At 67.4% G+C, this 55617-nt stretch carries 58 protein-coding genes, 1 tRNA gene and 1 pseudogene (1 of these 60 only partly in view); 15 read left to right on the top strand and 45 right to left on the bottom strand.

Annotation, left to right across the window (positions count from 1 at the left end; all coding sequences use genetic code 11):
* The 34 genes and pseudogenes from IP78_RS08555 to IP78_RS08390 all read right to left on the bottom strand — a co-directional run.
* Nucleotides 1–989 carry the 5' portion of a serine hydrolase gene (locus IP78_RS08555; protein ID WP_054111266.1) on the bottom strand. It extends 247 nt beyond the left edge of the window, so 989 of the gene's 1236 nt are visible here — the first part of the coding sequence; the start codon lies at nucleotides 987–989; its stop codon lies off the left edge, out of view.
* A gap of 1 nt (nucleotide 990) precedes the next feature.
* Nucleotides 991–1938, bottom strand: a complete 948-nt coding sequence (gene era / locus IP78_RS08550) for a GTPase Era (protein ID WP_054111265.1) — start codon at nucleotides 1936–1938, stop codon at nucleotides 991–993.
* Nucleotides 1935–2648: a ribonuclease III gene (rnc, locus tag IP78_RS08545; protein ID WP_054111264.1), complete on the bottom strand. Its 714-nt coding sequence runs from the start codon at nucleotides 2646–2648 to the stop codon at nucleotides 1935–1937. Before rnc ends, era begins: the two co-directional genes overlap by 4 nt.
* Nucleotides 2648–3436 carry a signal peptidase I gene (lepB, locus tag IP78_RS08540; protein WP_054111312.1) on the bottom strand — a complete coding sequence of 263 codons (789 nt, stop codon included), beginning with the start codon at nucleotides 3434–3436 and terminating at the stop codon, nucleotides 2648–2650. Before lepB ends, rnc begins: the two co-directional genes overlap by 1 nt.
* A 439-nt stretch (nucleotides 3437–3875) precedes the next feature.
* On the bottom strand, nucleotides 3876–4277 hold the full coding sequence (gene acpS, locus IP78_RS08535; RefSeq protein WP_054111263.1) for a holo-ACP synthase: 402 nt from the start codon (nucleotides 4275–4277) through the stop codon (nucleotides 3876–3878).
* Nucleotides 4274–5044 carry a pyridoxine 5'-phosphate synthase gene (locus tag IP78_RS08530; RefSeq protein WP_054111262.1) on the bottom strand — a complete coding sequence of 257 codons (771 nt, stop codon included), beginning with the start codon at nucleotides 5042–5044 and terminating at the stop codon, nucleotides 4274–4276. Before IP78_RS08530 ends, acpS begins: the two co-directional genes overlap by 4 nt.
* A complete protein-coding gene (gene pyrE / locus IP78_RS08525; protein WP_054111261.1) occupies nucleotides 5041–5625 on the bottom strand; it encodes an orotate phosphoribosyltransferase in 585 nt (194 codons plus the stop codon). Before pyrE ends, IP78_RS08530 begins: the two co-directional genes overlap by 4 nt.
* Before the next feature lie 54 nt (nucleotides 5626–5679).
* Complete coding sequence (locus IP78_RS08520; RefSeq protein ID WP_054111260.1) at nucleotides 5680–6381, bottom strand: ABC transporter ATP-binding protein; 702 nt, start codon at nucleotides 6379–6381, stop codon at nucleotides 5680–5682.
* Nucleotides 6374–7675 carry a lipoprotein-releasing ABC transporter permease subunit gene (locus IP78_RS08515; RefSeq protein ID WP_054111259.1) on the bottom strand — a complete coding sequence of 434 codons (1302 nt, stop codon included), beginning with the start codon at nucleotides 7673–7675 and terminating at the stop codon, nucleotides 6374–6376. The genes IP78_RS08520 and IP78_RS08515 overlap by 8 nt, the downstream gene beginning before the upstream one ends.
* On the bottom strand, nucleotides 7672–8985 hold the full coding sequence (gene proS / locus IP78_RS08510; protein WP_054111258.1) for a proline--tRNA ligase: 1314 nt from the start codon (nucleotides 8983–8985) through the stop codon (nucleotides 7672–7674). Before proS ends, IP78_RS08515 begins: the two co-directional genes overlap by 4 nt.
* A 119-nt stretch (nucleotides 8986–9104) precedes the next feature.
* Nucleotides 9105–9512 carry a hypothetical protein gene (locus tag IP78_RS08505; RefSeq protein WP_156320339.1) on the bottom strand — a complete coding sequence of 136 codons (408 nt, stop codon included), beginning with the start codon at nucleotides 9510–9512 and terminating at the stop codon, nucleotides 9105–9107.
* Nucleotides 9513–9595: 83 nt separating this feature from the next.
* Complete coding sequence (locus IP78_RS08500; RefSeq protein ID WP_029416261.1) at nucleotides 9596–9859, bottom strand: DUF1467 family protein; 264 nt, start codon at nucleotides 9857–9859, stop codon at nucleotides 9596–9598.
* Nucleotide 9860: 1 nt separating this feature from the next.
* Complete coding sequence (gene mce, locus IP78_RS08495; protein WP_054111256.1) at nucleotides 9861–10283, bottom strand: methylmalonyl-CoA epimerase; 423 nt, start codon at nucleotides 10281–10283, stop codon at nucleotides 9861–9863.
* A gap of 8 nt (nucleotides 10284–10291) precedes the next feature.
* Nucleotides 10292–11248 carry a hypothetical protein gene (locus IP78_RS08490; protein WP_054111255.1) on the bottom strand — a complete coding sequence of 319 codons (957 nt, stop codon included), beginning with the start codon at nucleotides 11246–11248 and terminating at the stop codon, nucleotides 10292–10294.
* Nucleotide 11249: 1 nt separating this feature from the next.
* Nucleotides 11250–12926: a ribonuclease J gene (locus tag IP78_RS08485; RefSeq protein ID WP_054111254.1), complete on the bottom strand. Its 1677-nt coding sequence runs from the start codon at nucleotides 12924–12926 to the stop codon at nucleotides 11250–11252.
* On the bottom strand, nucleotides 12923–13705 hold the full coding sequence (locus IP78_RS08480) for a type III pantothenate kinase (RefSeq protein ID WP_054111253.1): 783 nt from the start codon (nucleotides 13703–13705) through the stop codon (nucleotides 12923–12925). The genes IP78_RS08485 and IP78_RS08480 overlap by 4 nt, the downstream gene beginning before the upstream one ends.
* Nucleotides 13702–14448, bottom strand: coding sequence for a biotin--[acetyl-CoA-carboxylase] ligase (locus IP78_RS08475; protein ID WP_054111252.1), 747 nt, complete (start codon nucleotides 14446–14448; stop codon nucleotides 13702–13704). Before IP78_RS08475 ends, IP78_RS08480 begins: the two co-directional genes overlap by 4 nt.
* A 4-nt stretch (nucleotides 14449–14452) precedes the next feature.
* Complete coding sequence (gene nuoN, locus IP78_RS08470) at nucleotides 14453–15901, bottom strand: NADH-quinone oxidoreductase subunit NuoN (RefSeq protein ID WP_054111251.1); 1449 nt, start codon at nucleotides 15899–15901, stop codon at nucleotides 14453–14455.
* Between the two features lie 7 nt (nucleotides 15902–15908).
* The gene (locus IP78_RS08465; RefSeq protein ID WP_054111250.1) at nucleotides 15909–17393 is read right to left on the bottom strand and encodes an NADH-quinone oxidoreductase subunit M; all 1485 of its coding nucleotides are present in this window, start codon (nucleotides 17391–17393) and stop codon (nucleotides 15909–15911) included.
* Nucleotide 17394: 1 nt separating this feature from the next.
* Nucleotides 17395–19497 carry an NADH-quinone oxidoreductase subunit L gene (gene nuoL, locus IP78_RS08460; protein WP_054111249.1) on the bottom strand — a complete coding sequence of 701 codons (2103 nt, stop codon included), beginning with the start codon at nucleotides 19495–19497 and terminating at the stop codon, nucleotides 17395–17397.
* Nucleotides 19498–19501: 4 nt separating this feature from the next.
* On the bottom strand, nucleotides 19502–19810 hold the full coding sequence (gene nuoK, locus IP78_RS08455) for an NADH-quinone oxidoreductase subunit NuoK (protein WP_054111248.1): 309 nt from the start codon (nucleotides 19808–19810) through the stop codon (nucleotides 19502–19504).
* Nucleotides 19810–20436, bottom strand: a complete 627-nt coding sequence (locus tag IP78_RS08450; protein ID WP_054111247.1) for an NADH-quinone oxidoreductase subunit J — start codon at nucleotides 20434–20436, stop codon at nucleotides 19810–19812. Before IP78_RS08450 ends, nuoK begins: the two co-directional genes overlap by 1 nt.
* Nucleotides 20437–20552: 116 nt before the next feature.
* A complete protein-coding gene (gene nuoI / locus IP78_RS08445) occupies nucleotides 20553–21044 on the bottom strand; it encodes an NADH-quinone oxidoreductase subunit NuoI (RefSeq protein WP_054111246.1) in 492 nt (163 codons plus the stop codon).
* Complete coding sequence (locus IP78_RS08440; RefSeq protein WP_156320338.1) at nucleotides 21041–21259, bottom strand: hypothetical protein; 219 nt, start codon at nucleotides 21257–21259, stop codon at nucleotides 21041–21043. The genes nuoI and IP78_RS08440 overlap by 4 nt, the downstream gene beginning before the upstream one ends.
* Complete coding sequence (nuoH, locus tag IP78_RS08435) at nucleotides 21259–22326, bottom strand: NADH-quinone oxidoreductase subunit NuoH (protein ID WP_054111244.1); 1068 nt, start codon at nucleotides 22324–22326, stop codon at nucleotides 21259–21261. The genes IP78_RS08440 and nuoH overlap by 1 nt, the downstream gene beginning before the upstream one ends.
* A 6-nt stretch (nucleotides 22327–22332) precedes the next feature.
* A complete protein-coding gene (gene nuoG, locus IP78_RS08430; RefSeq protein ID WP_054111243.1) occupies nucleotides 22333–24378 on the bottom strand; it encodes an NADH-quinone oxidoreductase subunit NuoG in 2046 nt (681 codons plus the stop codon).
* On the bottom strand, nucleotides 24378–24872 hold the full coding sequence (locus IP78_RS08425) for a hypothetical protein (RefSeq protein ID WP_054111242.1): 495 nt from the start codon (nucleotides 24870–24872) through the stop codon (nucleotides 24378–24380). Before IP78_RS08425 ends, nuoG begins: the two co-directional genes overlap by 1 nt.
* A 2-nt stretch (nucleotides 24873–24874) precedes the next feature.
* Complete coding sequence (gene nuoF, locus IP78_RS08420) at nucleotides 24875–26188, bottom strand: NADH-quinone oxidoreductase subunit NuoF (RefSeq protein ID WP_054111241.1); 1314 nt, start codon at nucleotides 26186–26188, stop codon at nucleotides 24875–24877.
* 360 nt (nucleotides 26189–26548) lie between these two features.
* The gene (locus tag IP78_RS08415; protein WP_054111240.1) at nucleotides 26549–26821 is read right to left on the bottom strand and encodes a hypothetical protein; all 273 of its coding nucleotides are present in this window, start codon (nucleotides 26819–26821) and stop codon (nucleotides 26549–26551) included.
* 148 nt (nucleotides 26822–26969) lie between these two features.
* A complete protein-coding gene (gene nuoE / locus IP78_RS08410; RefSeq protein WP_054111239.1) occupies nucleotides 26970–27632 on the bottom strand; it encodes an NADH-quinone oxidoreductase subunit NuoE in 663 nt (220 codons plus the stop codon).
* Nucleotides 27629–28875 (bottom strand): annotated as a pseudogene (locus IP78_RS08405) (NADH-quinone oxidoreductase subunit D); the annotation flags it as partial. The pseudogene IP78_RS08405 and the gene nuoE, both read right to left, overlap by 4 nt.
* 30 nt (nucleotides 28876–28905) lie before the next feature.
* Complete coding sequence (locus tag IP78_RS08400) at nucleotides 28906–29559, bottom strand: NADH-quinone oxidoreductase subunit C (RefSeq protein WP_054111238.1); 654 nt, start codon at nucleotides 29557–29559, stop codon at nucleotides 28906–28908.
* Nucleotides 29556–30173, bottom strand: a complete 618-nt coding sequence (locus tag IP78_RS08395) for an NADH-quinone oxidoreductase subunit B family protein (protein WP_197272417.1) — start codon at nucleotides 30171–30173, stop codon at nucleotides 29556–29558. Before IP78_RS08395 ends, IP78_RS08400 begins: the two co-directional genes overlap by 4 nt.
* Nucleotides 30143–30520, bottom strand: coding sequence for an NADH-quinone oxidoreductase subunit A (locus IP78_RS08390; protein ID WP_029416236.1), 378 nt, complete (start codon nucleotides 30518–30520; stop codon nucleotides 30143–30145). The genes IP78_RS08395 and IP78_RS08390 overlap by 31 nt, the downstream gene beginning before the upstream one ends.
* A gap of 185 nt (nucleotides 30521–30705) precedes the next feature.
* Here IP78_RS08390 and IP78_RS08385 point away from each other — a divergent pair, with 185 nt between their 5' ends.
* From IP78_RS08385 to IP78_RS08375, 3 genes are all read left to right on the top strand, one after another.
* On the top strand, nucleotides 30706–32265 hold the full coding sequence (locus tag IP78_RS08385; protein ID WP_054111236.1) for an AbgT family transporter: 1560 nt from the start codon (nucleotides 30706–30708) through the stop codon (nucleotides 32263–32265).
* Between the two features lie 83 nt (nucleotides 32266–32348).
* Nucleotides 32349–32425 (top strand) — tRNA-Asp (locus tag IP78_RS08380).
* 142 nt (nucleotides 32426–32567) lie between these two features.
* Nucleotides 32568–33743 (top strand): Coenzyme F420 hydrogenase/dehydrogenase, beta subunit C-terminal domain, encoded by a 1176-nt coding sequence (locus IP78_RS08375; protein WP_231680961.1) that lies wholly within the window; start codon nucleotides 32568–32570, stop codon nucleotides 33741–33743.
* On the opposite strand, the gene IP78_RS08370 is transcribed toward IP78_RS08375, so the two are convergent.
* The 3 genes from IP78_RS08370 to IP78_RS08360 all read right to left on the bottom strand — a co-directional run bounded on the left by IP78_RS08370 (nucleotide 33691) and on the right by IP78_RS08360 (nucleotide 36139).
* Nucleotides 33691–34941: a glycosyltransferase gene (locus IP78_RS08370; RefSeq protein ID WP_054111234.1), complete on the bottom strand. Its 1251-nt coding sequence runs from the start codon at nucleotides 34939–34941 to the stop codon at nucleotides 33691–33693. The two genes, IP78_RS08375 and IP78_RS08370, sit on opposite strands and share 53 nt — an antisense overlap.
* 112 nt (nucleotides 34942–35053) lie before the next feature.
* Nucleotides 35054–35239 (bottom strand): hypothetical protein, encoded by a 186-nt coding sequence (locus IP78_RS08365; protein ID WP_054111233.1) that lies wholly within the window; start codon nucleotides 35237–35239, stop codon nucleotides 35054–35056.
* Between the two features lie 3 nt (nucleotides 35240–35242).
* Nucleotides 35243–36139: an SPFH domain-containing protein gene (locus IP78_RS08360; protein ID WP_054111232.1), complete on the bottom strand. Its 897-nt coding sequence runs from the start codon at nucleotides 36137–36139 to the stop codon at nucleotides 35243–35245.
* A gap of 198 nt (nucleotides 36140–36337) precedes the next feature.
* Between IP78_RS08360 and IP78_RS08355 the strand changes: the two genes are divergently transcribed.
* Nucleotides 36338–39520 (top strand): autotransporter domain-containing protein, encoded by a 3183-nt coding sequence (locus IP78_RS08355; protein WP_054111231.1) that lies wholly within the window; start codon nucleotides 36338–36340, stop codon nucleotides 39518–39520.
* A gap of 53 nt (nucleotides 39521–39573) precedes the next feature.
* Here the strand turns inward: IP78_RS08355 and IP78_RS08350 are convergent, their stop codons facing one another.
* Nucleotides 39574–40437, bottom strand: coding sequence for an NAD(P)-dependent oxidoreductase (locus tag IP78_RS08350; RefSeq protein ID WP_054111230.1), 864 nt, complete (start codon nucleotides 40435–40437; stop codon nucleotides 39574–39576).
* Complete coding sequence (locus IP78_RS08345) at nucleotides 40434–40946, bottom strand: flavin reductase family protein (RefSeq protein ID WP_054111229.1); 513 nt, start codon at nucleotides 40944–40946, stop codon at nucleotides 40434–40436. Before IP78_RS08345 ends, IP78_RS08350 begins: the two co-directional genes overlap by 4 nt.
* Nucleotides 40947–41057: 111 nt before the next feature.
* Between IP78_RS08345 and IP78_RS08340 the strand changes: the two genes are divergently transcribed.
* Nucleotides 41058–41312, top strand: a complete 255-nt coding sequence (locus tag IP78_RS08340) for a hypothetical protein (protein ID WP_054111228.1) — start codon at nucleotides 41058–41060, stop codon at nucleotides 41310–41312.
* A gap of 112 nt (nucleotides 41313–41424) precedes the next feature.
* On the opposite strand, the gene IP78_RS08335 is transcribed toward IP78_RS08340, so the two are convergent.
* From IP78_RS08335 to tpiA, 3 genes are all read right to left on the bottom strand, one after another.
* Nucleotides 41425–43074: a CTP synthase gene (locus IP78_RS08335; RefSeq protein WP_054111227.1), complete on the bottom strand. Its 1650-nt coding sequence runs from the start codon at nucleotides 43072–43074 to the stop codon at nucleotides 41425–41427.
* A 146-nt stretch (nucleotides 43075–43220) separates the two neighbouring features.
* On the bottom strand, nucleotides 43221–43646 hold the full coding sequence (gene secG / locus IP78_RS08330; protein WP_082384916.1) for a preprotein translocase subunit SecG: 426 nt from the start codon (nucleotides 43644–43646) through the stop codon (nucleotides 43221–43223).
* Nucleotides 43647–43726: 80 nt separating this feature from the next.
* Nucleotides 43727–44470 carry a triose-phosphate isomerase gene (tpiA, locus tag IP78_RS08325; protein ID WP_054111225.1) on the bottom strand — a complete coding sequence of 248 codons (744 nt, stop codon included), beginning with the start codon at nucleotides 44468–44470 and terminating at the stop codon, nucleotides 43727–43729.
* A gap of 90 nt (nucleotides 44471–44560) precedes the next feature.
* On the opposite strand from tpiA, the gene IP78_RS08320 reads away from it, so the two are divergent.
* The 3 genes from IP78_RS08320 to IP78_RS08310 are packed head-to-tail and all read left to right on the top strand — an operon-like array spanning nucleotide 44561 to nucleotide 48652.
* Entirely contained in the window at nucleotides 44561–46528 is a 1968-nt protein-coding gene (locus IP78_RS08320; RefSeq protein ID WP_231680960.1) for a peptidylprolyl isomerase, read from the top strand.
* Nucleotides 46525–48045, top strand: coding sequence for an anthranilate synthase component I (gene trpE / locus IP78_RS08315; RefSeq protein ID WP_054111223.1), 1521 nt, complete (start codon nucleotides 46525–46527; stop codon nucleotides 48043–48045). The genes IP78_RS08320 and trpE overlap by 4 nt, the downstream gene beginning before the upstream one ends.
* A 55-nt stretch (nucleotides 48046–48100) precedes the next feature.
* Nucleotides 48101–48652 (top strand): chlorite dismutase family protein, encoded by a 552-nt coding sequence (locus IP78_RS08310; RefSeq protein ID WP_054111222.1) that lies wholly within the window; start codon nucleotides 48101–48103, stop codon nucleotides 48650–48652.
* Nucleotides 48653–48656: 4 nt separating this feature from the next.
* Here IP78_RS08310 and IP78_RS08305 read toward each other — a convergent pair whose 3' ends face one another.
* Nucleotides 48657–49682, bottom strand: a complete 1026-nt coding sequence (locus IP78_RS08305) for a ligase-associated DNA damage response exonuclease (protein WP_054111221.1) — start codon at nucleotides 49680–49682, stop codon at nucleotides 48657–48659.
* A 59-nt stretch (nucleotides 49683–49741) separates the two neighbouring features.
* On the opposite strand from IP78_RS08305, the gene IP78_RS08300 reads away from it, so the two are divergent.
* The 6 genes from IP78_RS08300 to IP78_RS08275 all read left to right on the top strand — a co-directional run bounded on the left by IP78_RS08300 (nucleotide 49742) and on the right by IP78_RS08275 (nucleotide 52658).
* Nucleotides 49742–50212: a PaaI family thioesterase gene (locus IP78_RS08300; RefSeq protein WP_054111220.1), complete on the top strand. Its 471-nt coding sequence runs from the start codon at nucleotides 49742–49744 to the stop codon at nucleotides 50210–50212.
* Nucleotides 50209–50610, top strand: a complete 402-nt coding sequence (locus IP78_RS08295) for a PaaI family thioesterase (RefSeq protein ID WP_054111219.1) — start codon at nucleotides 50209–50211, stop codon at nucleotides 50608–50610. The genes IP78_RS08300 and IP78_RS08295 overlap by 4 nt, the downstream gene beginning before the upstream one ends.
* Nucleotides 50611–50666: 56 nt before the next feature.
* The gene (locus tag IP78_RS08290; RefSeq protein WP_054111218.1) at nucleotides 50667–51038 is read left to right on the top strand and encodes a hypothetical protein; all 372 of its coding nucleotides are present in this window, start codon (nucleotides 50667–50669) and stop codon (nucleotides 51036–51038) included.
* A gap of 50 nt (nucleotides 51039–51088) precedes the next feature.
* Nucleotides 51089–51442, top strand: coding sequence for a hypothetical protein (locus IP78_RS08285; RefSeq protein ID WP_054111217.1), 354 nt, complete (start codon nucleotides 51089–51091; stop codon nucleotides 51440–51442).
* Between the two features lie 90 nt (nucleotides 51443–51532).
* Nucleotides 51533–51964 carry a hypothetical protein gene (locus IP78_RS08280; RefSeq protein ID WP_156320337.1) on the top strand — a complete coding sequence of 144 codons (432 nt, stop codon included), beginning with the start codon at nucleotides 51533–51535 and terminating at the stop codon, nucleotides 51962–51964.
* A 232-nt stretch (nucleotides 51965–52196) separates the two neighbouring features.
* Nucleotides 52197–52658, top strand: coding sequence for a helix-turn-helix transcriptional regulator (locus tag IP78_RS08275; RefSeq protein WP_231680959.1), 462 nt, complete (start codon nucleotides 52197–52199; stop codon nucleotides 52656–52658).
* An 85-nt stretch (nucleotides 52659–52743) separates the two neighbouring features.
* Here IP78_RS08275 and IP78_RS08270 read toward each other — a convergent pair whose 3' ends face one another.
* Both IP78_RS08270 and IP78_RS08265 read right to left on the bottom strand, forming a co-directional pair.
* Entirely contained in the window at nucleotides 52744–53220 is a 477-nt protein-coding gene (locus IP78_RS08270) for an SH3 domain-containing protein (protein WP_054111214.1), read from the bottom strand.
* Between the two features lie 147 nt (nucleotides 53221–53367).
* Nucleotides 53368–55038: a lysine--tRNA ligase gene (locus IP78_RS08265; RefSeq protein WP_054111213.1), complete on the bottom strand. Its 1671-nt coding sequence runs from the start codon at nucleotides 55036–55038 to the stop codon at nucleotides 53368–53370.
* A 99-nt stretch (nucleotides 55039–55137) separates the two neighbouring features.
* On the opposite strand from IP78_RS08265, the gene IP78_RS08260 reads away from it, so the two are divergent.
* A partial coding sequence (locus tag IP78_RS08260; protein ID WP_197272416.1) for an S-adenosylmethionine:tRNA ribosyltransferase-isomerase occupies nucleotides 55138–55617 on the top strand: 480 nt, incomplete at its 3' end.

Below are 55617 nucleotides of genomic sequence, written 5' to 3'. Positions count from 1 at the left end.
ATGCGTCGCACCCGCCCCCGCTCCGGCCCCTGATCCGGAGGCGCATGATCCGCGACCATGGCGGCGTAGCTCTCGGCCGACAGCAGTCGCCCGCCATGCAGCGCCCGGCTCCAGACCAGCATGTCGTCCAGCGTCGAATAGAGCGCGCCCGCGCCCGGGATGATGGAGACGTTCGGCTGGCGTTGCGGCGTCAGGCCTCCGGGGAAGTTGGCGTGGCCCGCGACGAGATCGGACGCGTCGCCGAGACCGGTGTCGGCCATGCCCAGCGGTTCGAAGAAGGTTGTGTGGAGGTAGTCCCCGAATGCCTGTCCCGAAGCACGCTCGACGATGTCGGCCGCCAGATTGAACCCCGCGTTGTTGTACCGAAGCTCCTCGCCCGGAACGAACGACAGCCGATAGGTCGCTGAATCCGCCGTCAGCTCGGCCATGGTGGCCGGTGTCGTCCGACGCACGCCCCAGCCGGGCCGCTGCATCAGGTCCGGGATTCCAGAGGTGTGCGAGATCAGGTGATGGATCCGCAGCGGCGCCCAGGCCGCCGGGCAGGGCTGGATCCAGCGGCACACCAGATCGTCGACCGACAGCTTGCCGTCGTCCTGCAGTTTCAGGACAGCAACAGCCGTGAACTGCTTGGAAATGCTGGCCAGTCGGAACTTCGACGACAGGGTCAGGGGCTGACCGGTGTCGGCGTCCGCGACGCCATAGACCTGACGGAACAGCACCTCGTCACCGCGTGCCACCAGCACCCCGCCCATGAAGCGTCCGGCGTCCGCCTCGCGGCGCAGGCGGGCGGACAACTGCGGCAGGGCATCGACAACGACGACCGGCGGGCGCGGCGGCAGGACAGGCGCGGTGCTTTCGGCCAGCCGCTCAGGCGCGCTGACGGTCACGGCGATGGCCGCGACGGCGCCGAGCAGCAGCAGCCCGATCAGGGCGACAACGGCGAGGAAGAGCCGGGGGTGGTTCCCGGCGTCACGCGGAACCTGGAACACCCTAGACGTCGAACTCCAGCCCGAACTGGGCGTAGAGCGCCCGGCTGTCCTGCCACTTCGGATCGACCTTGACGGTCAAGAACAGGTGCACCGGCCGGTCCAGCAGCTCGGTCAGCTCCTCGCGCGACTTCTGGCCAATCCATTTCAGTGTCTGGCCGCCCTTGCCCAGCACGATGGGCCTCTGGCTCTCGCGCTCGACATAGATGGTCTGTTCGATCCGGGCCGAGCCGTCGGCCTTCTCGTCGAAGGCCGTGGTCTCGACCGCCGCCGAATACGGCAGCTCCTCGTGGACGCGCAGATAGACCTTCTCGCGCGTGATCTCGGCCGCCAGCACCCGCAGCGGCACGTCGGCCGACTGGTCCTCCGGATAGAGCCACGGCCCCTCCGGCATGGCCAAAGCCAGCAGCGTCTTCAGGTCGTCGACCCCGTCTCCGGACAGGGCCGAGATCATGAAGACCTCGCTGTATACGCCCGTGTCGAACAGCGCCTGCGACAGCGCCAGCAGGGTGTCGCGGCGCATCCCGTCGATCTTGTTCAGCGCCAGGATGACCTTGGTGCCGGTCGCCTTCAGGTTGGCGATGATGGTCTCGGTGTCCTCGGCCGACTTGCGGTCCGCGGCCGAGCCCTCCTTGCCGTCCGAGGCGATGTGGGAGGCGGCGTCGACCAGATGCACCACCACGTCGGCGTCATCCGCTCCCGCCCAGGCCGAGGCGACCATGGCCCGGTCCAGCCGACGGCGCGGCGTGAAGACGCCGGGCGTGTCGACCAGAACGATCTGGGCGTTCCCGTGCATGGCGATGCCGCGCACGGGGAACCGCGTCGTCTGCACCTTCTGGGTGACGATCGACACCTTGGATCCGGTCAGGCGGTTGACGAGCGTGGACTTGCCCGCGTTCGGCGCGCCGATGATGGCGGCGAAGCCCGCGCGGGTCTGAGGGGTCTCGGTCAAATCACGCCTTCACGTTTCAGCAGGGCGGTCGCCGCCGCCTTCTCCGCGTCCTGACGCGAACGTCCCTGCGCGGTCAAGGGCTCCACACCGGGGATCGACACCTCGACGGTGAAGGTCGGTGCATGATCCGAGCCGGTCTGGCCCACCACGCGATAGGTCGGCAGCGGCCGTCCGGCCCCTTGCGACCACTCCTGCAACGCCGACTTCGGATTGTTCAGCGCGCGCGGCGCGGGCGCGGCCAGCTCCTCGGCCCAGGCCCGTTCGAACACCCGCCGCGCCGCCTCTATGCCGCCGTCAAGCCAGACAGCCGCCAGGATGGCCTCGACCGCGTCGGCCACGACGCCTTCCTTGCGACGGCCGCCGGTCTTGGTCTCGCCGGGCGAGAGGCGCATGGCGGGACCGACGCCCAGACGCGCCCCCACCCGCCCGCAGGCATGTTTGTCGACCAGGGCGTGCAGCCGCGACGACAACTCGCCCTCGTCGGCCTCTGGAAACTCGGAATGCAGACGATCCGCGACCAGCAGGCCCAGCACCCGGTCGCCCAGAAACTCCAGCCGCTCGTTATGGCGCGCGGGCTTGCCGGCAGCCTTGTCGGCCCCCTCCCCCACGCTGGAATGGGTCAGGGCCCGCTCCAGCAGGGCGGCATCGGCGAACCGGTGGCCGAGCCGATCGACCAGAGCGGCCACGGCTTCGGCTCTGGCGTTGGCCATCAATCCAGAACGCGGAAGAAGCGGCTGGGTCGGACGTTGGCGAACCAGCTGACCGGGTTGAACAGCGAGGCGCCCGGCGACCAGGAGAAGGCGATGATCTCCGCCTTGCCGACCAGGTTCTCTTCCGGGACCAGGCCGACGCCGGCGCTCTCCTGAACGCGGCTGTCGATGGAGTTGTCGCGGTTGTCGCCCATCATGAAGTAGTGGCCGGCCGGCACCTCATAGACTGGGGTGTCGTCCAGATCGCCGCCCGGGCCGAAGTCCTGAATCAGGAACGAGCGGCCGTTCGGCAGGGTCTCGCGCGCCTGGATCATCGAGCGCGGACCGAACACGTCTTCGACCTCGCCGCGGTTGACGACAACGTCGTTCACCGGCTGGCCGTTGATGTGCAGCACATTAGCGATCATCTGGACCCGGTCGCCCGGCAGACCGATGACGCGCTTGATGTAGTCAGTACGATTATCGCGGGGCAGCTTGAACACCACGATGTCGCCGCGCTCCGGCGCGCGGCCAAAGACCCGGCCTTCGCCGAGCGGCAGATTGATCGGCAGGCCCGAGGAATACTTGGAATAGCCGTAGGTCCACTTGGATACGACGATGTAGTCGCCCTCGTAGAGGTTCGGCTCCATCGAGGCGGACGGAATGGTGAAGGGCTGGAACAGCAGCACCCGCAGCACGAAGGCGATGGCCAGCGCGACGACGATGGTCTTGACGATCTCCAGCGTCTCTGACCCCGCGGAGCGTCCACCGTCGTCGTCATCATCCTTCACCCGGGCGGCGGGCGGGATCTTCTCCTTCTTGCCGCCGTCGTCGAAGGGCGCGTCGCCCTGATCGCTCCAGATCGGACGGGAGGCGGCGGCGACGGTCCCGGCGGCAGCGGTGGCCAGAACCGGTTCGGGCGCGGCGGGTTGAACGGGCTCAGGCTCCGGCGCCGCGGCGGCGGCCTCAGGTTCAGACACAGCCGGTCCTGCTTCAGCAGGGGAGGTCTCCACCGGCGCGTCTGGCTCCACGGGTGTGCCGCTTTCGGACGCCGCGAAGGCCGCTTCGGCGGCGTCGACCTCACCGGCGCCGGTATCGACCGCAGGCTCGGCGACGGGCGCGTCCGGGGTCTCGACAGGGGTCGGCTCGGAGTCCTCCGTCACGTCGCGCTTGTGCTCTTCGTCCATGAAATCGCTGTCCCCGCCCGCCGAACGCGGTCTGATCGTCGCGCGCACGGGTATAGCGCGATTACGCCATCGGCAAGGCTTCGATCACCACGAAGGCGAGTGCGTAGGGATGCTCGTCCGACAGCGTCAGGTGAATGCGCGCCTCGTGCCCCGGCGGCGTCAGCCGGGCCAGATGCGCCGCCGCCGGGCCGGTCAGCGCCAGCGTCGGCTGGCCGCTCGGCAGGTTCACCACGCCCATGTCCTTCCAGTAGACGTCGCGCCGCATGCCGGTGCCCAGAGCCTTGGCGCAAGCCTCCTTGGCGGCGAATCGCTTGGCGTAACTCCAGGCCGCGTCCGGTTTGCGGTCGGAGCGTCTGCGTTCCAGCTCAGTGAAGCAGCGGTTCTTGAAGCGGTCGCCGAACCGATCGAGCGACGCCTGGATACGCCGGATGTCGGACAGGTCGGCCCCGACGCCGATGATCACGCGGTCGGCTCCAGCCCTCGAGCCTCGTCCATCAGCTCGCGCATGCGCCCGATCGCCGGACCCAGTCCAACGAAGATGGCCTCCCCGATCAGGAAATGGCCGATGTTCAGTTCCATGATCTGGGGGATCGCCGCGACGGCTGCGACAGTGTCGTAGTCGATGCCGTGCCCCGCGTGGACCTCCAGGCCCAGGGCGTGGGCATAAACCGCCCCTGCGGTCAGGACGGCCAGCTCGGCGGCGGCCTCGTCGTCTCGCCCCTCGCGGACGGCGTCGCAGTAGGCTCCTGTGTGCAGCTCGACGACCGCCGCACCCGTCCGCTGCGCCGCCTCGATCTGGGCCGGATCGGCCCCGATGAACAGCGACACCCGCGCCCCTGCTTCGTTCAGCTTGCCAACGAAGGGGGTGATCCAGTTGTGCCCGCCGACAACGTCCAGCCCGCCCTCGGTCGTCCGCTCCTCGCGCTTCTCGGGCACCAGGCAGACGGCGTGGGGCCGATGATGCAGGGCGATGGCCAGCATCTCCTGCGTCACGGCCATCTCGAGGTTCAGCGGTCGCTCCTGCTCGCGCAGCACAGCCGAAAGGTGGTCGATGTCGGCATCCGAGATGTGCCGACGATCCTCGCGCAGATGCGCCGTGATGCCGTCCGCCCCGGTGGCCAGAGCCTCGCGCGCGGCGCGAACCGGGTCGGGCGACGTCCCGCCGCGCGCGTTCCGAACGGTCGCGACGTGGTCGATATTCACGCCGAGGCGGACGCGGGTCGGGGTCACTTGGCCAGCCTCCGACTGCCCGGATCCTCGACAGGCAGGGCCGCCAGCTCGGGCGGCAAGGCGTCGGCCGGATAGGCCGGCACGTCCAACGTCGCCAGCGCCACCAGAGGCACGCCCACGTCGGCCCGCCCGCCCGAGCGATCGACGATGCAGGCCGCCGCGACGACCTCGCCGCCTGCGGCATGGATCGCCGCGATGCATTCCCGGCTGGACAGACCCGTGGTCACGATGTCCTCGACCATGACGACCCTTTGTCCGGGCTCGACATGGAAGCCGCGCCGCAGCTTGAAGGCGCCGCCCTCGCGCTCGACGTACATCGACGGCACCCCCAGATGCCGCGAGGTCTCATAGCCGGGGATGATACCGCCCACGGCGGGCGAGATCGCCACATCGACCGGCCCGACCGCCGCTGTGATCTTCTCCGCCAGCGCCTTGCACAGCCGCTCGCAGCGGCGGGCGTCCATGAACACCAGGTTCTTCTGCAGGAAGACCGGGCTGTGCAGCCCCGAGGACAGGACGAAGTGCCCCTCCCGGAGCGCGCGTGCGGAGCGGAATTCGTCGAGTACGTCGTCGGAGGTCATGCGCCGCTCATAAGCCCGTGAGCGTCACAGGTGAAGGCCGCGAACGCCGCTGCGTCAGTATTCCCGGCTTTCGGCCTGCCGCTCTTCCAGATGGCCGTCCTTCAGGGCGAAGACCCGGTCCATGTGCCCGGCCAGCTCCATGTTGTGCGTGGCGATCAGGGCCGCGACGCCTGTCGTCTTGGTCAGGTCCCGCAGGGACTCGAACACAGACTGGCTGGTGGTCGGGTCCAGGTTGCCGGTCGGCTCATCGGCCAGCAGCAAGCGCGGCTTATTGGCCAGGGCGCGGGCGATGGCCACCCGCTGCTGCTCGCCGCCCGACAGCTGCGCGGGCTGATGCGTCAGGCGTTCGCCGAGACCGAGCGCCGTCAGCGTCTCCTCGGCCTGACGCCGCGCCTCGGCTTCCGAAAAGCCCGCGATGCGCATCGGCAGGGCGACGTTGTCGCGCGCATCGAACTCCGGCAGCAGATGGTGGAACTGGTAGACGAAGCCCACGCGGCTCAGCCGAATTCGGGTGCGGGCTCGCTCGTCCAGCGCGCCGACATCCTCGCCGTCGATCCGCACCTCCCCCGACGTCGGCCGCTCCAGCAGCCCGGCGGCATGCAGCAGCGACGACTTGCCCGACCCCGACGGCCCGATCAGCCCGACCAGCTCGCCGGGGAAGATGTCCAGATCGACGCCCTTCAGCACCGTCAGCCCGCCCTGGGCCGTGTCGTAGGTGCGGGTCACGCCCCGCAGCGAAAGGACCGGATCACTCAAAGCGCAGGGCCTCCACCGGATCGATCCGGCTCGCGTTCCACGACGGCGGCAGGCTGGCCACGCAGCTCATCAGCAGCGACCAGACCGCCACCCAGAAGACATCGACCGGATCGACCAGGGCCGGAATGGCGTCGAGCATGTAGACGTCGGCGTTGAACAGCTGAACGCCCGTGATCGCCTCCAGGAAGTGCTGGATCGCGCCGATGTTCAGGCAGAACAGCAGGCCCAACGTCAGCCCCGCCAGCGTCCCGGCCACGCCGATGGTCGCCCCGGCCATGAAGAAGACCCGCAGGATCGACGACGGACTGGCCCCGATGGTGCGCAGGATGGCGATGTCGCGGCCCTTGTTCTTCACCAGCATGACGATGCCGGAGATGATGTTCATGGCCGCGATGGCGACGACCAGGCCCAGGATGATCGACATGGCCACCCGCTCGACTTTCAAGGCACCCCAGAAGGCGGCGAGGCGATCGCGCCAGTCCTGAACGAAGGCGCCCGGCCCGGCGGCCGTGGCGACCGGTTCCAGATAGTCCGCGACCCGATCCGGATCGGCGACCTTCAGCTCGATCACGTCCCACACGCCTTCCTTGCCGAAAAACAGCTGCGCCTGCTCCAGCGGCATGAAGATGAAGGCCCGGTCGTAGTCCGCCGTACCCGACGAATAGGTCCCGCCGATGACGTAGGTCTTCTCCAGCCCGCCGAGATTGCCGAAGGCGCTGTCCGCGCCGGTCGGGGAATACAGGGTGATGGGATCGCCCACCCGCAGGCCCAGCGCATCGGCGAGCGCCTGGCCGATCAGCACATTCTCGCCGCCATAAGCCCCTCGACCGAAGCTGGCGCGCGCCTGATCCGACAGGCTGGACGAGACATACTGCATCGAGCCCAGATCCTGCGGACGCAGGCCCCGCACGAAGGCTCCGGTCGTTTGCCCGGCGGCCCTGACCAGAGCCTGATTTTCCGTCAGAGGACTGACGCTCTGAACCCCCGGCACCGCCGCGATGCGCTCCAGCACCGCGTCGCGGTCCGGGGCCTGCAGGACCTGGCCCTGGACGTACATATGGCCGTTGAAGCTCAGCATCCGGCCCAGCAGCTCGGACCGGAAGCCGGCCATGATGCTCATCACGCTGATCAGGACGGCGACCGCCAGCATGATGCCGACGAAGCTGATGATGGCGATGGTCGCCACCCCGCCCTCCTTGCGCTTGGCGCGCAGGTAGCGGAGCGCGAGCCCCACCTCCCAGGCGGAGAACGGACCGGCCGGCTTCACCGGCGCACCGACGGGGGTCGCGGTCAACCGATGCGCTCCATCGCCCGATCGAGCGGCAGGGTGATCTTCTCGCCTGTGGCCCGCCGCTTCAGCTCGACCACGCCCTCGGCGACGCCCTTGGGTCCGATGGTCAGCTGCCACGGGACGCCGATCAGGTCGGCCGTGGCGAACTTGCCGCCCGGCCGCTCGTCGGTGTCGTCGTAGAGCACCGCCTTGCCCGCGCCCTCCAGCGCCTCGACCGCCGCCTCACAGGCCTGGCAGACATCGGGATCGTTGGCGCGCAGGTTGATGACGACGACGTCGAAGGGCGCCACCGCATCCGGCCAGATGATGCCCGCCTCGTCATGGCTGGCCTCGATGATGGCACCCAGCAAACGAGACACGCCTACGCCATAGCTGCCCATGTGCACGTCCGTGTCCTGCCCGTCTGGTCCGGCCACGCGCGCCTTCATCGGGGCGGAGTATTTGGTCCCGAAATAGAAGATGTGCCCCACCTCGATGCCGCGCGCGGTAAGCCGGTCTTCCTCGGCCGTCTGCGCCTCGAACGCGGCGGCGTTGTGCATCTCCTCCGTCGCCGCATAGAGCGAGGTCCGACCGTCGACGATGGACTGCAGATCGTTCCAGTCGACGTCACCGCCCGGCGCGGGCATCTCGACCAGCTTCTTGTCACAGAACACCTGGCTCTCGCCGGTGTCGGCCAGCACGATGAACTCGTGAGACAGGTCCCCGCCGATCGGCCCGGTGTCGGCGCGCATCGGCACCGCCTTCAGCCCCATCCGCGCGAAGGTGTTCAGATAGGCCACGAACATGCGGTTATAGGCCCGCCGCGCCGACGCCTCGTCGAGGTCGAAGGAATAGGCGTCCTTCATCAGGAACTCGCGCCCGCGCATGACGCCGAAGCGCGGCCGGCGCTCGTCGCGGAACTTCCACTGGATGTGAAACAGGTTCAGCGGCAGTGCCTTGTAGCTCTTCACATAGGCCCGGAAGATGTCGGTGATCATCTCCTCGTTGGTGGGGCCGTACAGCAGCTCGCGTTCGTGCCGGTCGGTGATGCGCAGCATCTCCGGACCATAAGCGTCGTAACGCCCCGATTCCCGCCACAGGTCGGCCAGCTGCAGCGTCGGCATCAGCAGCTCGACCGCCCCCGCCCGCTCTTGCTCCTCGCGCACGATCTGCTCGATGCGCTTCAGCACGCGCAAGCCCAGCGGCAGCCAGGCGTAGATCCCCGCCGCCTCCTGCCGGATCAGACCGGCGCGCAGCATCAGCTGGTGGGACACGATCTGGGCGTCGGACGGCGCCTCTTTCAGGGTCGGCAGGAAGTAGCGCGACAGGCGCATCGGTCGGTCCTTGTTCGGGGGCCTTCCGTCTAGCCCGTGGCTTTCAATCTTGGCAACGCGAAGGCGCAACTATTGGCGGGCAACTGATGGGCCGGTACGCCGCTCCAACGCCAGCCTCCTCAGCTCATCGGCGTCCCGTCGGGGCACCGGGTCATGGGATCGCTGATCCAGTCGTCGCTTTCGGTGGCGGTGGCCGTCGCGACGTGGTCCAGCTTGCCGTCGGTCAGCTGGAACGTGTCCGTGGTCGCCACGCCTTCGTCGCTCCAGACGACCACCAATCGCCCGTCGTCCGAAGCCTGGACAGACGTCAAGGCGGCAGGCCCGGGCATGTAGAAATGGCGGATATCCCGCTCGCCAATCCCGACCGACGGGTTGTCGCAGCCTTCGCTGCTCCACACCCCGACGTAGGCGGCCGGCACGACGCCCTCGGCCAGCGGTTCCTCGCCCTTCGTCGGCTCCTGTTCGGAAGCCGGATTACAACTCGCGAGACCGATCGCGGCCGCCGCCAGAACGCCAATCACCCGCACGCTGCCCTCCCGCCTTAACGGACACCCAGGACGTCTAAGAGAACGACGCTACGCGGAACGGGCATGGAGGGGCAAGCCTCCGCCTACGGAACCGGCGGGGCCAGGTCCGGCAGCGGCATCCAGCCGATGAACACGAGGAACATCACGAACGCCCAGACGATCAGGGCGACCCAGGTCGTGGTGATGAACTTCTTCTTCAGGTTCGGCGTCTCGGGCGCGCCCCACTGGCGGCCGTCGGTCGGCGGCTCGTGGGTCTCGCTGGACGTGCCGAGCGGCAGGACGGCGAACAGCACCACCCACCAGACAACGATGTAGATCGCCAGCATGGTCACGGGACCGATGGGCATGTCAGTGCGCCTCCTTCGGAGATTCCATCAGCTCGACCAGCACTCCGCCCATGTCCTTGGGGTGCAGGAACAGGATCGGCGTCCCGTGCGCCCCGATGCGAGGCTCGCCCGTGCCCAGGATCGTCGCGCCCCTGGCCCTCAGGCCGTCGCGCGCGGCCAGGATGTCCTCGACCTCGAAGCAGAGGTGGTGCTGACCGCCCCTGGGGTTCTTGGCCAGAAAGCCGTGGATGGGGCTGTCCTCGCCCAGGGGTTCGATCAGCTCGATCTGGCTGTTGGGCAGGTCGATGAAACAGACCCGCACGCCCTGCGCCGGCAGGTCGAAGGGTTCGTGCGCCGCCGGCGCGCCCATCAGCTCGGCGTACATGCGCACGCTGTCGGCGATGGAGGGCGTGGCGACGCCGACGTGGTTCAAGCGACCGATCATGAGGGTGGCTATGGCGTTTCGCTTGCGCCGGGGCAAGCTGCGCCCATGCCCGGTGCCCGCAACGCCAGCAGGGCGGATCGTCGCGTCTCGCGCGGCAGCAACCCGGCGTCCTCAAGGATGCAACCCACCACGGTGTTGGAGTTGGGTGCCAGGAGGCCATAGGGCTGATCCAGCGCCTCCAGTCGATCCCGCGCCTCGGTCAGCCTCGTCAGCGCCCCGGCCACGACTGCTGGGTCATCGCTGACGATGGTCATTTCATGAAGCGCCTCGCCCGAGCTCGGAAAGTCATAGGCCGCGTCGTTATAGGGCGTGATCCGCGCCGACAGGCGGTTCGGACTGTCCGTATCGCCGGGGAATTTGCCTTCCTGGCTGGCGGAAAAGGTCCACGCCGGGCCGGTCTCGGGCACCACCAGGATGTAGGCGTGGCGCGGGAACAGCACATAGTGCGCCAGCCACTTGGTGACCCACACGAGCGGCGGCTTGTCCGGCCCCAAGGCATGCGCGCCGACATAGACGCCCGGCGGCAGGACGGCTGCGTCCACCCGCCCGTTCACCGCCTCCATGCGATCGACCATGATCTGATCCAGCAGGAAGGTTCCGCCCCGCGCCGCCGCCAGGAAATGCGCCTTGATCTGGGCCGCGCTCGGATCGTCGCCGAGGTCGCGGCGATGGATGGCCTCGAAGGCCGCGTCCGACGTCGGCTGGCCGTCTGGCGTCGAGTACCACAGCACGCCCAGCTCATGCGCCGTCTGCCTCAGCGGGTCCTCGCCCCGAAAGGTCGAGAGGCTGAGCGTCAGATTGGCCAGGGCGAACAGCAGAACGACGCCGACCGTGCCCTCACCCACGATCACCGCCCACTTGCGCCACCCGGTCCACGGATGACGCGCGTGGCGGATGCGCTCCAGCACCCGCCCCGTCCGCTCGCGGAGCCTGTCCCGAACCGAGCGCGCCCAGTCCGGCGTCATCCTACAGCCTCAGGATCACCGTCTCGACGATGGGCCGGCGGTCCCAGATGCGCTGGCTGGTCTTCTTCAGCGCTCGGGCGACGGCCTGTTCGATGACCGCCTCGTCTTCCAGCGCCTCGCCCTTCAGGGCCAGCACGGCCTGCTCGGCGCGCTCGGCCAGTTCATCCAGAGCCTCGCCCAGCGGCGTGACCTCGTCGCCGGGCAGGCCGATGCCGCGTACGTCGATGTCCGAGACGATCTTGCCGCGCCGGTCCATGGCGAAGCTGACGACCAGCACCCCGTTCGTCGACGCATGACGACGCTCGCGCAGGGCCTCGCCGGCCTCGGTCACCACCATGCCGCCGTCGACATAGAGCCGCCCGCTCGGCACCTCGTCGATGATCGAAGCCGGTCCCGGGGCCAGACGCACCAGATCGCCATTCCGGGGCGTCACCGTCTCCGGCGTGCCCAGTTCGCGGGCCAGGGCGGCGTGTTCCATCAGGTGGCGGCGCATGCCGTGGGTCGGCACCGAGATGCGCGGCCGGGCCCAGGCGTACATCTGGCGCATCTCGTCGCGGCACGGGTGGCCCGAGACGTGGATGCCAGGGTGATCCTTCTCGGTGTAGAGCCGCACGCCCCGGTCGGCGAGACGGTCCTGGAGGTCGGCGATGGCCAGTTCGTTGCCGGGGATGACCCGCGACGAGAAGATGCAGTGATCCCCCAGCCCCAGCTTGATGAAGGGGTGCGTGCCGTTGGCGACGCGGGACAGAGCAGCCCGATCCTCGCCCTGGCTGCCCGTGCACAGATACAGGATCTCGTCGGCGGGCCAGTGACGCGCCTCGTCTTCCGACAGGATGGCCCTGGACTCATTGAACAGGCCGACGTGCTTCGCGGCCGCCGTAATGCGATGCATCGACCGGCCCGCCAGCGCCACGCGCCGCCCGGCCTTTTCGGCCGCCCTCATGACACTGACCATGCGGGCGACGTTGGACGCGAAGCAGCCGACGGCGATGCGTCCGGTCTTCAGCGACCCGATCAGCTCGATCAGGCCCGCCTGGGCCTCCGTCTCCGACCCGGCCTCGCCCTCGACGAAGACGTTGGTCGAGTCGCAGACCATGGCCAGCAGGCCCTCGTCGCCCATCTTCTGGATGGCGGCGATGTCGGTCGGCTTGCCGATGACGGGGTTGGGATCCAGCTTCCAGTCGCCGGTGTGGAAGACGGTGCCGAGCGGCGTCGTGATCTTCAGCCCGTTCGGCTCGGCGATCGAATGGGTCATGGTGATGAATTCGACCGAGAACGGCCCCAGATCGACGTGGCCGCCCATCGGCACCTCATGGATCTTCACGTCCTGCAGGCCGCGGTCGCGCAGCTTCTCGCGGATCAGGAAGGCGGTGAACGGCGTGGCGTACATCGGTGCCTTCAGCCGGTCCCACAGCCACGGCAGGGCCCCGATGTGGTCCTCGTGCGCGTGGGTCAGGACGATGCCGCGGATGGTCTCGCCGGCCAGGAAGCTGGGGTCGGGGACGATGATGTCCACGCCGGGCGTGGTGGAATCGCCGAACGTCACCCCGACATCGACCAGCATCCACTGCCGGTCGCTCTCGGGCCCATAGCCGTAGCAGTTCAGGTTCATCCCGACCTCGCCCGAGCCGCCCAGCGGCAGGAAGACGAGTTCGTCGTTCGCTTTTGTCTTTGTCATGCGTCCTTGAGATGGGTGTTCCGCCGCCAGATTTCGAGCAGGCCGCGGATGGTCAGGTCCGGATCGAACCGGTCGATGCTGTCGGTAGCCCCTTCGAACAGGCTGGCCACGCCGCCGGTGCCCACGACCGTCATCGGTCGTCCCCACTCGGTCTTGATGCGCGCCACCATGCCCTCGATGAGGCCGATGTATCCCCAGAACACCCCCGACTGCATGTTGGACACGGTGTCCTTGCCGATCACGCGCTCGGGGCGCTGGATGGCGATGCGAGGCAGCATGGCGGCGGCCTCATGCAGCGCCTGGAGGCTCAGGTTGATCCCCGGCGCGATCGCCCCACCCTCGAACGCCCCGTTCGCCGCCACGATGTCGAAGGTCGTCGCGGTTCCTGAATCAATGACGATCAGGTCGCCCGGATAGGCCAGATGCGCCCCGATGGCGTTGACCAGCCGGTCCGCTCCCGCCTCGCTCGGTTTGGCGATGCGAACAGGAATGCCGAGCTCGACATTATCGCCGATCACCAGGGGCTCGACCGACAGATACCGCCGCGCCAGGTTCCGCAGGTTGAAGATCGACTGGGGCACGACGCTGGAGATGATGCAGCCGGTCAGGCTGTCCAGCGCGATCGATCGCATGGCCAGCAGCTGCGTCAGCCAGACCGCGTATTCGTCCGCCGTCCGACTGGCCTCGGTCGCCGTCCGCCACTGGGCGATCCAGCTCTCGCCGTCATGGACCGCGAACAGCGTATTGGTGTTGCCCTGTTCGATCGCCAGCAGCATCAGGCCGCCTCTCCAAAGAACACGTCGCCTGCCGAGATCAGCCGGAGTGAACCGTCCGGCGTCCGGAGCCGCAACGACCCATCCGTCGCGACGCCTTCGGCGACACCGCTGACCGTCTCATGCCCCAGCCGAGCCACGCACGGACCGTCCAGCCCCTTGGTCCGCGCCGTCCAGGCGTCGAGCACCGGCGGAAAGCCCAGTGTCTCCCACCGTGCCCGCCAGGCCTCGAAGGCCTCGGCCAACAAGCCAGTCGCCGCCTCGATGCTCGGCGGATAGGCCACATCGGCTCTCAGATGCTGCGCGAGACTCGTCGCCGGCCGCTCGGTCCCTTCGGGCGCGTGGGCGAGGTTCACCCCGATCCCGACCGCCAGCCAAAGGCCGCCCGCCGAATGCGCCCCGGACTCGACCAGGATGCCCGCCGCCTTCTCGCCCGCCAACAGCACGTCGTTGGGCCACTTGATGCTGACCGTCCCCGGCACCGCGAACGCCTCCAGCAGCTCGGCGACGGCCAAAGCCGCCACGAAGGTCACCTGCGCCGCCTCGGCGGGCGATTTGTGGGTGATGTGAGCGAGGGTGGCGAACAGGTTGCCCGTCTCGCTCTCCCAGCTTCGCCCCCGCCGTCCCCGCCCAGCAGTCTGACGGCGGGCGACGATCCAGGCGGACGCGACCTCTCCGCCTTCGGCCCTGCGGCGCGCCTCGGCGTTGGTGGAATCGAGTTCGTCGAAGACCTGGACAGGCGGGATCACCGCCCTACCCCGCCCCGAAGCCCGAGGCGGCGATGCGGGTCGCGGGCTCCAGCCAGGTCAGGCCGACGATGACCAGCGGGAAGGCGAAGGCCGCGCAGGCCCAGCCGATCCACTGGCTCTCGACCGGAGCCTTGTCGGTGCGGGCCAGCCCTTCCGGCGCCGCGTCGAACCACATCAGCTTGATGATCCGCAGATAGTAGAAGGCCGCCACGACCGAGGCCACCAGACCCGCCGCCGCCACCATCCAGTAGCCGGCCGAGGCCGCCGCGCCGAAGACATAGTACTTGCCCCAGAACCCCGACAGCGGCGGCATGCCCAGCACCGACAGCGACAGCACGGTGATGGCGATGGCCGTCACCGGCCGGTCGTTCTTAAGCCCCGCCAGATCGGTGATGGTCCGGATCGGGCGCCCGTTGCGGCTCAGCGACAGCAGGATGGCGAAGAAGCCCATGGTGTCGATCAAGTACAGCGTCATGAACACGATCATGGCCTGCAGCCCGGCCTCGGTGCCTGCCGCGATGCCCAGGATGGCGTAGCCGATGTTGGCGATCGACGAATAGGCCAGCAGGCGCTGGATGTCCTTCTGCGCCAGACCGCCCCAGGCCCCGACCACGAAGCTGGCCAGTGAGATCAGGATCAACACCTGGGCCCACTGAGCGTGGGCCTCCATGAAGCCTTCGGACAGGGCGCGGGCGAACAGCACCATCGCCGCCATCTTCGGCGCCGTGGTGAAGAAGGCCACGACCGGCGTCGGCGCGCCTTCGTAGACGTCGGGCGTCCACATGTGGAACGGCGCGGCCGAGACCTTGAACGCCAGGCCGCAGATCAGGAACACCAGGCCGAACACGAGACCGACGCCCGGATTGGCCGTGGCGTAGGCCGCGATCTCGTCGAACCGCATCGAGCCGGTGAAGCCATAGATCAGGCTGGCGCCATAGAGCAGCAGGCCCGACGACAGGGCACCGAGCACGAAATACTTCAGCCCGGCCTCGGACGCCTTCAGGTCGTCGCGGTGATAGGCGGCCAGCACATAGAGGGCCAGCGAGTGCAGCTCGACGCCGACATAGAGCGAAATCAGGTCGCCCGACGACACCATCATGCCCATTCCGACGGCGGCCAACACGATCAGGACGGGGTATTCGAACCGCGCGATCCGCTCGCGCTGCATCCATCCGCCGCCCAGCACCACGGCCACGGCCGAGGCGAGATAGATGGCCACCTTGCCGTAGATGGCCAGGGGATCGGCGACATAGGCGCCGTTGAACGCCGTGCCCAGCGGGCCGGTGGCGGCCACCGCCGAGGCGGCGACCAACAGTGCGACGGACAGGATCGACACCAGCCGCGCCGACTTCTCTCCGACGAAGGCACCGACCATCAACAGCACGAGGCCGCCGAGCGCCAGCACGCCTTCCGAGGCCGCGATGTTCAGGTCCTTGAGCAGGTCAGGGGTCATCAGTCTCTCACCCGCCGGTCGCGAGGTGCCAGCCGCCGACGACGGCGTCGACGGAGGCGGCGGTATAGTCGAGCACCAGCCCGGGCTGCACGCCCAGCCAGATCGTCCCGACGATCAGGGGAACGAAGATGGCGAGCTCGCGCAAGTCGATGTCCTTAATGGTGGCCAGCGCCGGATTGGTGATCTCGCCGAACATGACGTTGCGATACAGCGTCAGGGCATAGACAGCCGACAGGATCACGCCCGTGGCCGCCACGAACGCCGCCCAGGTCGAGGCCTCGTAGACCCCGGTCATGGTCAGGATCTCGCCGATGAAGCCTGATGTGCCCGGCAGGCCGACGTTGGCCATGGTGAACATCAGGAAAATCGCCGCGTACCAGGGCATGCGGCTGGTCAGGCCGCCGTAGAAGGCGATCTCGCGCGTATGCATCCGGTCATAGACCACGCCGACGCAGAGGAAGAGCGCGCCCGAGATCAGGCCGTGGCTCAGCATCTGGAAGATGGCACCCTGCATGCCCTGTTCGTTGCCGGCGAAGATGCCCATGGTCACAAAGCCCATGTGCGCCACCGACGAATAGGCGATCAGCTTCTTGATGTCGGTTTGCCGGAAGGCCACCAGCGACGTGTAGGCGATGGCGATCACCGACAGGGTGAAGACCAGCGGCCGGTACAGCACTGAGGCGTCGGGGAACATCGGCACGTTGAACAGGATGAAGCCGTAGCCGCCGAGCTTCAGCAGGATGCCCGCCAGGATCACCGAGCCCGCCGTCGGCGCCTGCACGTGGGCGTCGGGCAGCCAGGTATGGACCGGCCACATCGGCATCTTGACCGCGAACGAGGCGAAGAAGGCTAGCCACAGGATCGACTGGGCCCAGGGCCCGAAGGCGTACTCCTTCAGCTCCGGAATGCTGGTCGTGCCCGCCTCATTGGCCATCCACAGCATGGCCAGCAGCATCAGGACCGACCCCAGCAGGGTGTAGAGGAAGAACTTGTAGGCCGCGTAGATGCGGTTCGCCCCGCCCCACACCCCGATGATGATGAACATCGGAACGAGGGTGCCCTCGAAGAAGATGTAGAACAGGAACAGGTCCAGCGCCGTGAAGACGCCGATCACCAGCGTCTCCAGCACCAGAAACGCGATCATGTAGTCGACCACGCGGTCCTTGATGGTGGTCCAGCTGGCCGCGATGCAGATCGGCATCAGGAAGGCGGTCAGCAGCACGAACAGGATCGACACTCCGTCCACGCCCAGGTGGTACTCGGCCCCGGCGAACCAGGCATAGCGCTCCACGAACTGATAGGCGGCGCTGGAGGGATCGAACTGCGCCACCAGCACGCACGAGACAGCCAGCGTCACCAGGGTGGCGAGCAGCGCGGCCCATCGGGCCAGGCCATCAGCGTTCTTGGTCGCCAGGCGGCCGACCAGGATCGCCAGCGCGCCTACCAGCGGCAGGAAGGTGACGATCGACAGGATGTTGGGGATCGCGCCCATCTTATGCGCCCCAGGCGTAGATGGCGAAGGCGAGCAGGCCGGCCACGCCGAGCAGCATCACGAACGCATAGTGATAGACATAGCCGGACTGGATCTTGGCCAGCCGCGCGGCGGACTTCAGCGAGGCCCAGGCGGCGCCGTTCGGGCCGAGGCCGTCGATGATCCGCACATCGCCGACCTTCCAGAACAGGTCGCCGAGCGCCTTGGCCCCCTTCACGAACAGGAAGTCGTAGATCTCGTCGAAGTACCACTTGTTGGACAGGAAGCTGTTCAGTGGCCCGCCCCGCTCGGCCATGCGCCGGGCCAGACCCTCGCGCAGGACGTAGAAGTAGACGGCGGCAAAGGTGCCCAGCAGCGACACGACCAACGGCGCCCACAGCACCCAGGTCGGGACATAGTGGCTGTCGTGAATGACGTGGTTCTCGGGCCCGGCGAAGATCGCGCCGCGCCAGAAGTCGTGCTCGCCGTCCCCGACGAAGAACTCGTAGAAGACGAAGCCCGAGGCGATCGCGCCGACCGACAGCACGAGCAGCGGCACCAGCATGACCCACGGGCTCTCGTGCGGCTTCAGCGGGCCGTGGTGGCCGTGACCGTGATCGTCGTGGCCATGACCGTGGCCGCCGTCCGGCAGCGGCTCACTATGAGTCTCGATCTGGGCGTGCGGCTCGGCGTGGTCGTCATGGGCGTGGTCGTGCGCATGATCATCCTTCCACGCCGGCTTGTTGTGGAAGGTCATGAACACCAGCCGCCACGAATAGTAGGCCGTCAGACCCGCGGCGAAGAGGCCGATGAAGAAGACGAACATCCCGACCGGCGAATGGCCGCTGGTCGCCGAGGCGAAGGCGCTCTCTAGCACGGAGTCCTTCGAGTAGAAGCCGGCGAAGCCCCACTTCAGTTCGGGGATGCCCAGGCCCGTGATGGCGATGGTGCCGATCATCATCACCGCATAGGTGACGGGCAAGAGCTTCATCAGCCCGCCCATCTTCCGCATGTCCTGCTCGTGGTGCATGCCGTGGATCACCGAACCGGCGCCCAGGAACAGCAGGGCCTTGAAGAAGGCGTGGGTGAACAGGTGGAACATGGCCGCCTGATAGGCGCCGACGCCCGCCGCGAAGAACATGTAGCCCAGCTGCGAACAGGTCGAATAGGCGATGACCCGCTTGATGTCGTTCTGGGCCAGGCCGACGGTCGCGGCGAACAGGGCGGTGATCCCGCCGGTGATGGCGATCAGCATGGCCGCCGTCGGCGCGTATTCGTAGATGGGGCTGAGCAGACAGACCATGTAGACGCCCGCCGTCACCATGGTGGCGGCGTGGATCAGGGCCGAGACCGGTGTCGGGCCCTCCATGGCGTCGGGCAGCCAGGTGTGCAGGAAGAACTGGGCCGACTTGCCCATGGCGCCGATGAACAGCAGCACGCCCGCCAGATCGAGCGCGGACCACTCGTAGCCGAGGAACGACCAGCTGGTGCCCGCACGCTCCGCGATCAGGGGGAACAGCTCGGCGAACTCGATGGTGCCGAACATCCAGAAGACGGTGATGATGCCCAGTGCGAAGCCGAAGTCGCCGACCCGGTTGACCACGAAGGCCTTGATGGCGGCGGCGCTGGCCGTCGGCTTCTTGAACCAGAAACCGATCAGCAGATAGGAGGCCAGACCCACGCCTTCCCAGCCGAAGAACAGCTGCATGAAGTCCGCCGCAGTAACCAGCGCCAGCATGGCGAAGGTGAAGAGCGACAGATAGGCGAAGAACCTCGGACGGCTGTCGTCCTCGGCCATATAGCCCCAGCTGTAGAGGTGAACCAGCGACGACACCGTCGTCACCACGATCAGCATCACGGCCGACAGGGCGTCGATGCGGATGGCCCAGTTCGACTGGAAATCCCCAACGTTGATGAAGGGCGCGATCTGGACCGTGAAGGCCTCCAGCCCACCCCAGGTCCACTGGATGAAGACCGTCCAGGCGACGGCGCACGAAAAGAACAGCAAGCCGGTCGTGACGGCCTGCGAAGGAATGTCGCCGATGCGGCGGCCGAAGAAACCGGCCACGGCCGCGCCGAGCAGGGGGGCGAAGACGCCCAGGGTGACGAGCAGTTCGAGGTTCACGCGGTCAGCCCTTCATCACTGACGCATCATCGACCGCGATGTCGCCGCGGTTGCGGAAGAAGGTCACCAGGATAGCCAGGCCCACGGCGGCCTCGGCGGCCGCCACCGTCAGGACGAACATGGCCATGATCTGCCCCTGGACGTCGTTCAGATAGGCCGAGAAGGCCACGAAGTTGATGTTCACCGCGAGCAGGATCAGCTCGACCGACATCAGGATGATGATGACGTTCTTGCGGTTCACGAAGATGCCGAACACCCCGATGGTGAACAGCATGGCGGCGACCGCCAGATAGTGCTGGAGCCCGACCTCCATCAGCGCAGCTCCTCTGAGGTGACGCCCACGCCGGTCGTCACGCCCTTGATCTCGACCGAGGTGCGACGGTCGCGGTTGGTCTGGGCGCCCGGGTCCTGACGGCGCACCGACGGCTTCTTGCGCAGCGTCAGGACAATGGCCCCGATCATGGCGATCAGCAGCACGATACCAGCCGCCTGGAACAGGTAGACGTACTCCGTGTAGAGCACCCGCCCGATCGCCTCGACGTTGGTCATGTCGGAGCCATAGACGACCGGCGCGGTCGCATCCGCTGCCGCCCCGCCCTGGGCCACCAGGATCGAGATCATGACCATCTCGGCCAGCAGGATGCCCGCCACGATCGCCGCCAGCGGCAGGTAGGACGCGAAGCCTTCCCTCAGGCGCACGAAGTCCACGTCCAGCATCATGACGACGAACAGGAACAGCACCGCGACGGCGCCGACGTAGACGACCACCAGCAGCATCGCCAGGAACTCGGCCCCCAGCAGCACGAACAGTCCGGCCGAGGAGAAGAAGGCCAGGATCAGCCACAGGACGGAGTGCACAGGGTTGCGCGCCGTCACGACCAGAAGGCCAGCGACCACGGCGACCGCCGACATCACATAGAAGGCTATGCCTTGCAGCATGGGAGGCGCGTGCCCCTTTCCGATTCAGCGCGGCGAAAACGCCGCACCTCTTAGACAGCGACCGCTCCCAACGGAAGCGGCCAAATCACCCGTCGAAAGACGAGTTGAAGCCGACGTCACCGATACGGCGCGTCGAGCTCCAGGTTCTTGGCGATGACCCGTTCCCAGCGGTCGCCGTTATCGAGCAGCCGCTGCTTGTCGTAGAGCAGCTCCTCGCGGGTCTCGACGGTGAAGTCCATGTTCGGCCCCTCGACGATGGCGTCCACCGGGCAGGCCTCCTGGCACAGGCCGCAGTAGATGCACTTGACCATGTCGATGTCGTAGCGGGTCGTGCGGCGGCTGCCGTCAGCTCGCGGCTCGGACTCGATGGTGATGGCCTGGGCCGGGCAGATGGCCTCGCACAGCTTGCAAGCGATGCAGCGTTCCTCGCCGTTCGGATAGCGGCGCAGCGCATGCTCGCCCCGGAAGCGCGGCGACTTAGGATTGCGCTCGAACGGATAGTTCACCGTGGCCTTGGGCCGGGCCATGTATTTCAGTGACAGACCGACCGCGCCGATCAGGTCGATCAGCATGGCGCCTTTCGCGGCCTGGACGATGCGGGTCATCATGACTGGGGGTCTCCCGGACGGCGGCAGTCGCGTTCGTAGCGCTCGCTGTCCTTGTTCATCATCTGGCACAGCCGCACGCGCTCGGCCTCGCGGCGGGTGATCTCGGTCTGACGCCGCTCCCACTGATAGACCGACGTCGGATCGGGATCGTAGGCGGCCGGAAAGGTGCAGGCGGTCGTCGACAGCGCCAGCAGGCTCAGGATCAGGGCGCGCATCATCCGCCCACCACGAACACGCGCCACGCCGCCACGATGACCACGGCCACCAGCGACGTCGGCAGGAAGATCTTCCAGCCCAGCCGCATCAGCTGGTCATAGCGATAGCGGGGCACGAAGGCCTTCACGATCGAGATCATGAAGAACCAGAAGACGATCTTGGCCGCGAACACGAGGAACAGCAGCAGGTTCACCGCGAACGGCGGCCAGTCGGCGGCGAAGTCGATGGGGAAGCCCGGGTTCCAGCCGCCGAAGAAAAGCAGGCTGATCATGGCGCACATGAAGACGATGTTGGCGTACTCGCCGATCATGAACAGCAGGTACGGGGTGGAGCTGTACTCCACCTGATACCCGGCCACGAGCTCGCTCTCGGCCTCGGGCAGGTCGAACGGCGGACGGTTGGTCTCGGCCAGGGCCGAGACGAAGAACATGATCGCCATCGGGAACATCACGACCACCAGCGGCCAGCTGTCCAGCCCGCCGCCGAAGCCGAACCAGTTCCAGAACCAGCCCTCCTGCGCCGTCACGATCGACGTTAGGTTCATGGTCCCGGCCAGCAGGATGACGTTGATGATGATCAGGCCGATGGAGACCTCGTAGGACACCATCTGCGCGGCGGACCGCAGCGACCCCAGGAACGGATACTTCGAGTTCGAAGCCCAACCGCCCATGATGATGCCGTACACGCCCAGCGAGCTGATCGCGAAGATGTAGAGGATGCCGACGTTCAGGTCCGAGATGACCCATCCCGGCGCGAACGGGATCGCCGCCCAGGCGATGAAGGCCAGGACGAAGGTGATCAGGGGCGCCAGGATGAAGACCGTCTTGTCCGCTCCGGCCGGGACGACGATCTCCTTGAGAACGAACTTGAAAAAGTCGGCGAAGGACTGAAGCAGGCCGAAGGGGCCCACGACATTCGGGCCTTTGCGCATCTGCACGCTCGCCCAGATCTTGCGATCCAGCAGCAGCAGGAAGGCGAGCGACAGCAGGATCCCGACCGTGACGATCAGGATGCCCACGGTCGTCAGCAGGGCCCAGCCGCCGGGTGTGCTCCACATGGATTCCATCGGGGCCTACTCCGCCGCCATCAGGGCCGGAGCGACGCGCTGGGCGCTCAGCTCGGCCATGGTCGCGCTGGCCCGCGCGATCGGGTTGTTCAGATAGGGGTCGACCACGCTGGACCGCAGGGCCGTGTCGCCCAGCTCGCCCTTGGCCCCCAGGCCCGCGACGTCGAACGACCCGGCCAGGGCCAGATAGTCAATTCGACCAAACGTCGGGTGGTCGCGCATGAGAACATCGCGAAGCTGACCAATGCTGTCGTACGGCAGCGTATGCCCCACGCGCTCGGACAGGGCGCGCAGGATGGCCCAGTCCTCCTTGGCCTCGCCCTTGGGGAAGACGGCGCGTTCGGCCATCTGCACCCGGCCCTCGGTGTTGACATAGAGGCCCGGCTTCTCGGTCCAGGCCGCGCCCGGCAGGATGACGTCGGCGCCGTGCGCGCCCCGGTCGCCGTGGCTGCCCAGATAGACCTTGAAGGCCTTGGTCGCACCCGTCTCGATCTCGTCGGCGCCCAGCAGGAACAAGACGTCCAGCGCGCCCTTCTGCACCATCTCATGGGCCGACAGACCGCCGGCGGCAGGCACGAAGCCCATGTCCAGACCGCCGACCCGCGAGGCCGCCGAATGAAGGACATTGAAGCCGTTCCAGCCGTCTTTCACGACGCCGACCTTGGCCGCCAGCTTGCCGAGCGCGTTCAGCACCGCCGGACCGTTCGGCCCGGTCAAGGCGCCCGAGCCGACGACGATCGCGGGCCGCTCGGCGTTCGACAGGGCGTCCACCGCCGCCTTGGGCCGCCTGGCCAGCGTCTTCGTGCCCCGCCCGATCAGGTCGTAGTCATAGGTCAGGTCGACCTGCTCGCCGATCAGGCCGACGCGGGTCTTGCCCGCCAGCCAGGCCTTTCGGATGCGCGCGTTCAGCAGCGGGGCCTCGGCCCTCGGATTGGTCCCGACCAGCAGGATGGAGTCTGCCTGCTCGATGCCCTGCAGCCCGCTGTTGAACAGCCAGCCCTGGCGCGGGCCGATGCCCACGGCCGAGCCGTCCTGACGGCAGTCCGTATTGGCCGATCCAAGGGCGCGGAACAGGTCCAGCGCCGCCTTCATCGACTCCGCGTCCTGCAGGTCGCCGGCGATGACGCCGATCTTCTCCGGCTTGGCGACCTTCAGCTTGGCGGCGACCGCGTTCAGCGCCTCGTCCCACGACGCAGGACGCAGCTTGCCGTTATCGCGCACATACGGCCGATCCAGACGCCGCGCCTGAAGCCCGTCCACGACATAGCGGCTGCGGTCGGCCAGCCACTCTTCGTTAATGCCCTCATGCACGCGCGGAAGGATGCGCATGATCTCGGCGCCCTTGGACTGGGCCGAGATGTTCGAACCCAAGGCGTCCATCACGTCGACGGTCTCGGTGCGCTTCAGCTCCCAGGGGCGATAGTGGAACTGCCACGGCCGGTGGGTCAGGGCGCCGACCGGGCACAGGTCGTTGACGTTGCCCGAAAGCTCGCTGTCGACCGACTTCTCCAGATAGGTCGTGATCTCGGCGTCCTCGCCGCGCGAGATCATGCCGATGTCAGGAACGCCAGCCACTTCCGTGATGAACCTCACGCAGCGCGTGCACTGAATGCAGCGAGTCATGAAGGTCTTGATGGTCGGGCCCATGTTCTTTTCTTCGACCGCCCGCTTGTTCTCGGCATAGCGGGAGCCGTCGCGGCCATAGCCCATGGCCTGGTCCTGCAGGTCGCACTCGCCGCCCTGGTCGCAGATGGGGCAGTCCAGCGGGTGGTTGATGAGCAGGAACTCCATCACCCCTTCGCGGGCCTTCTTCACCATCGGCGTGTCGGTGAAGATTTCCTGGTTCTCGGCGGCCGGCAGGGCGCACGACGCCTGCGGCTTGGGCGGTCCGGGCTTCACCTCGACCAGGCACATCCGGCAGTTGCCGGCGATCGACAGCCGCTCGTGATAGCAGAAGCGCGGAATCTCGTGCCCGGCGCGCTCGGCGACCTGCAGCACGGTCATGCCGGGCTCGAACTCGACTTCGACGCCGTTGACCTTGGCGACGGGCATCAGCTTACCTCTTCCTCAGGACGCACGGCCATCATCGCCTGCTGCGTCGTGCCGTCCGGCAGGGCCTGGACGATCTCGATCTCTTCGCCGCGGATCGTGTAGGTCACGACCGGATCGCCCGCCTCATTCATCCAGCGAACCTGGGTCGGGTCGGGCAGCTCCAGCGGCTTCCACACCACCAGACCGTCGCCGGCCCGGCATTGCGCCTTCATCCAGCCGCCGTCGACGGGCGCGCGCCACTGGGCGTTCAGCACCTCGCCCTCCGCGCCCGTGATCTGGATGGCGTCCAGCGTCTGGCCGTGGATCGCCGCCAGCCCCGCCTGGCACACCCGGCGCAGATCGACAGCGGTCGGCACCGCCGGCGTCTCGGCCACGGCGTCGGACACGGGCGCTTCCGCCGCCGCCTTCTCGACGGGCGTCGGTTCGGCGGTGTCGCCGGACTGTCCGCAAGCCGACAGGCTCACGGCCGCCATCAGGGGGAGCCAGACCCGCATCCCTACTCCGCCGCGATCGCGTGGCCGGCGAAGTTCGCGCGGCGGCTGCGGTAGTCCGAGATGCGGTCCTCGATCTCGTGACGGAAATGCCGGATCAGGCCCTGGACCGGCCAGGCGGCGGCGTCGCCCAGAGCGCAGATGGTGTGGCCCTCGACCTGACCCGCGACGTCCAGCAGCAGGTCGATCTCCGATGGATCGGCCTCGCCCACCGCCATCCGCTCCAGCACCCGCCACATCCAGCCGGTGCCCTCCCGGCACGGGGTGCACTGGCCGCAGCTCTCATGCTTGTAGAAATAGCTGATCCGGGCGATCGCCTTCACCAGGTCGGTGTCGTTGTCCATGACGATGACCGCCGCCGTGCCCAGGCCCGACTTCATCTCGCGCAGGCTGTCGAAGTCCATCAGGGCGACTTCCGACATCTCCCGCGTGATCAGCGGCACCGAGACCCCGCCGGGGATCACGGCCTTCAGATTGCCCCAGCCGCCGCGAACCCCGCCGCAGTGCTCTTCCAGCAGCTGGCGCAGCGGGATCGACATGGCTTCTTCGACATTGCACGGCCGGTTCACGTGGCCGCTGATCGACATCAGCTTGGTGCCCGTGTTGTTCGGCCGGCCGAAGCCCGCGAACCAGTCCGCCCCGCGCCGCAGGATGGTGCCCACGACCGCGATCGACTCGACGTTGTTCACCGTGGTCGGACAGCCGTACAGGCCCGCGCCGGCCGGGAACGGCGGCTTCAGGCGCGGCTGGCCCTTCTTGCCCTCCAGGCTTTCCAAGAGCGCCGTCTCTTCGCCGCAGATGTAGGCCCCGGCGCCGTGGTGGATGTAGACGTCGAAGTCCCAGCCGTGGACGTTGTTCTTGCCGATCAGCCTGGCCTCATAGGCCTGCTTGACCGCCGCCTCCATGCGCTCGCGTTCCAGCACATATTCGCCGCGCAGATAGATGTAGCAGGCGTGGGCCTGCATGGCGAAGCTGGCGATCAGGCAGCCCTCGATCAGCAGGTGGGGATCATGGCGCATGATCTCCCGGTCCTTGCAGGTGCCGGGCTCGGACTCGTCGGCGTTGACGACGAGGTAGTGCGGTCGGTCCTTCAGCTCCTTGGGCATGAAGGACCACTTCAGACCGGTCGAGAAGCCCGCCCCGCCGCGTCCGCGCAGGCCCGAGTTCTTGACGTTGGTGATGAGCCAGTCGCGGCCCATGTCCAGCATGTCCTTGGTCGCGTTCCAGCACCCGCGCTGCTTGGCGCCCTCCAGGCCCCAGTCGTGCAGGCCATACAGGTTGGTGAAGATGCGATCCTTGTCGGCGAGCAGACCGGCCATCAGCGAGCTCCCTCCCCCGCCGCCGCCGCCGCCGACGCGGCCGCGCGGGCGCGAGAGTTCGCTCCGACGATCGCCGGTTTCGCGCTCCTCGCGCGGCGGCGGGCGCTGGGATTGGGATGACGGGGGCTCAGGCGCATTCGGGGTACCGGACGGAGAAGACGGCGCAGGCTGCGCGGGCGTGGGCGGCTGGGGCTGCGGCGGAACCGAGCCGCCGAGCGGCAGGGCCCCCGCCCCCATCAGATTGGCCAGGAACAGGCCGGCGGACTTGCGCCCGCCCCGTTTGGACGATGTCACGACGGTCCCCCGAACGTCTCGAGATCAGCGACTGTGCGCCACGGACCTGACAGGGCTGCGACAGGGTCATGACGCGCCTCCGTCCAGCTCGGCCATGCGACGACGGTGATAGCGCGTGCGCAGAAAGATCGCCGTCAGCATCAGCGCCCATCCGGCCGCCAGCGACGCATAGCCCGCCATCTGCACGACCTCGGCCAGACCGCCGGCGCGCGTCGCGGCCCACACGAGAACGGCGCCCAGCAGCACGAGCCCGAACCCCGCCAGCCGCTGGGTGCGGCCCACGGCACGGATCTCCGCGCGATAGGCGGCGACCTTGTCGTCGGCTTGGGGGTCGGACATCAATTCCTCCCGCTCATCCCCGCGAAAGCGGGGACCCAGATCTTTGGGCGATGACCGGTATCGACCGCGCACGGCCTCAATCCCGACCGCTCGGGCTCCTGAAAGCACTGGGTCCCCGCTTTCGCGGGGATGAGCGGAAAAAGGGCGATCATGCCGTCACGGGCTCCGTGTTCGGCAGCTTCTTGATCGGCTTGGCGGCCGAGCCGTCATACAGCTTGGGATCGGTCAGGGTCAGCGGCCCGCCCTCGGGAGCCGAGTTGATCCGGTCCACGCGCGGCCCGCGCTCGGGCGTCTTGCCGGCGGCGAAATCGTCGATGATCTGGTTCATGTCCGAGGCCGTCAGGTCCTCGAAATAGTAGTCGTTGATCATGGCCATCGGCGCGTTCACGCAGGCACCCAGGCACTCGACCTCTTCCCAGTAGAACTTTCCGTCCGGCGACAGGGTGTGCTTGGGCCCGATCCGGTCCTTGCAGACCTTCATCAAATCGCCCGCGCCGCGCAGCATGCAGGGTGTCGTGCCGCACACCTGGATCAGCGCCGCCGAGCCGACCGGCTCCAGCATGAACATGGTGTAGAAGGTCGCGACCTCCAGCACCCGAATGTAGGGCATGTCCAGCAGGTCGGCGATCGCGCGCAGAGCCGGCTCCGACACCCAGCCTTCCTGCTTCTGCACCAGCCACAGGATGGGGATCACCGCCGACTGCTGGCGGCCGGCGGGATACTTGGCGATCCACCAGTCGGCCTTGGCCTTGGTCTCTTTCGAGAAGGCGAAGGACGCGGGCTGGACCTTGGCGAGACGACGGACGCTCATCGGTCCACTTCTCCGAACACGATATCGAGGGAGCCCAGGATGGCGGACACGTCAGCAAGCATGTGGCCTCGGTTCATCCAGTCCATGGCCTGCAGGTGACGGAAGCCCGGGGCCGAAATCTTCACGCGGTACGGCTTGTTGGTGCCGTCCGAGACCAGATAGACGCCGAACTCGCCCTTGGGGGCCTCGACCGCCGCATAGACCTCGCCCGGCGGGGTCTTGAAGCCCTCGGTATAGAGCTTGAAGTGGTGGATGAGCGCTTCCATCGACCGCTTCATCTCGCCCCGGCGCGGCGGGACGATCTTGTTGTCCTCGACCATGACCGGCTCGCCCGGGCAGTTGCGCAGCTTGTGGATGCACTGTTCCATGATGCGGACGGACTGCTTCATCTCCTCGACGCGAACGAGGTAGCGGTCCCAGCAGTCGCCGTTCTTGCCCACGACGACGTCGAAATCGAGCTCGGCGTAGCACTCGTACGGCTGCGACTTCCGCAGGTCCCAGGCGATGTCCGAGCCGCGCAGCATGACGCCGGAGAAGCCCCAGGCCAGGGCCTGCTCCTTCGACACCACGCCGATGTCGACGTTCCTCTGCTTGAAGATGCGGTTTTCGGTGACGAGGGACTCGATGTCCTTGAGCGCCGCCGGGAACTCGGCGCACCAGCGGCCGATGTCGTCGATGAGGTCGGAGGGCAGGTCCTGATGCACCCCGCCCGGCCGGAAATAATTGGAGTGCAGCCGCGCCCCGCAGGCCCGCTCATAGAAGACCATGAGCTTCTCGCGTTCCTCGAAGCCCCACAGCGGCGGCGTCAGCGCCCCGACGTCCAGCGCCTGCGTCGTCACGTTCAGCATGTGCGACAGGATGCGGCCGATCTCGCAGTACAGAACCCGGATCAGCTGGGCGCGATAGGGCACCTCGATGCCCAGCAGCCGCTCGATGGCCAGGCAGAAGGCGTGCTCCTGGTTCATCGGCGAGACGTAGTCCAGCCGGTCCAGATAGGGCACGTTCTGCAGATAGGTGCGCGCCTCCATCAGCTTCTCGGTGCCGCGATGCAGCAGGCCGATGTGCGGATCGACGCGCTCGACCACCTCCCCGTCCAGCTCCAGCACGAGACGCAGCACGCCGTGCGCGGCCGGATGCTGGGGGCCGAAGTTGATGGTGAACTTGCGCTCGTCCATCTCGCGGGCGTGGGCGGTCCGGTTGTCCGGTTCGTCGAAGGCGATGCGACCCAGGTCGTCGACGGCGTCGGCGGTCTTCAGAGGGTTTCCGTCGGCCATCAGGCTTTCCCTCCCGAAGGCGTGCCCGCCGAACCAATGGCCTTCTCGTCGCCCGGCAGCGGTTGGGTCGGATACTCCGCCCCTTCCCACGGCGACAGGAAGTCGAACTGGCGGAACTCCTGCGTCAGCTTGACGGGCTCATAGACCACCCGCTTCTGCTCTTCGTCGTAACGGACCTCGACATAGCCCGTCATGGGGAAGTCCTTCCTCAGCGGATGCCCGCTGAAGCCATAGTCGGTCAGCAGGCGGCGCAGGTCCGGATGGTCCGAGAACAGGATGCCGTACATGTCGAACGCCTCGCGCTCGAACCAGCCGGCCGACGGATAGACGGCGATCACGCTCGGCACCGGCGCGGCTTCGTCCGTGGTCACCTTGACCCGCACCCGGATGTTCCGCGTCAGGCTGAGCAGGTGATAGACGACGTCGAACCGCTCGACCCGGTCCGGATAATCCGCGCCGCAGACATCCAGCAGCTGCTGAAAACCGAAGCGATCCCGCAGATCGGTCAGCACCTCGACGATGCGGTCGCGATGACACGTCAGCGTCAGCTCGCCGTAGGCCACGGCCGCATCGACCTGCAGCTCGGACACCATCTCCTGCCCCAGCGGCGTGAGCGCGGCCGCCTGGGCCTCAAGCACAGCCAGGCCGCTCATCGCTCGATCGTCCCGGTCCGGCGGATCTTCTTCTGCAGCTGCAGAAGGCCATAGACCAGCGCCTCCGCCGTCGGCGGACAGCCGGGCACATAGGCGTCGACCGGCACGATCCGGTCGCATCCACGCACGACACTGTAGCTGTAGTGGTAGTAGCCGCCGCCGTTGGCGCAGCTGCCCATCGACAGGACGTAGCGCGGGTCCGGCATCTGGTCGTAGACCTTGCGCAGCGCCGGAGCCATCTTGTTGGTCAGGGTGCCGGCGACGATCATCAGGTCGGACTGACGCGGGCTGGCGCGCGGGGCCATGCCGAACCGCTCCAGGTCATAACGCGGCATGGACGCCTGGATCATCTCCACGGCGCAGCAGGCCAGACCGAACGTCATCCACATCAGCGAGCCGGTGCGGGCCCAGTTGATGACGTCGTCCAGCGACGCGGTCAGGAAGCCGTGCTCGGCGACCTCGGTGTTGACCGCCTCGAAGAACTTGTCGTGGATCTTGGGGTCGTAGCCCTCAACGGTCGAACGCGCGCCCTGGCCATAGGCCGTGGGCAGCGGCGAGGCCGGGCCGGACAGCGGCGGAGAGATCACTGCCATTCCAGCGCGCCCTTCTTCCATTCGTAGATGAAGCCGACCGTCAGGACGCCCAGGAAGACCATCATCGACCAGAAGGCGAAGATCATGTCGGGCCGCGCCAGATCGAACATCGACACCGCCCACGGGAACAGGAAGGCCACTTCCAGGTCGAAGATGATGAACAGGATCGACACCAGATAGAACCGCACGTCGAACTTCATCCGCGCGTCGTCGAAGGCGTTGAAACCGCACTCATAGGCCGAAAGCTTCTCGCTGTCCGGGTTCGACGGCGCCAGCACCCAGGCCGCGATCATGAAGCCAAGGCCGAGCACCGTCGCGATCCCGATGAAGATCACGATCGGCAGGTACTGCAAAAGGAAGTCGTTCATGCGTCCGGGTCCACGCCGCGACTGGGAGGGGGCGGCGGATTCGGCGTCTTCTAGACCCAACCTTTCGCCGGTTCAAACCCATGCAGGGGAAGGTTTTTCTGCGAACCAGTCGCATTTTCATCAGGTCACTTGCCAAGCTTCCCGTTTGCCGTCCAAGTCAGAGCACAACAGCTTGGGAGCAGCGCGTGAACATCGGCGGCGGTGTACTGACGTTCGTGGAAAAGGCTGGCAATCGCCTGCCCGATCCAGTCTTCATCTTTATCTGGTTCATTGGCTTCCTCGTCATCGGGAGCGTCGCTGCGGCCTCTTACGGGTTGTCCGCGGTGAACCCGGTCGACGGCCAGCTCGTCGCCGCGCAAAGCCTCATGTCGTCTGAAAATCTGCGGCGCCTCTTTGTCGACATGCCGCGAACGCTCACCGGCTTCGCGCCGCTTGGCTACGTTCTTGTCGTCATGCTCGGGGCGGGCGTCGCCGAGCGCACCGGCATGTTCTCCGCCAGCATGCGCGCGGGGATTCGGAAAGCCCCCAAGGCCCTGCTGACCCCGATCGTGGTGCTGGTCGGCATTGTGTCGAACCATGCCTCGGACGCTGGCTACGTCGTTCTGGTTCCCCTCGCTGGCCTGATCTTCGCCGCCGCTGGCCGCCATCCGATCGCGGGTATCGCGGCGGGCTTCGCGGCCGTGTCCGGGGGCTTCTCGGCCAACCTGTTTCCCGGCCATCTGGACGCCCTGCTCCTCGGCATAACCGAACCCGCCGCGCGGCTGATTCAGCCGGACTGGACTGCCAATATCGCGGGCAACTGGTTCTTCATCATCGCCATGACCGTGGTCTTCGTCCCTTTGGCCTGGTTCGTGACCGACAAGATCGTGGAGCCGCGCCTGGGCCCCTGGCAACCGTCTGCGGACGCACCGATCCAGCTCTCGGAGTCTGAACTGTCGCGCGACGAGAAGCGCGGCCTGTTCTGGGCCGCCATCGCCGCGCTGCTGGTCATCGGGGCATGGGTCGCCATGAGCGTTGGACCCAACCCGCCGCTGATCGATATGGAAGCGGCACCGACCGAACGGATGACGCCCTTCTACCAGTCCCTCGTCGCTGGCTTTTTCATCCTGTTCCTGGCCACCGGTGTGGCCTACGGCGTGGCGGCCAAGACCCTTACGGATCACCGGCAGCTGGTGAAGATGTTCGTCGACTCCATGGCGGTCATGGCCCCCTACATCGTGCTGGCCTTCGTCGCCGCGCACTTCGTGGCCATGTTCAACTGGTCGAACCTTGGCGTCATCCTGGCCATCCTCGGCGCGGAACAGCTCCAGGCCAGCGGGCTGCCTGCCTGGCAACTATTGATTGCCATCGTGTTCCTGGCTGCCACGGTGAACATCTTCATCGGCTCGGCTTCCGCCAAATGGGCCGCGATGGCGCCCGTCCTGGTGCCGATGCTCATGCTTCTGGGCATCAGCCCGGAGATGGCGACGGCGGCCTATCGAATGGGCGATTCGGTGACCAACATCATCACGCCCCTGATGGTCTACTTCCCGCTGATCCTGGCCTTCTGCCAGCGATGGACGCCCGGCTTCGGCATCGGCAACCTGATGGCGACCATGCTGCCCTATTCGTTCTTCTTCTTCATCGCCGGGGCCATCATGACCGGGGCGTGGGTGTTCCTGAACATTCCCTTGGGCGGCGGCGAGGTCGTCACCTACGACCTGAACGAGGCGCGTGAGGCGGTTCAGGCGGTGTCTGCGAATTAGTCCCGCCAAGGCGCTTGACACTCGCGGGGGGCGCCGCCTAAACGACGCCCCTCGCCGCGCCGGACACCGTCGCCGCGGGAAACGCGGGTGTAGCTCAGTTGGTTAGAGTGCCGGCCTGTCACGCCGGAGGTCGCGGGTTCGAGCCCCGTCACTCGCGCCACTTTCTGTGAGCCAGAAAGTGGCGCATCCGCCCCTCTGAATAAACAACTCTGGACTGGACGAAGCGCGCGACGCGTGAGCAGCCTTGCCGTATGCGCGCACCCGTTCCTCGCAACCTCTGTACCGACTGCGGCGTATCGCGCATGGAGGACCCCGGTCTCTGTGGCCGCGCATGCCAGTTCATCAAGCCGGACTATCCGGGGCTGGAAACCCGCATCCATGGCCGTCCCCGCGCCGAGGTCGGCGACGAAGTCTTCTTCGGTCCCTTTAGACGGATGGTCCGGGCGACGCTGACACCACCCGCCGAGGGTGCCCAATGGACCGGCATCACCACGCGGATTGGCGAGCGCTTGCTGGAGACGGACGCCGTCGATGCCGTCCTGACAATGACCGCCGACCCCGACGATCGCTGGCGGCCGGTCCCGGTCCTGATCACGCAAGCCAGTGACATGGCGCAGGCGCGCGGCATGCGCATGGGCTATGCGCCCCTGCTGGCGCTGCTGGAGACCGCGCGGGACGCCGGTCATCGTCGCCTGGCGGTCATCGGCATCCCGTGCCAGATCTATGCCCTGCGCGCGCTAGAGGCCGAGCTCGGGTTCGAGGCGATCACTGTCATCGGTACCCCCTGCTCGGACAACACGACGACAGAGAACTTCCACACCTTCCTTGGCCTGCTGTCCGACGCACCGGAGACCATCACCTATCTGGAGTTCCGCGCCGACTATCATGTCGAGCTGCGTTTCGCCGACGGTCGCAAACGGGAGATCCCCTTCCTCGCCCTGCCAATCTCCCAGCTCGCGCCGGACTTCTTCCCTCTCACCTGCCGGACCTGCGTCGACTACACAAACGCCCTGTCGGACATCACCGTCGGCTACATGGGCGGCGAGGGCGAGCAGTGGCTGATCGTGCGCAATGAACGCGGCCAGGCCCTGCTGGACCTGCTCGGCGACGAGGTCCGGCTGTCAGAGCCCCGCAGCCTCGGCAAACGCCGCGCGGCGGTCCAGGGCTTCATCGCCAACGTTGAACGCGCCGCCGGCGGTCTGCCTCTGCGGCGAATGCCTGACTGGGTCCGCCCCATTGTCAGCTGGCTCCAGCCCCGCACCGGCCCGCGCGGCCTGGAGTTCGCCCGCACCCGTCTGGAGATGAAGGCCGCCGAGACCGTCATCCACCTGCGCCGCGAAGAGCCGCGCCGGATGAAGTCGATGATCCCCGATCACGTCTGGAGGCTGGTCGCGCCCTACGGCCTGACGCCGGTCGAGGACGAACTCAATGCGCCGTCGCCTGCTCGCCCGGCTGAACGAACGCCGCCTGACCACTGACTTCGCCATAGGTCATGCACAGGTCCTCGAAGACCCGGTTCCAGGAGAACCGCTCTACGGTATGCACCCGCGCCGCCGCGCCGAGCGCCTCGGTGTCCCGCGCGAACAGCGCCTCGATGGCTTGGGCGTAATCGTCAGGATCGGCGCTCCGGGCCAACTGGCCCACGCTCTCGTTGACCGTCTCGGCGACGCCACCGGCGTTGACGCCCACCACGGGCCGTCCGCAAGCCATCGCCTCCAGCACGATCAGGCCGAAGGGCTCCTTGTCGTTGGCGTGCACAAAGGCGTCGCAGCTGGCGATGATCCGCGCCACCTGCCTGGGATCGCGTTCGTACGGCAGGGCGATGACCCGCTCCTCGTACGGCAGGCCCGCGCCCGCCCCGACCAGCACAAGGTGATAGGGCTCGCCGAGCTTCTGAACGGCCTCGATCAGGGTGTCGATGTTCTTCTCGCGCGCCGGGCGTCCCGCGAAGCACAGCAGTCGCGCCGACGCCGGCAGGCCCAGCTTCTTCAAGAGCCAGTTCCGGTCGCCGCGATCGGGCCGGAAGGTGTCGATCTCCACCCCCAGCGGCCGGACCACGATGTCCTGGATGCCCGCTTCCTCAAGCCGCCGCGCAATGAAACGGCTGGGCGAGATCACGCGGTCGAACTGACCGAACAGCTTGGCCCAGCGCTTCTCGACCGGCTTCTTGGCCCATTCGCCGAAATGTAGCGCCGCCAGCCCGGCCGGGTCCGAATGGCAGAAGCCGACGACGGGGCAACCGGCCCGCTGCCCGGCCTCCAAAGCGCCCTGCCCCGGCGTATAAGGATCGCCCGCCTCGATCAGGCTGGGTTTCATCGAGGCGACCCACGCGCCCCAGCGCCGCACCGACGTGGGCCAGCGATAGCCGTCGCCGAACGGCAGCTTGGTGGCGTGCAGCTTGATGATGCCATCCGCGCCGGCCTCATGGTGCGCGCCCGGCACGATCAGGGAGTGGGCGACGCCGGGCCGGTTCGCCTCCAGCCACGCCTTCTTGGACAGCAGATACCGCTTCACCCCGCCGGAACGGGGCGCATACAGCATGGTGGTGTCGACCATCCGGGGCCGGGGATCGGCCGTCGAAGCCTTCAGCGCCCGGAGCGTATCAGCGACCTCCTCGTCCCAGCCGGGGATAAGCCGCAGCTCGCCTTCCTGGACGTCGAGATCGGCCATGGTCATGGGGTCGTAATCCTTAAGCGACCGGCGCGAAACGCGCGTCCGTCGTTTTTGGATGCGTGCGGACGATGTGCGTCGGACCATGTCGCGCCCCTACGCCCGCCAACCTCCAAGCTCAAGCGGTATCGTCGTCGTCCTCTCTGGCGGTCGGATCGATGCCGCGCCGCGCCAAGGCCTCCCGCACCAGCACCTCCAGCTGAGCGTTGACGGAGCGCAGTTCGGCGGCCGCCAGGCGTTCGACGGCCGCCATCACGCCGGGCGAGGCCCGCATCAGGAAGGGTTTGGTCGCCCGGCCCGCCACGGATCAGCTGTAGAGCGTGCCGGTGTTGACGACCGGCTGGGCCTCCCGGTCGGCGCACAGGACGACGAGCAGGTTGGACACCATCGCCGCCTTGCGCTCCTCATCCAGCTCGACCACGCGACGATCGGACAGATCGGTCAGAGCGCTCTCGACCATGCCCACCGCGCCGCGCACGATCAGGCGGCGCGCGGACAGGATGGCCTCGGCCTGCTGACGCCGCAGCATGGCCCCGGCGATCTCGGGCGCATAGGCCAGGTGCGCCAGCCGCGCCTCGTCGATGGCGACGCCGGCCACCCGGACCCGGTTGGCCAGCTCGATCTGCAGCTTCTCAGCCACCTCTTCCGCATCGGCGCGCAGCGTCAGCTCAGCCTCGACTCCCTCCTCCTGCTCGCCGTGGTCGTAGGCGTAGTGGGAGGCGATGTCCCTCAGCCCCGTCTCGATCTGGATGTTCACAAAGGCCTGATAATCGTCGACGTCGAAGAGGGCCTGGGCCGAATCCTCGACGCGCCAGACGACGTTAGCCGCAATCTCCACCGGGCTGCCCCGTCGGTCATTCACCTTGAGCGTGTCCGAAGTGACATTCCGCGCGCGAAGCGAGATCTTCTTTCGTGTGTACCAGGGCAGGACCCAACGCAGACCGGTCGCGCGGTCCGTGCCCCGATACTCGCCAAACAGCAGGATCGCGGCGCCCTCGTTGGGCTGGAGCGAATAGAGCCCGCACATCAGGAACAGCCCGACCGTAATGGTCGAGGCTCCGCCGACGATGTTCAACGCCGAATCCGGGTTCTGGATGATCCAGACCGGCCCCAGCAGGGTCAGGCCCAGCCCAGCCAGCAGCATGAGGATGCCGTTGGCAGTCGTTGCCGGACGCTCGGTGGATACGGTTCTGCGGTCGTTCATGTCAGCCTCCCAGACGGTTACAAAGTGATATCACTTTGATGTCTAGTTTGACAAGGTCTGAGTGAACATCGTTGGGCCTAAGTCACGCTTTCGGCCTTGCATTCGCCTCAAATTCGCGAAACTTGGGACAGGCCGCGCAGCCCCTGTTAGAAGGCGCCGGCGCCCGCTTGCGCGTATCCATCTGGGGTGATTTCTCGAATGCGTAGACTGCTCGCGACCGCGGTGGCGCTTGCCCCTCTGATGGCGGCTTCTGGCGCCCAAGCCGAATTCGTGATTTCGAACGCCCGCAGCACGCCGATACAAACCTCGAATGCGACAGGCACGGGCCCCGACGACATCCGCTTCGCCACCGGTGGATCCATCTCGATAAACGCCGGCGTCGCCGTCACTGTAAACAGCAACAACTCCGTCGACCTCGATTCGGGGTCCAACATCACCCTGGCCAACGCTGCCGATGGCGCTACCGCGATCCTGGTCGACGCCGGAGCGACGTCCGGGAACATCACGATCGCCGGAGCCATCTCGGTCACCGACAACATCGACAACTATCCAGACGACGACAACGACGGCGATCTGGACGGCCCCTTTGCAAACGGGACAGACCGATACGGACTGCGTCTGGTAGGCGGAACACCCCTGACAGGAAACATCCTCGTCGAGAACGTGGCCAATATTCTTGTGGAGGGGAACAACAGCCGCGGAATATCGGTAGAGCGGGATCTGGTCGGGAACGTATCCTTGTTCGGCACAATGCGTGTCGTCGGCCAGAATGCTATCGGGTACAATCAGACGGGCACTGTCACGGGTGACGTGCGGCTCGGCGGGCCCATGAACGTAGTCGGACAGGGAGCGGTAGGCGTCAATGTTTCAGGTGACGTCAGCGGGCGACTGACGCTGCAGGGCGACATGTCCGCGACGGGCTATCGGTATTCCACGCGTCCGCCCGAGTCCATCATTGAGGACCTGGAGCCCGACGATCTGCTTCAGGGCGGCTCAGTGGTCGTGGTGGCGTCCAACGTGGCGGGCGGTGTGGTTCTGGACGTTCGCCCCGCCGACAACGACACGACTTCGACCGATGAGGACAACGACGGTATCGCCGACGCCAATGAGGCAGACTCGATCATCAACAGCTACGGTTCTGCGGCCGGCCTGACCGTCGGCTCAACCTCCCGGTCGATCACGCTCGGCGTCGCCGGTACGGGCGATCTGGCTTACGGGCTCGTGAACCGGGGGACGATCAATGGCCTCGGCGTCTACGACGGGATCTCCGCAAACGCTGTCCAGCTTGGCGTCGCAGGTGGGCAATCCGTCATGATCTCAGGCGGGGTTCGCAACGACGGAGCCATCGCTGCCCTCGCGCGCGAGGCATCGGCCACGGCGATCGCCATAGGCCAAGGCGTGACGGCCGAGCGCCTCGAGAATAACGGAAACATCACCGCCGGCGTGGCGTCGGATGTGTCGGCGTCGGCGACTGCCATATCGATCGCCGCCGGGGCGAATGTCAGCAGCCTGACCAATAACGCCTCAATCCTCGCATCGACGGGCGGTGGTGGGGTGGCCGACGCTTGGGCAATCCGAGATCTTTCGGGGTCTCTGACCAACATCGTCAACAGCGGTTCGATCCAGGCGAACGCCGTCGCCGACGAGGCAGGCACGACGATCACAGCCTCGACCGTGGCGATCGACGTTTCTGCGAACACAACGGGGGTGACTTTCCGCCAGTTCGGCGTGACCAGCACACCCAGCGAGGACGACCCGGACACGGACGGAGACGGCGTCACGGACGACAATGAGCCCTTCACCGCGGGCGACATTCGCTTTGGGTCGGGCGATGACCTCATGTCCGTCGAGAACGGTGAGGTGCGCGGTGCGGTCGCTTTCGGGGCCGGTGCGGATCGATTGTCCATTACCGGTGGGGGCCTGGTCCGGGGCGCGATCACCGATAGCGACGGACAACTGACCATCGACATTGCCAACGGAACGCTCGATGCGCGCCAACTCGGCGTTACAGCGACGACCGCGCTCAACGTCGGCGCGGACGGCAATCTTGTCGTCACGCTGGACCCAGCGACCGGAACCAACGCCGGGTTCCGTGTCAACGGCACGGCAACATTGGCGTCCGGCGCGGGGCTGGGCGTCCGGTTCAACTCGTTGATCGACTCGCCTCGCCGGTTCACGATCATCGACGCCGATGTCCTGAACGCTGGAACGATCGACCAAGTGGCGGTCCAGGACAACTCACCCTACCTCTTCGTGGTTTCCGCGGGAACGGATGTCGCCGCCGGGGACGTCTTCGTGGACGCACGCAGACGGACGGCAGCAGAGGCAAACCTCATCGCCGTTGAGAGCCAGGCCTTCGACGCCTTCTACGGCGCGCTGTCTGGAGACTCGGCGTTGCGCGACCTCTTCATCGCCCAGACAACCCGCGAAGGCTTCATCGACCTGTACGAACAGGTCCTTCCCGACCACTCCGGAGGGCCGCTGCTGTCGCTGGCGTCTGGCGTCGATGCGGTGACCCGCGCCCTGACCGGCCGCAACGCCACGGTCGAACCCGGCCAGACCAGCGCCTGGCTGCAGGAAATCAACTTCTACGCCGACAAGGACAAGACTGACACCTACGGCTTCCGCTCCGAAGGCTTTGGCGTGGCGGGCGGCATCGAGCGGGGCTCTTCGGTCGGCGCGTTCGGCGTCACGGTGGCCTTCACCTCGTCGGACATCGAGGACCCCGAGGCCGAGGCACAGGAACTTCTGTCCGCCAGTCTGATTGAGCTGGGGCTGTCATGGCGGGCCCAGGGCCAGGCTTGGTCGACGTGGGCACGGGCAGCCGGAGGCTACGCGACCTTTGATTCGACGCGGCAACTGGTGACGGAGGACATCAACCTCATCAACCAGTCCAGCTGGAACGGATTCACCGTGGCCCTGGCCGGCGGCGCTTCGTACGAGCGAACTTTCGGCCGGTTCAACATCCGGCCCGAGGCCTACGTCGAGTATTTCTCGCTGAGCGAGGACGGCCATGTCGAGGAAGGCAGCAACGACGGCTTCAACCTTGAGATCGAGGATCGCGACGGCCACCTGTTCACCGGCGTAGCGGCGGTCAATATCGGCTACGGCTTCGGCCAGGACGGCTGGATCCGGCCTGAGGTGCGGGTCGGCTGGCGCCAGAACTTCTCGGTCGATCCGGGCGAGACCATCGCACGGTTCGCCTCGGGCGGCTCGTCCTTTACCCTGTCGCCGGATTCCATCGAAGGAGGCGGCCCGATCCTCGGCTTCAACCTTTCGGTCGGCAACGACCTGGGTCGTCTATCGGTCACGGCCGACGCCGAGATGATCGAAGACTACGTCCGCTATGTGCTGCTGCTGCGCGCCAGCTTCCGGTTCTAGGCTAGGCCAAGCCTAAGCTCGGCGACCGGTCCGGCCGTCGGAGCGGGCGGCAGCTACCGGCTCGTTGGCTTGAGCCGCGCCTTCAGGCTCGACGTGTCCCAACGCGATCCTCCGATCGCCTGCACCTCGGCGTAGAACTGATCGACCAGGGCGGTGACCGCAAGCTGCGATCCGTTGGCCCGCGCCTCGTCCAGCACCAGACCGAGGTCCTTGCGCATCCAGTCGACGGCGAAGCCGAACTCGAACTCGCCCTTGGCCGCCGTCTTCCAGCGGTTGTCCATCTGCCAGGACTGGGCCGCGCCCTTGGAGATCGCCTCATAGACCCGGTCGGTGTCCAGCCCGGCGGCTTGCGCGAAATGCACGGCCTCGGCCAGGCCCTGGACGACGCCCGCAATGGCGATCTGGTTGACCATCTTGGTCAGCTGTCCCGCGCCCGAAGACCCCATGTGCTGGATCGCCTTGGCGTAGGCCATCAGCACCGGTCGCACCCGCTCCAGCGCCTCGGCGTCGCCACCGGCCATGACGCTCAGCTGGCCGTTCTCCGCGCCGGCCTGTCCGCCGGATACCGGCGCGTCGATGAAGCGGACGCCCCTGGCCTCCGAGGCCGCCGTCATCTCCCGAGCGACCCTGGCCGAGGTCGTCGTGTGGTCGACGATGACCGCGCCCGGCTGGAGCACCGTCAGAGCCTCACCCACGACCTGGCGCACGTCGTCGTCGTTGCCGACGCACAGCACGAACAGATCGGCGTCCGAGGCGGCTTCCGCCACCGTTGCGGCGAACCGGCCGCCATGCGCGTCCGCCCAGGCCCGCGCCTTGGCCGCAGAGCGGTTGTAGCCCGCCACATCATGGCCCGCGGCGACCAGATGCCGGGCCATCGGCCCGCCCATCACGCCCAGCCCGGCGAACCCGATCCTCATGCCGCCGCGCTCCCCGCCCGGCCATAACGGCCCCGGTGATAGGTCAGGGTCTCTCCGCCCGTGACCTCATAGGCCTCGACCTCCCCGACCAGGATCAGGTGATCGCCCATATGAACCCGGTCGTGCGTCCGGCACTCGAACCGCGCCGACGCGCCCGAAAGGACGGGGGCCTGCCCGGCCACGCGCGTGAACTCGTCGTCGGCCATCCGCCCGTTACCCTTGGCGAAGCGGCGCGCGGTTCCCTCCCCCTCGGCTCCCAGTACATGGATGGCGAAGCGGTCGGCCCCGGCGAAGGCAGGGTGACGCTCGGACCGCTCGTCCAGGCACCACAGCACCAGACGCGGCGACAGCGACACCGAGGTGAAGGAGTTGATCGTGATGCCGACCGGTCCGTCCGGCCCGTCGGCCGTGACCACGCAGACACCCGTCGCGAAGGCCCCCAGCGCGTCGCGGTAGGCTCGGGCCTCATCGGGTCGAGCGGCTGTGTCGGGAACGGGTTCGAGGCTCATGGGCCGGACCTAGGCGACCGGCCGCGAGGTGGCAACGGCCATCGCGCCGCAGCGGCCGCTGGAACCCGAACGACGGTATCGGGATTGTCGTCTGCGAACCGGAGACTCGTCATGCGCCGCACCGCCCTTGCCCTCCCCGCCGTCGTCCTCGCGCTCGCCGCATGCTCTCAGTCCGAGGAGACCGAGACAGCCCCGGACACCAACGCGACCGCGCCCGAGGGGGCCGCGCCCATCGAGCCGGGCGTCGGCTCTCCGCCCGAACCCGGCGCCGGGGTGCCCGGGTCTTCGAACGAGTCGAACGATCAGGCGAACCCGGACGGGACGGTCGCCGATCCGGTCTTGCCGCGTGAGACGCCGAACCCGTAGCAACCCGCTTTCCCGGCAGCCAGATTGGACTCCCGGAGCACCGAGTCCAGAACGTGCAAGTCTTAAGCCGATACCAGAGATATCAGCCGTAGCTCATTGAGCTGGGCCGATCCTAGACCAATCGGCTCTGAACCACGGCCGCGCCAATGAAGCTGGCGAACAGCGGGTGCGGCGCGAACGGCCGGCTCTTCAGCTCCGGGTGATACTGCACCCCGATGAACCATGGGTGGTCCGTGCGTTCGACGGTCTCGGGCAGGACGCCGTCCGGCGACAGGCCCGCGAACACCAGACCCTTGGCCTCGATCGCCTCGCGGTAGTTTATGTTGACCTCATAGCGATGGCGGTGCCGCTCGCTGATGGCGTTGGTGCCATAGATCTCCGCGATCTTCGACCCCGGCGCGAGCGTCGAGTCATAGGCCCCCAGCCGCATGGTGCCGCCCAGGTCCCCGCCCTGCTGGCGCAGCACGCGCTGATTGCCCTGGGTCCACTCGGTCATCAGGCCCACGACGGGCTCAGACGTCGGGCCAAACTCCGTCGATGACGCTTTGGGGAAGCCCGCCTGGTTCCGCGCCGCCTCGATCACCGCCATCTGCATGCCGAAGCAGATGCCGAAGTAGGGAATGTTGTGCTCGCGCGCGAAACGCGCTGCCTCGATCTTGCCCTCGGCCCCGCGCTCGCCGAAGCCGCCGGGAACCAAGATGGCGTGCGCGCCTTGCAGACGCGCGCTGCAAGCCTCGTGGTCGCCCTCGAAGGTCTCGGCCTCGACCCAGTCGATGTTGACCTTGACCCGATTGGCCACGCCCCCGTGGTGCAGGGCCTCGATCAGGGATTTGTAGGCGTCCTTCAGCACCGTGTACTTGCCGACCACGGCCACGGTGACCTCGCCGTCCGGGCGCAGGCGGCGATCGACGATCTCCTCCCAACCCGACAGGTCCGGCTCGGGCGCGTCGGTCATGCCGAAGTGGGCCAGCACCTCACGGTCCAGACCCTCGCGGTGATAATCCAGCGGCACGGCGTAGATATCCGCCGAATCCATCGCCTGGATGACGCCCGACGGCCGCACATTGCAGAACAGGCCGATCTTGCGCTTCTCGTCCTCGGGGATGGGCTGTTCGCAGCGGCACAGCAGAATGTCGGGCTGGATGCCGATGGACCGCAGCTCCTTGACCGAGTGCTGCGTCGGCTTGGTCTTCATCTCCCCGGCTGTCTTGATGAAGGGCAGCAGCGTCAGATGAACGAAGCAGCTCTGTCCCCTCGGCAGGTCCTGCCCCAGCTGACGGATCGCCTCGAAGAAGGGCAGGCCCTCGATGTCGCCGACCGTGCCGCCGATCTCGACCAGGACGAAGTCGACCTCCTCCCCGTCGTCGGTCAGGGCCGGCGTCAGGCAGAAGGATTTGATCTGGTCGGTGACGTGCGGAATGACCTGCACGGTCGCGCCCAGATAATCGCCACGCCGCTCCTTCTCCAGAATGGTCGAATAGATGCGGCCGGTCGTGATGTTGTCCGACTTCGCCGCCGAGACGCCGGTGAACCGTTCATAGTGACCGAGGTCCAGGTCGGTCTCGGCCCCGTCGTCGGTCACGAAGACCTCGCCGTGTTGATAGGGGCTCATCGTCCCCGGATCGACGTTCAGATAGGGGTCGAGTTTCCTCAGCCGGACCTTGTATCCGCGCGCCTGCAACAGGGCCCCGAGGGCCGCCGAGGCCAGCCCCTTGCCCAGGGAGGAGACCACCCCGCCCGTGATGAACACATATCTAGCCACGGGGGGTCACCTTACGGCCGATTCGGTCGCGTCCCGGCGGGCGATCGGCGGTTCGTCTGTTGAAAACATGTTTCCGATGCGCCCGACGGCTGGGCGGCGGAGGCACTGAGGGCGGAAGAGGCGGCGGGAGCGAGGCCCGCCGTCACCTAGTTGGCCGGAGCCGGCTGGGCCGGAGCCTGTCCAACCGTCGGCAGGCTGGCTTCCAGATCGTCGAGCGAAGGAGCCGCCGGCTGGGCTGGAGCGGTAGGCGCAGGCGCCGTCTGGGCCGGAGCGGTCTCGGTCGGGGCGGCCGAGCCCACGGCGATGGAGCCTAGCGCATCAGCGTCAACGACCGACTGGTTCGACCGCTCGACGTTGCCGACGATGGTCAGGGCGATGGCGCAGGCACCGAACGCTGCGCCCAGCCACCACGTCGTCACGGTCAGCAGATTGCCCGCCCCGCGCGCGGTCATGAAGCCCGACGGCCCGCCGCCCATGCCCAGCGCCCCGCCTTCGGACCGCTGCAGCAGCACGACCGCGATCAGGGCGATCGAGATCAGGATCATCACGACAAGGAGAATGGTCTGGAGCATGGCGACGCTTATGTGTGGCGGAGGCCTCCGCCGATCAAGCGGCGGCGTCTATCATCGTTGCGGAGGCGGAGCAACGCGGCTCAAGCCGCACGCACGATGGCCAGGAAGTCGTCCGCCTTCAGCGATGCACCCCCGACCAGCGCACCCCCGACGTCCGCGACCGCCAGCAGCTCCGCCGCGTTCTTCGGATTGACCGAGCCGCCGTAGAGGATCGGCGTCGCCTCCGCGCCCAACCGCTCAACCAGCGCCCCCCGGATTGCAGCGTGCATCTCCGCGACCTGATCAACCGTGGGCGTGCGTCCCGTGCCAATGGCCCAGACCGGCTCGTAGGCCACCGCGAAGGATTGGCCCCGCAGGGCGTCCGGCAGTGACCCCGCCACCTGCCCCGTGACCACCTCGACCGCCCGCCCGGCGTCGCGTTCATCCAGGGTCTCTCCCACGCACACGATCGGCTCCAGCCCGGCCCGCAGCGCCGCCTCGACCTTGGCCGCCACGTCGGCGTCGGTCTCGCCGAAGCCCGCCCGCCGCTCCGAGTGGCCGACGATCACCAGCGACGCGCCCGCGTCCGTCAGCATCTCGGCCGACACCGAGCCGGTGAAGGCGCCCGACGCCGCTGCATGGCAGTCCTGCCCCCCGACCTCGACCGCTCCGCCCTTCAGCCGCCAGGCGGCCTCGGCGATCAGGGTCGCCGGAAAGCACAGCCCCACACGGTTCGCGCTGGGGGCCTCGGCCAGCGCCGCCTTCAAGGCTTCCGCCTGCGCCAGATCGGCCGCGAGGCCGTTCATCTTCCAATTCCCGACGATCATCTTCACGGATTGTTTCATAGGGCCTTCCTAGGCAGCAGCGCTCTCCCTGCCAAGCCCGCCGCCCGCTCGGCGCTTGCGGCCCCGCCGTCCCCTCCCCTATAGGCGCGGGTGGCGCTCTTCGCCGTTCGTCTCTCGGACCTGCATTCGATGATTTCCGGCTTCCGCGCCTTCGCCAAGTCCCCCTGGGCGGTCGCCCTGTTCGCGCTGCTGATCCTCAGCTTCGCTATCGTCGGCGGCACCCAGGCCGACATCTTCGGCAACCTTGGGCCCCGGAACGTCATCGACGCGGGCAAACGCTCCCTGACGCCCTCTCAGTTCCGCGCCGATTTCGATCGCATCCGCAGCAACGAGCAACAGGAGCAGGGCCGCCCGGTGACGCTGGAGGACTTGGTCAACGCGGGCGTTCACGTCCAGTACCTCGAAAGCCAGACTCGCCGCCTCGGCTTCCTGAACTGGGCCCATCAGGTCGGCATCCGCATCGATGAGTCTCTCGTGCTGGACCGCATTCGCGAAATCCCGGCCTTCTTCGACCAGATCACCGGCCGCTTCGACGAGGCGACCTACCAGCGCATGCTGGCCCAGCAGAACATCACCCCGATCCAGCTGGAGGACGAGTTCCGCGACACGGCCGTCAGCGAGCATTTCGCCGCCGCCATCGCCGCCGGCCTGCGCGCGCCGCGCGTCTACGGCGCCCTGGTCGCCGCCCGCGCCTTCGAGACCCGCGACGGCCGCTGGTTCACGGTGACCCAGACCATGGCAGGCACCACGCCGCCGCCGACGGACGCTCAGCTCCAGGCCTTCCTCAGCGAGAACGCCGCCCAACTGCGCCGCCCGGAGTTCCGCATCGCCTCCGTCATCGTCTTCTCCGACGCGCCGAACGCGCCCCGCCCCGCGATTTCCGAAGAGCGGATCGTCGAACGCTTCAACTTCCGTCGCGAGGCCCTGTCGACGCCCGAGCGGCGCAGCTTCGTGACCCTGACCGTCGCCGACCGCGCGGCTGCGGACCGCATCGCGGCCGCGCTTCGCGCCGGTCAGTCGCCCCAGGCCGTCGCCGAAGCCAACAACATCGAGGCCGTGCCCTATACGGACCAGCCGCGCAGCGCTGTCGCCGACCCGGCCGTCGCCACCGCCGTCTTCGGCCTCCAACCCGATGCGGTCTCCGCACCGATTCAGGCTCGCATCGGCTTCACCGTGGCCAAGCTGACCAGTGTCACGCCGGGCCAGGAAGCGACGCTGGAAAGCGTGCGGGACGCCGTCGTGCAGGAGCTTCAGCTGGAAGACGCCCGCGCCCGCGTGTTCGAACGCGTCGAGGCCTATGAACGCGCCCGCTCGGAAGGCAAGACGCTGGATCAGGCGATCCAGGAGGTCGGTGCCCGCATCGTCCAGCTCCCGCCCTTCACCCAGGACGGTCGCCTGCCCGACGGCCAGCCGCTGAACGCGCCGCCCCAGATCCTGCAGAATGCCTACTCGCTGGCCGAAGGTGCCGAGAGCGAAGTCGTGGACGCTGGTGAGGGCCAGTACTTCGTCGTCCGTCTGGATGAGATCACACCCGCCGCCCTGCCGGCCCTGGCCGAGGTACGTGAGCCTCTGGCCGAGCGCTGGACCCAGCGCGAGAACGCCCGTCGCCTGTCGGCGCTGGCCGACCGCCTCGCCGCCCGCGTGCGCGGCGGAGAGGACATCGCCGCCGTCGCGACCTCCGCCGGCGCGACGCTGAACACGCGCACCAACGTCCAGCAGAACGCCGAGGCCCAGAGCGACCTGGGCGAAGGCGTGCTGCGCGGCCTGTTCGGCCAGGGCCGCAACCAGGTCTTCACCGGCCCGGCCTCGGAGACCAGCTTCGTCGTCGGCCGCGTGGACGCGATCCGCGCCGCCAATGCCACGACCAGCGCGCCCTTCGCCGACCAGATCCGCCCCCGCATCGCCGATGAGTTCGTCGCCGGAATCGGCGAGCTCCTCGTCAACGCCGCCGCCGCGCGTTCGAAGGCCGAGAACGACCCGGCCCTGGCGCTTCAGGCCTTGGGCGTCGACGCCCCGGCTGAAGAGGGCGCCGCCGCGCCCGCCGCTCCGGCGCAATGAGTTCAGCTGACGACGCCGACACGAACCGCGAGGCCCATCTCGCCGCCCTGAACGCGGGCCGTCCAGCGCTCGTTCATCGGCGAATCGTCGATGATCTGGAGACCCCGGTCTCGGCCTATCTGAAGGTCGGCTGGGGTCGCCCGCACGCCTTCCTGCTGGAGTCCGTCGAAGGCGGCGCGCTCAATGGCCGCTATTCCATCATCACGCTCGATCCCGACGTGGTGTGGCGCTGCCACGGCGACGCCGCCGAGATCGCGCGGGGCCCCGACATCGCGGCTGGCCGCTTCACGGCCCAGCCCGGGGGCGCACTCGACAGTCTGCGCGCCCTGATCGCCGAGACCGGCTTCGACATCCCCGAGGGTCTGCCGCCCATGGCCGCCGGCCTGTTCGGCGTCTTCGGCTACGACATGGTGCGGCTGCTCGAGCCGCTCGGAGCCCCAAATCCCGATCCTGTCGGCCTGCCCGACTCGGTCCTGACCCGCCCCTCGGTCATCGCCGTCTTCGACTCCGTCCTGCATGAGATCGTGGTCATGGCCCCGGTCTGGCCCGGTGGCGACTCCCCCCGCGACCTCGCCGCCGCGCAAGCCCGCCTCGACGCTTTCGAAGCGGCCCTGCGCCGCCCGCTGTTGAACCGCGCGCCCGCCTCCCCCGCCGAGGCTCCCGCCTTCCGTTCGCCGGTCGACGGCGCGGGCTATGGCCAGCTGGTCGCCCGGGCCAAGGACTACATCGCCGCCGGAGACATCTTCCAGGTGGTGCTCAGCCACCGCTTCAGCGCGCCCTATGGCGGCGACCCCTTCGCCTTCTACCGCTCGCTGCGCCGCCAGAATCCCTCGCCCTACCTCTATTTCCTGAACTTCGGCGACTTCCAGCTGGCGGGCTCCAGCCCGGAAATCCTGGTGCGACTGAAGGACGGCGGCGTCACCATCCGCCCGCTCGCCGGCACCCGCCCGCGCGGCGCGACGCCGGAGGCCGACAAGGCGCTGGAGACCGAGCTGCTGGCCGATCCCAAGGAACGTGCCGAACACCTGATGCTGCTCGATCTGGGCCGCAACGACGTCGGCCGCGTCGCCGCGCCGGGCAGCGTCAAGGTCACCGAGAGCTTCGTCGTCGAACGCTACAGCCAGGTCATGCACATCGTCTCCAACGTCGAGGGTCGGGCCCGCACCGACCTCGACGCCGTCGACGCCCTGCTGGCCGCGCTTCCCGCCGGCACCCTGTCCGGTGCCCCCAAGGTCCGAGCGATGGAAATTATCGACGAACTGGAAGCCGAAAAGCGCGGCGTCGGCTATGGCGGCGGCGTCGGCTACATCTCGGCGGGCGGCGAGGCCGACATCTGCATCGTGCTGAGGACCGCCCTGTTCGCGGGCGGCAAGGTCTTCGTCCAGGCCGGCGCTGGCGTCGTCGCCGACTCTGACCCCGCGGCCGAATACGCCGAGACCGAGGCCAAGGCCCGCGCCCCCATGCGCGCCGCGATCGACGCCTGGCGCTTTGAACTCGGTGCGCCGTTCAACGACTAGTGCTGAAACCTCCGCATCGCGCCCGGCGTAGCTCCCGGCGTCCGGAGGCCATCGCATGAACTCGTCCTTCACAGTCCGCTTCACGGCCGGAGACGAGGGGGCTTGGGAGATCACCCAGGTTCAGCCGGTGATCGGCGACTCCCTGGCCCCGGCCGCGCGCCTCGCCGTCTCTGAGGGCCCTGTCCCAGCGAAGCTGGGCGTCTGGACCTTGGCGGGCACGACCAGCAACGTCCGCTACGCCAATCGGGTCGAGGTCACGGCTCTGCGGGCACGTCAGGCGGGCCTCGATCGTCCCGAAGCCACCCGGGCCGCCCTGATCCCCGTCCGGAAATCCGACGCCTGGTGGGCCCTGGCCCAGGACGAGCGCCGCGACATCCTCGAGGAACAGTCGCGTCACACGGCCATCGGCATGGACTACCTGCCCCAGATCGCGCGGCGGCTGCACCACTCGCGGGACCTCGGCGAACCCTTCGACTTCCTGACCTGGTTCGAGTTCGTGCCCGAGCACGAGGCCGCCTTCGACGCCCTGCTCGTGCGGCTGCACGCCACGCCGGAATGGACCTACGTCGAGCGGGAGGTGGACATCCGCCTGACCCGGGTCGCCTGAAAGATCACGCGGCCTCGGCCTCCGCGTCATCCTCCTCATCGTAGCCCACCAGCCGCAGCGCCCGACCCTTCATGCCGTTCAGCTCCAGCCAGCGCAGCAGGCCTTCCTCTCGCCCGTGGGTGATCCACACTTCCTCAGGCTTCAGCTCCAGAAAGGTGGCCGTCAGCTCGGACCAGTCGGCGTGGTCGGAGATGACTAGCGGCAGCTCCACCCCCCTCTGACGCGCCCGCGCCTTGACCAGCATCCAGCCGCTGGCAAAGGCCGGCACCGGATCGGCGAAGCGCCGCGCCCACCGATCCTGAATGGCCGACGGCGGCCCGATCGCCACCTCTCCCCCCAGGGCGTCCTTCTTCAGCCCGGTCGCCGGCAGGATCGGCCCCAGATCGACGCCCTCGCGCTCATACAGCCGGTTCAGCCGCTCCAGCGCGCCATGCACATAGATCGGCCGCTCCCACCCTGCCTCGCGCAGCAGCCGGATCACCCGCTGCGCCTTGCCCAGCGCATAGGCACCGATCAGATGCGCCCGATCCGGGAATTGACCCAGCGACTGGATGACCCGTCCGATCTCCTCGCTGTCCGGCGGATGGGTGAACACCGGCAGGCCAAAGGTCGCCTCCGAAATGAACACATGGCAAGGCACGGGCTCGAAGGGCGCGCAGGTCGGATCGCGCCGCCGCTTGTAGTCGCCTGACACCACCATGGTCAGGCCCTGCCAGGTGATCACGGCTTGCGCCGACCCCAGCACATGCCCCGCCGGGACCAGCCGGATCGCCACGCCGTTGTGAGACGCCGTCTCGCCGTACTCCACCGGCTGGCGTAGCCGGGTGAAGTCGTCACCATAGCGCTCCGCCATGATCGCCAGGGTCTGCCGCGTCGCCAGCACCGCGTCGTGCCCCGACCGCGCATGATCCGAATGTCCATGGGTCACCACGGCCCTCGGAACAGGTCTCACGGGATCGACGTAGAAATCCCCCGGCGGGCAATACAGCCCGGCCGGCGTGGGCCGCAGCAGGTCTTCCGGCTTGAACATCGGTTCCGATATGGCCCTTGCCGCTTGCGCCGCCAATCGCGCCCGATAAGGACGGTCTCATGAGCGATCCGTTCCTGACCGACATCCTGCCGCAACTGGCGTCGGGCGCCGCCCACACCCATGCGCTGGGCTTTAAGTACGAAGGCGTCGACGGCGACCGGGTCCGTCTCCGGACCCCCTGGCGGCCCGATCTGGTCGGCGATCCCGAGACTGACGTGTTCGCCGGCGGCCTGGTCACCGCCATGCTGGATCACGTCGGGGGTCTGGCCGTCTGGGTCGCGCTCGGCGGCTTTCGCCCCATCGCCACCCTCGATCTGCGCGTCGACTACATGCGCGCCGCCCGGCCGCGCGTGGACCTGCTGTCCGAGGCGCGCTGCTACCGCATTACTCGCACCATCGGCTTCGTCCGCGCATGGGCCTTCGAAGGCGACCCAAAGGACCCCGTCGCCGCCGCCCAATCCACCTACGTCATCGATTCCGACGGCGGGCGCGGCATCGGCGCCAACCTGAAGTCGGAGCGCGCGGCGTGAGCGACCTTCTCGACACCCTCCCCTACGCCCGCTTCCTGGGCCTGAAGACAGAACGCGACGGCGACGCCCTGACCGTCACCATGCCCTTCGCCGACCACCTGATAGGCAATCCCCTGCTCCCGGCCCTGCACGGCGGCTCGACCGCGGCGATGCTGGAGCTGACCGCCATCGCCCAGGTGTCGCTGATCTGGCCGCGTCTGCGCCTGCCGCGCCCGATCACAGTCACGACCGCCTACCTGCGCTCCGGCCGCCCGCAGGACGTGCACGCCCGTGCCAGGATCTCGCGCGCAGGCCGCCGCGTCGCCCATGTTCTCGCCGAGGCCTGGCAAGACGACCCTGCCCAGCCGATCGCCAGCCTGACCGCTCATTTCTCACTGGACGAGAACCGAGGGTTGTAAATACGGGTGACTGCTGGTTGTATTCCGGCATGGCGCTCAGCCAGAGAGGGAGCAACATGACCAGAGAGACCATCAGTGAGGCCGTCGCAAAACGGCTGTTCTCGGCCGAGGCAGCGATCGATGTCGCCCTTTCGGAGACCGCTCACCTTGCCGCGCTTCTTCCAGCCGCGCGAACCGAGGCGTACCTGTCGGCAGTGTCCGGACAACGTGCATTCGATACAGCCGCCGCATCAATCTCGGCCTTGGCCGAAGCTAGAGCCCGCATCGTCGAAACGCACAACACCCTCGCCGCCCTCGCCCGCAAGATGGGCTTGGATACCGCCGCGGTCGGAATCCTCGACAAACCCGAAGACAACCCACCCGCCGGCGGCGGCGTCACCTCGTCGATCTCACGGGAAGTTAACAAAACGCTATCGGTTTCGCTTTAGACGTGTTAACCTTTCCCTTACCATCTGTTCTGTTGGGAAAGGGGTTACTCATGGATCGCAAGGAAGTCGTCCACGGCGTGGCGAATGAGCTGCACACTACCGAGGCTGCGGTTGATGCCGCCATCACCCAGGCCACCACGCTCGTTCAGTCGATGATCGGCGCACGCACGATGCTGAAACTGTCGCCGACCGTCGGCGCGGACTCGCAAGCCAAGGCCATGGCCGCCATCGCCGCCCTGTCCGAAGCCCGTGAGGCTCTGGTGGCCTGCCACCACGAGCTGGCCAAGGATCACCGTCGTCTGGGCCTCGGTGCCTACGCCGTCGGCATCCTGGACAAGACAGGCGACTGGGACGCCGGCCGTCCTCCGGGCGTGACCAATCTCGACGACCACCGCGCGGCCTGAATTCGCGGTAACCTTCACGGGCTTCAGTAGTCCGTAAGGAAGACTCGAAGCATCATGCCCCCGCGTCGCCTTCGGCGCGGGGGCATTTTCATGCTGGACACACTTTATTCCCAGATCGGCCTGCTTCCGGCGGTGCTGGTTGGCGTGTTTGCCTTCTGGAAAGGCGGCGAGTCCGAACGCTTCGCCATGGGTGCCTGGGTACTGGGCTGGATGGCGGCTATGCTGATTCAGCCAGATGGCTATCTTTATGTTGGTTTTCAGTGGCCGCTGTTCATCCTCGACATCGCCATGCTGGCTGTCTTCGCTGGTCTGGCTTGGCGGTATAGGCGGTCCTGGCCGATCTGGGCAGCGGCTTGCCAGCTGGTCGTCTTGACCGCTCACATAGCCTTTCCGCTCGCGAAGGCCGCATCGATGGAAGCGTTCTACACAGTCCTGAACCTTGCCGGTTACGGTATCCTGCTCGCGATTGGCGTCGGAACCTTCTGGGCTTGGCAGGATCGTCGAGCGGCGGGGCTGGAGTAGGCTTTCATTCCTAGCCGTGGCCAGGCTAGAACGGCTGGCGCTCGCGAGTCGTCCAGCTATGCCCCTGTCTCATCGCCGCCTCTGGTCCGCGCTTGATGGTCTGGCTCGACGCGAAGGACTGTCGCCCTCGGGCTTGGCACGAAGGGCAGGCCTCGATCCGACGGCTCTCAACCCCTCCAAACGCTTCGGTCCTGGCAATCCACCAAGGCCGCGCTGGCCCTCGACAGAGAGCTTGAATCGCATTCTCGAGGTCACCGATACGACCCTTGCCGAGTTCGCGGCCCTTGCAGAAGACGCGGCGCCAAGGGTTGCGACCGCTCCTCTGATCGGCATGGCGCAGGCGGGTCAGGATGGCTTCTTCGACGATGCCGGTCTGCCCACCGGCGAAGGCTGGGAGCAGACCGGCTTGCCCGCGCCGACCGACAGTCTGTTCAGCCTCCGAATCTGCGGCGACTCCATGGCTCCGCTGTATCGTGAGGGCGACCGTATCGTGGTTGATCGAGATCGCGCGGATTTCAAACGGGGAGACCGGGTCGTCGTGCGCACCCGTTCCGGAGAGACCCTGGCCAAGGAAATCGGCACCCTGACGACGCACCACGTCACCTTGCTGTCCGTCAACCCCGCCTATCCGCCCCGAGACCTGCTTCGATCCGACATCGCCTGGATGTCCCGGATCCTATGGGTCAGTCAGTAACGCATAGGCCAAAGGCCGCCCCTTGCGGGACGGCCTCCGGTTTCAGTTGCTCCACAGGGCGAAGACGTCGCCCCGAGTCTATGCCTTAGTAGGGCCGGACGTAGTGGGCGTTCACCCAGCCGCCACCGGCGATCTGGACCCATTCACCCTGCGAGCCGATGGCGGTGAAGGGCTGACCGGCCGACAGGCTGCCCGCCTGGCGGTAGTTGGTGCCGGGGCCCGAGCGGATGCGCAGGTTGGTCGCCGCGCGGTATTGGGCACCGGAGCTGTTCACCTGGGCATTGGCCCGGGCGCGCTGCTGGTTGCAGCCGATGTAGGATCCAGCCGCCGCTCCGGCACCGGCACCGACCACGGTGCCGAGCGTGCGCTCGTTGCGGGCCACGTTGGAGCCCACGATGCCGCCCAGAACGGCGCCGATGGCGGCCCCGACTTGCTGACGGCCGCCCGGGGCGTCGCAGTTGGTGATCCCGTTGGCTTGGGCCATCGAGGCGGTCGGGACGGCGGTGACGAGAGCGGCCAGGGCCGCGGCCGTCGCCAGCGAGGTGTTCACAATCTTCGACATGTCTCTCTCCTGTCATCGAGGTTCGTCGATGCAGGACACAATGCCTGACGCCGCTTACGGCTCCGCTGAACGGCTTGTTGTTTTCGGTTCATGTTCGCAGGATACCGCTCAAGACGCGGTCGCTCGCGCCTTGAGCCCCGGGGCTTCCTACCCCGCCAGTTCGCCCCGCGCCCCCGCCTCGATCAGTTCGATCGTCTGAGGCAGACCATAGATCGCGGCGAACGAGCCGAACCTCGGCCCCTGCGACGCGCCCAGCAGAACCTCGTACAGCGCCTGGAACCACGCCCGCAGCGGCTCGAAGGCGTGCGCCTTGCCCACCGCATAGACCTCGTTCTGGATCGTCTCCCCATCGGTCGTGTCCGCCGGCAGGGCTTTCAGCCGCTCCGCCAAATCGAGCAACGCAGCCGCCTCGACATCCGTCGGTGCCCGATACGCCTTCGTCGGCCGCACGAAGTCTTCGTAGTAGTTCAGCGCCCGGTCCATCAGCTGATCCAGCACCGGCTCGTTCGCCGGCGTCGCCTCGGGCAGATACTTGGCCATATAGGCCCACAGCTGGTCCTTGTTCGACGCATTGGCCACGCCGACCAGGTTCAGCAAGAGCGCGAACGACACCGGCGAAGCGACCTCCGGCGGATCGCCCGCGTGGATCGACCACACGGCGTTGTCGATCCGCTTGGCTGGCTCCTGCGTCCGGTACTGCTCGATGAAGCTCAGATAGTCGTCGATGGCGCGCGGAATGACGTTGAAGTGCAGGCTCTTGGCCGACTTCGGGCTCTGGAACATGTACCAGCTCAGGCTTTCGGGCGTGCCGTAGCGCAGCCACTGCTCCATCGTCAGGCCATTGCCCTTGGACTTGGAGATCTTCTTGCCCTCGATGTCGAGGAAGAGCTCGTAGTTGAAGCCCTCCGGCGGCACGCCGCCCAGGGCACGACAGATCTTGCCGCTCTCGCGCACGCTCTCGATCAGGTCCTTGCCCGACATCTCGTAATCGACGTCCAGCGCCGTCCAGCGCATGGCCCAGTCAGGCTTCCACTGCAGCTTCACATGGCCGCCGGTCACCGGAACCTCGGTGCGCCCGCCTGCCGGGTCGTCGAAGACGATCGTGCCCTTCGCGACGTTCCGCTCCAGCGTCGGCACCTGGAGCACATGGCCGGTCACCGGGCTGATCGGCAGGAAGGGCGAATAGGTCGCCCGCCGTTCCTCGCCCAGCGTGGGCAGCATGATCGCCATGATGGCGTCGAACCGCTCCAGCAGCGTCAGCAGCGTCGCGTCGAACCGGCCCGACCGATAGGTCTCGGTCGAGCTCATGAACTCATAGTCAAAGCCGAAGCTGTCCAGAAACGCCCGCAGGCGCGCGTTGTTGTGCGACCCGAAGCTGTCGTGCGTCCCGAACGGATCGCGCACCTTCGTCAGCGGCAGGTGCAGGTCTTCCTTCAGCATCTCCGGGTTCGGCACGCCCTCCGGAACCTTCCGCAACCCGTCCATGTCGTCCGAAAACGCCACCAGCCGCGTCGCCCAATGATCCCCCGTCAGCGCGCGAAAGGCGTTTCGCACCATCGTCGTGCGCGCCACCTCGCCGAAGGTGCCCATGTGCGGCAGCCCCGACGGCCCGTATCCGGTCTCCAGCAGCACCGGCCGGTTCAGCGCTTCGAACGTGGCCAGGGCCTCGTCGGCCTTGCCTGCATCGATCAGCAGCCTGGCCGCGTCCCGCTCCGCGTCCGACAGCCGCTTCTTCAGCACGTGGTTCAGCAGGGCGCGCGCCTGTTCGAACGGCCAGGACTTGGCCTCGCGGGCCAGGGAGACGAGATCGGTCAGCATGGGCGCGGGTTTGGCGGTTGCGGGCCAGCGGGTCAACTTTGCGGTGGAATGTCACCCCGCTGTTGATTCCTTCAGCGGCGCATGGCCTAGCCCCCACCCATGAAGACCGCCGACTTCGACTTCGACCTGCCTGAGGACCGCATCGCGCTCCGTCCCGTCGAGCCGCGGGACAGCGCCCGGCTGCTGGTCGTGCGCGACGGCGTGCTCGACGACCGCATCGTCCGCGACCTGCCCGACCTGCTCCAGCCCGGCGACGCCCTCGTCTTCAACGACACCCGCGTCATCCCCGCCCGCCTGTCAGGCGTGCGCACCCGCCTCGGGCCGGACGGGGAGCCCCTGACGGTTGAGGTCGAGGCCACCCTGCATCACCGCGACGCGCCCGACGTCTGGTCCGCCTTCATGAAGCCCGGCAAGCGGCTGAAGCCCGGCGACCGCATAGCCTTCTCTTCTCCCTTCCCCTCGAGGGGGAAGGGCCGGGGATGGGGTGGAGGCACGGCATCACAGACAAGCCCCGAAGACTCAGTAGGAGTCTCCGAGCAACATCCGACACATCCTGCCTCCACCCCCACCCAACCCTTC

Origin of the sequence: Brevundimonas sp. AAP58 (assembly GCF_001295975.1) — a bacterium.
Lineage (GTDB): Bacteria > Pseudomonadota > Alphaproteobacteria > Caulobacterales > Caulobacteraceae > Brevundimonas.
This window is presented reverse-complemented; position numbering and strand designations above follow the sequence as displayed.

What these genes read in the sequence shown, in the direction of transcription:
- rnc (WP_054111264.1), bottom strand. Translation starts at nt 2,648, where the DNA reads ATGGCCAACGCCAGAGCCGAAGCCGTGGCCGCTCTGGTCGATCGGCTC.
- pyrE (WP_054111261.1), bottom strand. Translation starts at nt 5,625, where the DNA reads ATGACCTCCGACGACGTACTCGACGAATTCCGCTCCGCACGCGCGCTC.
- proS (WP_054111258.1), bottom strand. Translation starts at nt 8,985, where the DNA reads ATGCGCCTGTCGCGCTACTTCCTGCCGACCCTGAAAGAGGCGCCGTCC.
- IP78_RS08500 (WP_029416261.1), bottom strand. Translation starts at nt 9,859, where the DNA reads ATGCCCATCGGTCCCGTGACCATGCTGGCGATCTACATCGTTGTCTGG.
- mce (WP_054111256.1), bottom strand. Translation starts at nt 10,283, where the DNA reads ATGATCGGTCGCTTGAACCACGTCGGCGTCGCCACGCCCTCCATCGCC.
- IP78_RS08490 (WP_054111255.1), bottom strand. Translation starts at nt 11,248, where the DNA reads ATGACGCCGGACTGGGCGCGCTCGGTTCGGGACAGGCTCCGCGAGCGG.
- IP78_RS08485 (WP_054111254.1), bottom strand. Translation starts at nt 12,926, where the DNA reads ATGACAAAGACAAAAGCGAACGACGAACTCGTCTTCCTGCCGCTGGGC.
- nuoN (WP_054111251.1), bottom strand. Translation starts at nt 15,901, where the DNA reads ATGACCCCTGACCTGCTCAAGGACCTGAACATCGCGGCCTCGGAAGGC.
- IP78_RS08465 (WP_054111250.1), bottom strand. Translation starts at nt 17,393, where the DNA reads ATGGGCGCGATCCCCAACATCCTGTCGATCGTCACCTTCCTGCCGCTG.
- nuoK (WP_054111248.1), bottom strand. Translation starts at nt 19,810, where the DNA reads ATGGAGGTCGGGCTCCAGCACTATCTGGCGGTCGCCGCCATGCTGTTC.
- IP78_RS08450 (WP_054111247.1), bottom strand. Translation starts at nt 20,436, where the DNA reads ATGCTGCAAGGCATAGCCTTCTATGTGATGTCGGCGGTCGCCGTGGTC.
- nuoI (WP_054111246.1), bottom strand. Translation starts at nt 21,044, where the DNA reads ATGATGACCCGCATCGTCCAGGCCGCGAAAGGCGCCATGCTGATCGAC.
- IP78_RS08440 (WP_156320338.1), bottom strand. Translation starts at nt 21,259, where the DNA reads ATGCGCGCCCTGATCCTGAGCCTGCTGGCGCTGTCGACGACCGCCTGC.
- nuoH (WP_054111244.1), bottom strand. Translation starts at nt 22,326, where the DNA reads ATGGAATCCATGTGGAGCACACCCGGCGGCTGGGCCCTGCTGACGACC.
- nuoG (WP_054111243.1), bottom strand. Translation starts at nt 24,378, where the DNA reads ATGCCCGTCGCCAAGGTCAACGGCGTCGAAGTCGAGTTCGAGCCCGGC.
- IP78_RS08425 (WP_054111242.1), bottom strand. Translation starts at nt 24,872, where the DNA reads ATGCGGGTCTGGCTCCCCCTGATGGCGGCCGTGAGCCTGTCGGCTTGC.
- nuoF (WP_054111241.1), bottom strand. Translation starts at nt 26,188, where the DNA reads ATGGCCGGTCTGCTCGCCGACAAGGATCGCATCTTCACCAACCTGTAT.
- IP78_RS08415 (WP_054111240.1), bottom strand. Translation starts at nt 26,821, where the DNA reads ATGTCCGACCCCCAAGCCGACGACAAGGTCGCCGCCTATCGCGCGGAG.
- nuoE (WP_054111239.1), bottom strand. Translation starts at nt 27,632, where the DNA reads ATGAGCGTCCGTCGTCTCGCCAAGGTCCAGCCCGCGTCCTTCGCCTTC.
- IP78_RS08400 (WP_054111238.1), bottom strand. Translation starts at nt 29,559, where the DNA reads ATGAGCGGCCTGGCTGTGCTTGAGGCCCAGGCGGCCGCGCTCACGCCG.
- IP78_RS08395 (WP_197272417.1), bottom strand. Translation starts at nt 30,173, where the DNA reads ATGGAAGAAGGGCGCGCTGGAATGGCAGTGATCTCTCCGCCGCTGTCC.
- IP78_RS08390 (WP_029416236.1), bottom strand. Translation starts at nt 30,520, where the DNA reads ATGAACGACTTCCTTTTGCAGTACCTGCCGATCGTGATCTTCATCGGG.
- IP78_RS08375 (WP_231680961.1), top strand. Translation starts at nt 32,568, where the DNA reads ATGGAGGACCCCGGTCTCTGTGGCCGCGCATGCCAGTTCATCAAGCCG.
- IP78_RS08370 (WP_054111234.1), bottom strand. Translation starts at nt 34,941, where the DNA reads ATGACCATGGCCGATCTCGACGTCCAGGAAGGCGAGCTGCGGCTTATC.
- IP78_RS08360 (WP_054111232.1), bottom strand. Translation starts at nt 36,139, where the DNA reads ATGAACGACCGCAGAACCGTATCCACCGAGCGTCCGGCAACGACTGCC.
- IP78_RS08355 (WP_054111231.1), top strand. Translation starts at nt 36,338, where the DNA reads ATGCGTAGACTGCTCGCGACCGCGGTGGCGCTTGCCCCTCTGATGGCG.
- IP78_RS08350 (WP_054111230.1), bottom strand. Translation starts at nt 40,437, where the DNA reads ATGAGGATCGGGTTCGCCGGGCTGGGCGTGATGGGCGGGCCGATGGCC.
- IP78_RS08345 (WP_054111229.1), bottom strand. Translation starts at nt 40,946, where the DNA reads ATGAGCCTCGAACCCGTTCCCGACACAGCCGCTCGACCCGATGAGGCC.
- IP78_RS08340 (WP_054111228.1), top strand. Translation starts at nt 41,058, where the DNA reads ATGCGCCGCACCGCCCTTGCCCTCCCCGCCGTCGTCCTCGCGCTCGCC.
- secG (WP_082384916.1), bottom strand. Translation starts at nt 43,646, where the DNA reads ATGCTCCAGACCATTCTCCTTGTCGTGATGATCCTGATCTCGATCGCC.
- tpiA (WP_054111225.1), bottom strand. Translation starts at nt 44,470, where the DNA reads ATGAAACAATCCGTGAAGATGATCGTCGGGAATTGGAAGATGAACGGC.
- trpE (WP_054111223.1), top strand. Translation starts at nt 46,525, where the DNA reads ATGAGTTCAGCTGACGACGCCGACACGAACCGCGAGGCCCATCTCGCC.
- IP78_RS08310 (WP_054111222.1), top strand. Translation starts at nt 48,101, where the DNA reads ATGAACTCGTCCTTCACAGTCCGCTTCACGGCCGGAGACGAGGGGGCT.
- IP78_RS08305 (WP_054111221.1), bottom strand. Translation starts at nt 49,682, where the DNA reads ATGTTCAAGCCGGAAGACCTGCTGCGGCCCACGCCGGCCGGGCTGTAT.
- IP78_RS08300 (WP_054111220.1), top strand. Translation starts at nt 49,742, where the DNA reads ATGAGCGATCCGTTCCTGACCGACATCCTGCCGCAACTGGCGTCGGGC.
- IP78_RS08290 (WP_054111218.1), top strand. Translation starts at nt 50,667, where the DNA reads ATGACCAGAGAGACCATCAGTGAGGCCGTCGCAAAACGGCTGTTCTCG.
- IP78_RS08285 (WP_054111217.1), top strand. Translation starts at nt 51,089, where the DNA reads ATGGATCGCAAGGAAGTCGTCCACGGCGTGGCGAATGAGCTGCACACT.
- IP78_RS08280 (WP_156320337.1), top strand. Translation starts at nt 51,533, where the DNA reads ATGCTGGACACACTTTATTCCCAGATCGGCCTGCTTCCGGCGGTGCTG.
- IP78_RS08270 (WP_054111214.1), bottom strand. Translation starts at nt 53,220, where the DNA reads ATGTCGAAGATTGTGAACACCTCGCTGGCGACGGCCGCGGCCCTGGCC.
- IP78_RS08265 (WP_054111213.1), bottom strand. Translation starts at nt 55,038, where the DNA reads ATGCTGACCGATCTCGTCTCCCTGGCCCGCGAGGCCAAGTCCTGGCCG.